The sequence below is a fragment of the Actinomadura sp. RB99 genome, from assembly GCF_014706005.1.
Classification (GTDB): Bacteria; Actinomycetota; Actinomycetes; order Streptosporangiales; family Streptosporangiaceae; genus Spirillospora.
Genome location: NZ_JABMCA010000012.1, coordinates 1 through 55,343, shown reverse-complemented (window position 1 = coordinate 55,343; position 55,343 = coordinate 1). Strand labels below are relative to the sequence as shown.

Genomic DNA, 55,343 nt, shown 5'->3' with positions numbered 1-55,343 from the left:
GGGAGGGCGCCCGCGCCGACGAACAGCAGCGCGAAGCCGAGCCGGCCGTCGTCGAGCCCGGCCTGCCGCTGCACCCGCGGCACGGCGGCGCCCCACACTCCCCAGAACGCGCCGAACGCCGCGAAGGCCACGATCGCCGCGGCGATCAGGCGGCGCGGCTCGCAAACCGACGTATCCGACATATGTGTAACGATACACAGCCCGGCTAGGCTGGTCGCCATGGAATCGTCCGCGGGTTCGAAGCGGGTGACGCTCGCGCAGGTGGCCGAACTGGCCGGCGTTTCGGTCATGACCGCCTCCTACGCCTACAACCGGCCGGAGCGCGTGTCGGACCGGGCCCGGTCGAAGGTGCTCGACGCCGCCGCACGGCTCGGGTACGCCGGTCCGGATCCGAGCGCCCGGTCGCTGCGCCGCGGCAGCACCCGCGCGCTCGGCGTCGTCATGGGCGAGCATCTGAGCTACGCCTTCGAGGACCCGGAGGCGGCGTCCTTCCTGGCGGGGATCGCCGACGTCTGCGCCGACCGCGGGTACGGCATGACGATCCTGCCGATCACGGGCGCCGCCGACGACGGCCGGCGGATCACCGAGGCCGCCGTTGACGGGTTCGTCGTCTGGACAACCTCCGACGACGACCCGGTCCTGTCGGCCGTCCAGGCTGTGAAGCGTCCGGCGGTGGTGCACGGAGGTCCGGCGGTTCCCGGGATCGGGCTGGTCGGCATCGACGACCGCGCGGCGGCCCGCGCGGTGGGCGCGATCGCGTTCGCGGGGGCCGAGCGTCCGGCGGTGGTGAGCTTCCCGCTGTCCCGGGACCGGATCAGCATGGTCTCCACGGGCATCGATCCGGCGGACGTGCTGTTCCCGGTGACGCGCGAGCGACTGGAGGGCTACCGGCGCGCGGCCGAGGACGCCGGTATCGGCTGGCGCGACGTGACCGTCGCGGTGTGCTCGCGCAATGACGGAGCCGAAGCCGAACGGCTCGCGGCGGCCCTGCTGGCCTCCCCCGAGCCGCCCGACGCGATCGCCGCGATGAGCGACCAGCAGGCGGCGGGGGTCGTGCAGGCCGTCCGCGCCGCGGGCCGCACCGTCCCCGGCGACGTGGCGGTGACCGGCTGGGACGACGCGGCGGTGGCGGCCCGCCTGGGGTTGACGACCGTCGCGCAATCGCTGCGCGAGCAGGGCGCGGCCTGCGCGCGTGCCGCGCTGGGTGAGGAACCGGACCCCGAGGCCGCGTCGTGGTCCATCGTCCGCCGGACCAGCACCCGCCCCGGCCAGGAGCCGGCGGCGTCCTCTTGATGGACCGCTACCGCCTCGCGGTCAGACCACGTCCGCTAAGCGTCGTACCGGCCACGCTTGACGTCCCGGAGGAACACCGCCCACTCGCCCCTGCTGAAAGCCAGCACAGGCCCTGACGGATCCTTCGAGTCCCTCGCCACGACCCGCCGCGCCATGCCCCCGACCTCGACGCACTCAGTTCCTGAACCACCGCTGTGGCTGCTGGTTCGCCACCGCACTGCGGACGTCTCCTGCCCGCTCATAGGTCGTGAGCACCCCGCTTCACGTCAGCAAGGAACGCCCGCCACTCCCCCGGACCGAATGTCAGCACGGGCCCGGCTGGGTCCTTCGAGTCCCGCGCAGCAACCATTTGCGCTCGCCCTGCGACCTCCACGCACTGTGTCGCATCGCCACCGCTGTGGCTGCTGGTACGCCACAGCACTGTGGAGGTCTCTTGCCCGCTCATAGGTCGTGAACGCCGCGCTTGACGTCAACGAGGAACGCCAGCCACTCCCCCATACCGAACGTCAACACCGGACCGGCTGGGTCTTTCGAGTCCCGCGTCCCAACGCTCTGAGGCAGGCTGGCTACCTCGACACACTGAGTTCCCTGGCCCGAGCTGTAACTACTGGTCCGCCACCGTGCCGCGGAGAGGTTTCGCTCGTTCATAGTTCGGACAATATCCGCTCGATGAACTCCCGGGAATCGGTTCCCGACAACGCGATCTCCCGAAGTCGATCGAACGCCTCACAGTAGTGGTCAACGTCCGACGGCTCGTCCACGTACCAACTCCTGGTGAGGCTGTCGATCGCGACCACATCCAACAAGCCCTCGGGACCGACCCCGAGGATCGTGAAGGGTCCGTCGCCCCCTGGATGCGCACCGGCGGCAAAAGGAAGGATTTGCAGGTCGATATGCGGACGGTCACTCATGACCAGCAGCTTGCGCAGTTGACTTCTCATCACTGCTGCACCACCCATCGCCTGCCGAAGTGCCGGTTCACCGAGTACCAGCGACATCGTCGGCGGCTGCTCCCGATCATGAAGACGCTGACGGTGAAGCCTGAAGCTGATCTCCGTCTCGATATCCCGGGAACTGCGGAGCGCGCTGCCCGAGTCGGCGATGACCGCGCGGGCGTAGTCCTCCTCCTGCAGAAGCCCGTGCACCAGAAGAGGCTGGAACATCCGGACACTGGACGCGTCGGCCTCGAGGGAGGCGAAGTCGACGACGCCGGGAGCGAGGCGTTCGTCGAAGTCGTGCCACCAGCCGTCCTGGCGGCCCTGGGCGGCGAGGGAGAGGAGCCGGCTGCGGACGAGGTCGTCCGTGACGCCGTAAACGTCCAGAATGTGTTTGAGGTCGCGGGGACGAATGGCGCGGTGGCCGTTCTCGTAAGCGCTGAGTGATGCCTGCGAGCGGTCGAGGAGCCGGCACGCGGCGGTCTGGGTGAGGCCGAGGCTTTCCCGGAACATGCGCAGCGAGTCGCCGATCTTCCGGCGGCGGTAGGTCTGCCGGTCGTATCCCATGACCCGCACGTTGTCACACTGCGTACATGATCGCCTCCCTCCAGCGAGAAGTTAGAAATATTCGTTCTTCGCACGTTCACCTTCTCTATGGGCGACCCTACGAATACCTCTCATCTGCCGGAAGCAAGTTGTTGAGACGGTGGGGTGGCGTGACTCTTGCGGGTGTCGAAGAGAAGGAGGACGCGATGGCATCCGGCAAGGCTCGATATGTATGGACGGGCACGGAGAACGGCATGGAGCTTCTGGGGGCGCTCACGCTTCCGGGAGTTGACCGTTCCGTCCCTTATGCTCGGCTTTTTCTGCGGGACACGCTGGTTCCCGGGCACATCTCACCGGGGTCGGAATTGCTCGCGGACATGGCGCTGGTGGTGGACGAACTGGCGGCCAACGGCATCCAGCACACCGCGTCCGGCAGGGGCGGGAAGATCACGATCGCGCTGTGGGCGGGACGCGGGGTCCTGCGCGCCGAGGTGACCGATGACGGCGCGGGCGGCGCGCGGCCGGTCGTGCGGAGCGAGCCGGACGGTGAGAGCGGGCGCGGCCTGCACATCGTCGCCGCGCTCGCGAAGGCGTGGGGCCACCGCCCGGACGGCCCCGGCACGACGGTGTGGGCCGAGTTCCTGGCCGATCGGGGATCGGGGGACCGCGCGGCGGCGGCCGGCCCGCGCCCGCTCACCTGATCGGCGCTTCCGTCAGAGCGCGGGGGCCATCGCGCCGAACGCCCGGTCGATCAAGTCGGTGCGGTCGGCGGCCCCGTCGCAGCGGAGCCATTCGCGGTTCGCGGCGTCCAGCGCCGCCGCGGCGCAGCCGGTCAGCAGGTCGGCAGTGAACGGGTCGAGCCGGGGGCCGGGCCGCTCGCACAGCGCGGTGGTGATCCGGTCGCGCATCGCGTCGCGCCGCTGGTTCAGGCGCGCGCGCAGCGCCGGGCTGGACTCGATCAGCCGCAGCACCGCGGGATCCCTCTGCGCGGATTGGATGCGCTCTCCCCACTCGCGCAGGACGGCCCGGAGCACCGTCCAGGGCGACTCTTCCGCCGGGCGCGCGCGGACGGCCTCGGCGACCCGGTCGGCCAGGTCCTCGACGTCGCCGAAGACCACGTCCTCCTTGGACGGGAAATAGCGGAAGAAGCTGCGCTTGGAGAGTCCGGCGGCCATCGCGATGTCGTCGACCGTCGTCTCCTCGTAGCCGCGTTCGACGAACAGGCGCAGCGCGAGCTCCGCCAGCTCGGTCCGCACCGCGCGCCTCGTCCGTTCCCGCAACCCCGCCCGTTCCGCGTCGTCCATGCACCAAGGATAGTTTCTGACATGCAACGCCATATTTGTCACTCGGTGACATACGATGCGAATCATTCGACCGCGGCGGCGAGGGAGAGCGATGACGATGCACGGCAAGACCGTCCTGGTCACGGGCGGCACGGGAGGGATCGGCAAGGAGACCGCGCGGGCGCTCGTGGCGATGGGCGCACGGGTCGTCGTGGTCGGGCGCGATCGCGTGCGCGCGGAAGCCGCCGCCCGGGAACTCGGCGGTGACGGCGCGGGGGTGAGCAGTGTGACCGCGGATCTGTCACGCCTGGCCGGCCTGCGCGCGCTCGCGGACGAGATGAGGGCACGACATGACCGCCTGGACGTGCTCATCAACAATCTCGGCGGCGTGGTCGCGCCGCGCACCCTCACCGAGGACGGGGTGGAGGCGACCTTCGCCGTGAACGTCCTCGCGCCCTACGCGCTGACCTGCCTGCTCCTGCCCCTCCTGCGCGACGCCCCTGACGCGCGCGTCATCAACCTGACCGGCGGGATCCCCGGCGGACCGGTCGACCCGTCCAATCTCGAGGCGGAGAAGCGCTTCCTCGGCTGGACGTTCTCCCAGTACAACCACGCCAAGACCGCGCTGATGGCGATGAGTCGCCGTTTCGCGGCCCGGGTCGCCAACGACGCCGTCACCGTCAACGTCGCCTATCCCGGCCACGCCTACACGCCGGGCAACCGGGCCATGACCGCCGCCGCGTTCCCCTACGTCTACCGGCCCTTGGTGCCGTTGCTGCGCTTCCTGGGTCCGCGGCTGATGAGCGATCTGGCCAAGCCCACCCGTTCCACCGTTCATCTGGCCACCAGTCCGGAGATGCGGGACGTCACCGGCGTCTACGTCAACGCCAAGGCTGAGCGCACGCCCTGGCCGGCGAGCGTCCTGGACGAATCCGTGTGCGACGCCGTCTGGGACCGGTGCGAACGGCACAGCGGCATCTCGCCGTGAACGGCGTCCGAACCGCTCTCAAAGCCAGTTCGTGCGGGTTCTGAGCCATTCGAGAGCGGCGGTGCCCTGGGCGGTCTGGAAGTCGCGGAGGGTGGGCAGGCCGGGCGGCGCAGGGCGGCGGCCGTTGCCGATGAGGAAGCCGGACCAGGCGACGAGGGCGGTCGTCACCGCGTCGCCGTCGGCGCGGCGCGCGACCGGGTGTGCGGCGAAGACGTCCTCGCAGGGCGGGCCGCCCTGCATGCGGACGCTGGGCAGGAAGAGCATCAGGTCGAACCACGGCGCCGCCCGGCACGCCCACGGCCAGTCGACGACGACCACGCGGTCCGGGGTGAGGAGGAGGTTGTCCGCGCGCAGGTCGGCGTGGGCGAGGGTGGTGCCGGAGACGGCGGACGGCCAGCCGGGCTCGGCGGCGGCGAGGCGCGCGAGGTTCCGCGCCGCCCACGGGTCGAGGCCCGCCAGGTCGTCGTCGCCCCGGCGGTGGGCGGCGAGGAGGTGCCGCCAGCCCTGGAACTCGTCCGCGAAGCGCTCCTCGGCCGGCGGTGCGGGGAGGGGCGCGGGCGTCAGGCTCCGGGACAGGGCGGCGACGGCGTCCAGGACGCGGGCCAGCTCGCCGGGGTCCCATGGCTGGGCGGGCGGGGCGCCGTCGACGTCCTCGAAGAGCAGGACGACCCAGCCGTCGCGGTCGAACGAGCCGAGGAAGGCGGGTGTGGGCGCGTCGTCCGGGAGGGCGGCGGCGATGGCCGCTTCGGCGCGGTGGATGGCGGGGCTGTCGGGGTTCGGCGCCGGGCCGACCGCCTTGACGAACGCGCGGCGGCCGCCGGCGAGGCGGAGGCGGGCGGCGACGCCCGGTGAGAACCCGCCGGGCTGCGTCGCGGCCTCCACCACGTCGCCGCCGAGTCGTTCCTCGACGTCCGCGCGCAGCGCGGCGGGGACCGCCTCCCAGGGCAGGCGGCGGCCGGTCGCGGGTGGTGGTGTCATCCGAGCATGCTGGCGAGGGCACCCGGACGAGCGCAACGGGATTTGTTTCTGTCAGGCGGCTCACAACGACCCGCCGGGAAGTTGGTGGCGAGCTTCATTCCGCGGCGGTCGGGCGTGGGCGACAGTTTCCGGCAACCACCCCGAGGCCGGAGGTCGTCCCATGAGCACGCCCAGCCGCCGTTCGTTCCTGCAGGCGTCCGCCGGAGGCGGGCTGGCCGTCGCGCTGGGCGGGGCGCTCGGGCGCCCGGCGTCCGCCGCGGAGAGGACGGACTACAAGGCGATCGTGGTCGGGTCCGGGTTCGGCGGGTCGATCAGCGCGTGCCGGCTCGGGCAGGCCGGCGTGGACACGCTCGTCCTGGAACGCGGCCAGGAATGGACGACGGACCCGCAGAAGGCGGTGTTCGGATCGCAGCTGAACTACAGCGAGAAGATGTTCTGGTTCCGCGATTACGCGGACTGGCCGATGGTGCTGCCGTTCCCGATGACGCCGTATGCGGGCGTCATGGAGGTGTCGAACGAGAAGAACCTGAACATCGCGTGCGGCGCGGGGCTCGGCGGCGGGTCGCTGGTGTACACGTGCGCGACGGTGGCGCCGCCGCGGAAGTACTTCGAGAAGCTGTTCCCGGCGGACATCACCTATCAGGAGATGACGTCGAAGTGGTACCCGAAGGTGCAGTCGGTGCTGAAGCCGAGCGTGATGCCGGACGACGTCTACGGGTCGGCGCCGTTCACGCATTCGCGGGTGTGGGACCAGCACGTCGCGAAGGCCGGGTACACGTCCGAGCGGCTGATGTCGATGTTCAACTGGGACGTGCTGCGCAAGGAGCTGGCCGGCGCGGTGCGTCCGTCCGCCATCGCGGGCGAAGCGGACTTCGGGTGCAGCGACGGCGCCAAGAACAGCCTGACGGTGAACTACATCCCGGCGGCGAAGGCCACCGGGAAGGTGCGGTTCCAGACGATGAGCGAGGTGACGTCGATCGGGATCGGGACGGACGGCAGGTACCGGCTGGCCGTCCGGCATCTCGACACCGCGGGCCGGACCCTCGACACCGTCGAGTACACCTGCGACATGCTCTTCCTGTGCGCCGTGACGCTCAACACCAACCGGCTCCTCGTCGCGGCGCGGGAGACGGGCGCGCTGCCCGACCTGGACGCGTCGGTGGGGACGGGGTTCGGCGACAACGGCGACCAGTACGCCGGGTACAGCTACGCGGGCCCGGCGGGGCCGAGCCAGGGCGCGCCGAGCGCGTCCACGATCTTCGTGGACGGGGAGTTCGAGCTGCCGATGCGGGTGGAGAGCTGGCAGCTCATCGAGGCGCAGGGCCTGCCGATCGTGCAGACGCTGGTGATGACCGCCGACCTGGAGAACCGCGCGAGCTTCGTCTACGACAAGGCCGGCAGGACGGTGAAGCTCTCGGACTGGGCGGGCAAGGCGGACGCGGCGGCGAAGTCGGCGACGGACTGGGTGAACAAGGTGATGCACGCCAACTCCGACGCCATCCCGATCGCGGTGACGTGGCCGGCGACGCTGACCGCGCACCCGCTGGGCGGGTGCGTGCTCGGCACCTCGTCCGACCTGTACGGGCGGGTGAAGGGCTACAAGGGCCTGTACGCGCTGGACGGGTCGATGGTCCCGGGCAGCGTCGGCGGCGCGAATCCGTCGTTCACGATCGCCGCGCTGGCCGAGCGCGGCATCGCCGACATCATCGCCAAGGCCGGCTGACGCCGCCCGGGTCCCCGGTCAGGCGTTCGGCGGCAGCGCCGTGCCCGCGCCGCGGCGGCGGACGGACACCGTCTCGGCGCGGCGGTGCTCCGGCATGCTGGGCGTGTCGGCGCCCTCCACCTCGAAGCCGAGGTCCTCGATCATCTCCAGGTCGGCCTTGCCGGCCTGGCCCTCGCTGGTCAGGTAGTCGCCGAGGAAGATCGAGTTGACGACGTGCAGGGCGAGCGGCTGCAGGCTGCGCAGGTGGATCTCGCGGCCGCCGGCGAGCCGGACCTCCGCGTCCGGGTGGACGAACCGGACCATCGCGAGGATCCGCAGGCAGCGCTGCGGGGTGAGCGCCCAACGCTCGGCGAGGGGCGTGCCGTCGAACGGGATGAGGAAGTTGACGGGGACCGAGTCCACGCCGAGGTCGCGGAGCGCGAACGCGACGTCGACGAGGTCCTCGTCGGTCTCCCCCATCCCGGCGATGAGGCCGGAGCACGGGGACAGGCCGGCGTCCTTCGACTTCTGGACGGTGTCCTGCCGGTCGCTGAAGTCGTGGGTGGTGCAGATGTCGCCGTACACGCCCTCGGAGGTGTTGAGGTTGTGGTTGTAGGCGTGCGCGCCGGCCTCGGCGAGCCGCTCGCCCTGGCCGTCGCCGAGCAGGCCGAGGCAGGCGCAGATCTCCACGTCGCCGCGCTCCTTGATCGCGGCGATGGTGTCGGCGACGCGCTCGACGTCGCGGTCCGTCGGGCCGCGGCCGCTGGCGACCAGGCAGACCCGCTTGGCGCCGGCCGCCATCCCGGCGGCGGCCGCGTCGGCGGCCTCCTCGGGCTTCAGCCACGTGTACTTGAGGACGTCGGCCTTCGAGCCGAGCCGCTGCGAGCAGTACGAGCAGTCCTCGGGGCACAGCCCGGACTTGAGGTTGACCAGGTAGTTCAGCTTGACCCGGCGGCCGAACCAGTGCCGGCGGACACGGCCGGCGGCGGCCACCACGTCGAGGATGTCGTCGTCGGACGTCGCCAGCACCGCCAGCGCCTCGTCCCGCGTCGGCGGCTCGCGCCGCAGTCCCTTGCCGGCCAGGGTCTCAAGAAGGCTCATGACAGAGGATCCTTGCAGAAGCGCCCCGCGGTGTTGAGGAGCAGGGCCGACAAACCGGACCGATCAGGCTTTGTACCGCAGGACGGAGCAGAGCGCGTCGAGCGCGGCGGCGTAGCCGGACCGGAGCGGGGTGCTGTAGCCGACGACGAGTCCCTGCGGGCGCCCGTCCGGCCGCTGCCAGAACTCGCCGAGCGGCTGGAGCGCGAGGCCGCGCGCCGCCGCCCGCGCCATGACCTCGGCCTCGCCGGGACCGCCGTCCGGGAGCAGCACGAGGGCGTGCAGCCCGGCCGCGACGCCCAGCACGCGCACGTGCGGCGCCCGCCGCCGCAGCGCCCCGACCAGTTCGTCCCGGCGGCGCCGGTAGCGCAGCCGGGCGGCGCGCACGTGCCGGTCGTAGGCGTGGCCGGTGATCAGGTCGGCGAGGACGAGCTGCCCGAGCGACGGGGTGTGCGCGTCGGCGAGGCGCTTGGCCTCCGCGACCGGCTCGACCAGGGCGGCGGGCAGTACCAGCCAGGCCAGCCGCAGCGCCGGCGCGAGCGTCTTGGACGCGGTGCCCGCGTAGACGACGTGGCCCGGCGCGGTGCCCTGGAGGGAGCCGACGGGCTGGCGGTCGTAGCGGAACTCGCCGTCGTAGTCGTCCTCGACGACGAGCCCGCCGGTGTCGCGCGCCCACGCGGCCGCGGCGCGGCGGCGGTCCGGGGCGAGCGTGGCGCCGGACGGGTACTGGTGCGCCGGGGTGAGCACCACCGCGCCGGCGTCCACGGGCAGGTCGGTGCGGGCGCCGAGGCCGTCCACCGGCAGAGGGGCGACCCGGAGTCCCGCGCGGGCGACGATCATGCGGTGGTACGGATGCCCCGGCTCCTCCATGGCGACGGCGGACGTCCCGGCGTCGCCGAGGAGCCGGGCGAGCAGGCCGAGCCCCTGCGCGTACCCGGACGTGATCACGATCCGGCCCGGGTCGGCGTCGACGCCCCGGACGCGCCGCAGGTAGCCGGCGAGGGCGTCGCGCAGCTCGGGCCGCCCGCGCGGGTCGCTGAGCGCGTGCGCCTCGGGGCCCGCCGTGGTCAGGACGCGGCGCGTCGAGCGCAGCCAGGCCGACGCGGGGAAGGTGCCGAGGTCGGGACGGCCGGGCCGCAGGTCGTGCGCGACCGTCCCGGCGGTCGCCCACGAACCGGCCCAGACGGGTCTTGGCGCGGGCGAGGGCTTCCCGGGCGGGGGTCCCTCGGGCGCGGGCTTCCCGGGCTCCGCGGAAGGGAGCCCGGAACGGATCTCGGCGACCCGGGTCGCGGCGCCCTGGCGGGCCGTCAGGTAGCCCTCGGCGATCAGCTGGTCGTAGGCGGCCGTCACCGTGCCGCGCGAGACGCCGAGCTGGGCGGCGAGGGCGCGCGTCGAGGGGACGACCGCGCCCGGCCCGAGGCGCCCGGACCTGACCGCGTCGCGGAGGGCGCGTTCGAGGGCGTCCCGGCGCCCACCGGACGGGTCGAGCTCCAGGTGCAGGTCGACCCCCGGACTGGTCCACTCTTCCGCCATGGAACTGGATCTTAAGGTCGGTCCTGTCGCGGCCTAGATTCGCGGCATGATCACTTTCGCGCAGCTCAGCGACACCCATCTCGACGGCGGGGAGCGCGCCCTCGAACGCACCCGCCGCGTCATGCGGCACCTGGACGGGCTGCCGCTCGACGCCGTCCTCGTCACCGGGGACGTCGCCGACCACGGCGCGCCCGCCGAGTACGAGGCGGCCCGCGCGGTCCTCCGGTCGCCGCACCCCGTGCTGACCTGCCCCGGCAACCACGACCGGCGGGAGGCGTTCCGCAAGGCGCTGCTCGGCGAGGAGCCGTCCGGCGGGCCGGTCGACCGGGTGCACGAGATCGGGGGCGCGGTCTTCGCCATGTGCGACTCGTCCGTCCCCGGGGAGGACCACGGGTACCTCTCCGACGAGACGCTCGGCTGGCTGGACGGCGTGCTCGGCGACCGGCCCGGCGCCCCGGCGTTCGTCTGCTTCCACCATCCGCCGGTGACGCTCGGCGTCCCGTACGTCGACGGGATCCGGCTGTTCGGGGCGGAACGGCTCGCCGCCGTGCTCGACCGGCACCCGCAGGTGGCGGCCGTGCTGTGCGGGCACGCGCACACGGCGGCGGCCACCACGTTCGCCGGGCGGCCGCTGCTGGTGGCGCCGGGGGTCGTCTCCACCATCCGGCTCCCCGGGCAGGACGGCCCCGTCGCCGACCACGAGGCGCCGCCCGGCGTCGCGTTCCACACGCTGGACGACGAGCGGCGCCTCACGACGCACTACCGGCCGGTCACCGGTGGGTCGTCCACGTCCGCGTGATCTCCTCGGCGGCGTCGCGGACGAGCGCCCGGTACCGCTCCACGGCCTCCGGGGTGAAGCGGTGCCGGGGGCCGCAGACGCTGATCGAGCCGTGCACCTCGCCGTCCGGGCCGAACAGCGGCGCGGCGACCGACCCGGCGTCGGCCTGCCGCTCCCCCAGCGAGACGCCGACGCCCTCGCGTGCCGTCTCGGCGAGCTGGGCGCGCAGCGCCGCCACGTCGGTGACGGTGCCGGGGGTCAGCGCGGCCAGCGGGCGGGCCAGCAGCGCCTCGCGGCGCTCCTCGGGCAGGAAGGCGAGGATCACCTTGCCCGAGGAGCCCGCGTGCAGCGGGAACCGGCGGCCGACCTCGACGGTCATCTTGACCTCGTGCGGGCTCTCGAACTGGTCGAGGTAGACCCGCTCGTCGGCGACGAGCCCGGACAGCGTCGTCGTCTCTCCGGTCTCGTCGCGCAGCCGGCGCAGCACCGGCGCGGCGGCGTTGCGGACGTTGAACCGGCGCAGCGCGCTGACGCCGAGCGCGACGGCGGCGGGCCCGAGCCGGTACCCGCCGGGGTCCGCCTCCAGCATCTCCCGCGACACCAGCGACCGCAGGATGCGGTGCACGACGGCCTTGGAGATGCCGAGCTCCCGGCTGATCGCGCTGACGCCGAGGTACTGCGGCCCCCCGGCGAACAGCAGCAGCACGTCGGCGACCCGGCCGGCCACCTCCGTGCCGGACGACTGCCGCTCTGCGGTCTGGTTGGTCACCCGATGATCCTAGGGAGACGTCAGCGGCCGCGCCGCAGGTACTTGCCGACCGGGTCGCCGAGCACCTTCCCGTCGGAGTACACGTGGTTGCCGCGCACGAACGTGTCGGTGACCTTCGCCGTCATCGGGAAGCCCTCGAACGGGGTGTACTCCTGCGTGGACTCCGAGTCGGCGGCGCGGACCGTCCAGGACACGTCCGGGTCGACCAGCGCGATGTCGGCGTCGTAGCCCTCGGCGATGGTCCCCTTGGTGAGCAGGCCGTAGCGGCGGGCCGGGTTCCACGAGGTCAGCTTCGCGACGCGCTGGAGCGGCAGGCCCCGCTTGGCGCCCTCGCCGACCAGGCCGGGCAGCAGGTACTCGGCGCCGCCGAACCCGGACTTGGCCAGGAAGATGTCGTCGCGGTCGGCGCCGAACTTCATCTCGTCGCGGCAGCAGGCGTGGTCGCTGACGACCCAGTCGACCTCGCCGGCGAGGACGTGCCGCCAGAGCGCCTCGACGTCCTCGCGGTCGCGCAGCGGCGGGTTGACCTTGCCGCCGAGGCCATGCGCGGTGTCGACGTCGGCGAGCAGGTGCCCGATCGTGACCTCGCGGCGGAAGTCGATGTGCGGGAACGCCGACGCCATGGTCAGCGCCGCCGACAGCGCCTTCTCCGACGACAGGTGCAGCAGGTTGATGTTCGGCAGGCCCGTCTCGTGCGCGAGGTAGGAGGCGATGGTGACGGCGAGGCCCTCGGAGTGCGGCGGGCGCGAGGCGCTGTAGGCGCGCAGGCCGGTGAGCCTGCCCTCCCGCTCGACCATCTTCGTGTACGCCGTCATGATCTCGGCGGTCTCGCAGTGCAGCGACAGCGAGATGTGGTCGGCGTAGTCGGACAGCTGCTCGCGGGCCTTCTGGATGCCGCGCATGACGAACTCGAAGTGCGCGATGTCGTACCGCTCGTCCGGCGGCGTCATCAGGAACTCGCTCTGGCTGGTGGAGCGGCCGTGCAGCCCGTGGCTCCCGTAGAACATGAAGATCTTGAACGAGGTGACGCCGTGCTCCTCGACGAGGTACGGGATCTCCTCGATGTGCTCCGCCATCATCGGCGCGAGGTGGAAGGCGTAGTCGACGTAGGCGTTGCCGCTCGCGGCGCTCAGCACCTCGGGGAAGAACTCGCGGTACGGGCCGCCCTTGTTCAGGTAGTACTGCCCGGTGCGCATGTAGGTCAGCGAGGTGGTGACGCCGCCCTGCGCGCTGGCGCGGCTCTCCGAACGGGTGTCGGTGGCAAGCTCGTTGTAGATGCCCCAGTGCTGGTGCGCGTCCACCACGCCGGGGAACGCCAGCCTGCCGCCGCCGTCCACCACCGTCGCGGCGTCGTCATCGGGCAGGTCGGGCGCGAGGCGGACGATGGTGCCGTCGTTGACGGCGATGTCGAGGCGCTCGGGCTCGGCGCCCTCGGGAGCGTCGGGACGGACCACCCGTACGTTCTTCAGCAGCAGCTCGGTCGTGGCCAATTCATCTCTCCTCAGTGTCGTGGGGCGGTCAGCGTTCGGAAGGTCCGGGGGCGGGGCGGCGGCGCGCCACGTCGCCGGCCGCGAGGTAGGCGAGCCCGAAGGCGGGCAGCAGGCCGTTGCCGGGCAGGTAGCCGTCGGCGCCGTGGCCGGAGATCCCGGCCGCCGCGCCGCCCGCCGCGTACAGGCCGGGGATGGGGCGGTCGTCGTGGTCGACGACGGCGGCGTCCTCGTTGACGATCAGCCCGCCCTGCGTGTGGAACAGTGCCGGGACGACCCGGACCGCCGCGTACGGCGCGGCGAGCGGGCGCTCCCAGTTGGCGCGGCCGTGCTCGTCGGCGCGCTCGCCGCGCGCGACGGCGGCGGCGGTCTCCAGTTCGGCGGCGAGGGCCCCGGCGGGCAGCCCGGTGGCCTTGGCGAGGCCGTCGGCGTCGTCGGCCCAGACCAGCACGCCCGACTCGACGGTGTCGCGGAAGTCCTTGAACGGCTCGCACTGGTGGAAGATCGTCTCGTCCAGGACGATCCAGCCGGTGGCGCCGGGCCGGGCGGCGAGTTCGGCGGCGTACTCGGAGTAGCCGCGCGTCTCGTCGCCGAACCGGCGGCCCTCCAGGTCCACCATGATCGCGCCGTGGATGATCGTGGCCCAGCCGACGAGGGTGCCCGCGCCGGCGGCGACGGCGCCGTGGCCCTGGTAGGCGTCGAGGTAGCCGGTGGCGGCGCCGAGGCCGCCGCCGATCCGCAGCGCGTCGCCGAGCGACTGGTCGCTGCCCTGGTAGAGGGCGTCGGCGATCTCCGGAAGGTGGCGGCGCACGAGGTCCCGGTCCGCGCCGAAACCGTTGGTGGCCAGCAGCACGGCCCGGGTCGGGATCTCCTCCTCCGTCCCGTCGGGGTACTGCACGACGGCCGCCCGGACCGCGCCGTCCCCGCCTGTCGCCACGTTCGTGAGCTTCGCGGGGACGAGCAGGTCGATGTTCGGGTGCGCGCGGGCGCGGCGGGCCAGATGGTCGATCACGCTGGAGCCGTGCCGCCCGGGGACGGAGTGGCAGCGCGTGACGGAGTGGCCCGGGTAGTTGAAGTCGGTGACCAGGTCGAGCGGCAGCTCCACCGAGTCGGCGAGCCACTCGACGAGCGGCGCGCTGACCTCCGCGAGCGTGCGGGCGAGCCGGGCGTCGGCGCGGCCCTTGGTCTTGGCCTCGATGTCGGCGACGAACCGGTCCGGGGAGTCGTCCACGCCCTGCTCGGCCTGCCAGCGCGAGCCGGCGCCGGGGAACATCGCCGTGGACATCGAGGTGTTGTTGCCGCGCCGGAAGTGCTCGCTGGACTCCACGACGACCACGGTCAGTCCCAGCTCGGCGGCGCGCAGCGCCCCGGCGAGGCCGCCGCCGGCGCCCGCCACGACGAGATCGATGTCGGTCATGACGCCCTCCCGGCGACGAGGACCTGCAGTGCGAGGGCGGTCGGGTCGACGACCTCCGCCGCGAACCGGCCCTCCTCCACGTCCACGGCGGAGCAGCCGTTGATCACGGCGGCGGCGCCCTGCGCGGCGAGCGCGTCGACCGCCTCGCCGAGCGCGGCGTTCCACGTCTCGCCCTCGGCGACGGCGTCGAACGGCAGTTCCAGCACGGCGATGCCGGCGACGTAGGCGTCCAGCCCGTAGGCCTTGAGGCGGCGGCCCAGCTCCGCGCCGATCGCCTCGTTCCGCACCACGGCCCCGAATCGGACATTCTTCGCAGCAAGCGCCATGCTACTCAGCCTCAGCAGCCCGTTGACCGGAACGCGCTGGTCAGCGGGCCCGTCCGGGACGGCCGGGTCGAGCACGCAGTCGGGGAGGACCACGTCCCAGGCCGCGTCCGGCTCGGCCACGGCGGCGGCCACGGCGGCGGCGACCTCGCGCTCGGAGACCCGGATCGACGCCTCGTCGTCCAGCGATCCCGGGGCGCCGGGCCCGACGTCGCGCAGCTCGATGCTCAGCCCGGCGGGGGCGAGCCGGTCGTAGCGGGCCTGCCGCCGCGTGATCTCCTCCGGCGGCAGGTGGATCGGCGTCACGGACAGTGCGCGCATCAACTCGGCTCCTTCTCGGCGGTGTCGTCGGCCAGCCCGCGCAGCGCGCCGCCGACGCGGGCCATGGCGGGCAGTTCGCGGGCGACCGCGGCGGCGCGGTCGACCAGGGCGGCGCGGCCCGGCAGCCACGCCTTCAGCATCCGGATCACGTCCGGCTCGGTGAGCGGCTCGTGGTCGGCGTCGCCGACCGGGTTCGGCTGCTCGCGGGTGAGGGACGTGCCGTCGTCCAGCTCGATCGTCACGCGGGCGGCGCGCTCGGCGGGCAGCCGCGCGGTCAGGTCGCCGGCCGCGACGAGGCGGACCCGGCGGGCGAGGTCCCGCAGCGCGGGGTCGCCGAGCCGGGCGGCATCGGAGGCGCGCGGCCCGACCTCGCCGTCCAACAGCGCGGTCGCGACGACGAAGGGGGTGGAGAACATCGCCGACAGCCGGTTGTCCCATTCGGGCGACCCGAGCCCGGCGCCGAGCGCGTGCGTCTCGACGAGGATCCTGCTGATCCTGGACGGGTCGAGGCCCGCCCGCAGCGGGAGCACCGCGTCGGCGGCCGGATGGGTGAACGAGCACGACGCGTGCCGCTTGAAGTAGCCGCGCGTGACGTCCCAGCGCTCGCCGAGCCCGCCCGTCAGCCCGGCGGCGTCGAAACCGCCGAGCAGGTCGCCGAGCGAGCCGCCCGCCGTGCCGGTGTTGCGGGCCAGGCCGGCGGCCGCCATCCGCGCCGCGACCAGCCCGGACAGGTTGGACGCGCCCATCCACGCGTCGCGGACCGGGTTCCCGTCCGTGGCGGACGAGAAGTGCCCCGCGACCGGCAGCCCGGCGCCGGCGTCGATCGCGGCGGCGGTGGCCTCGGGGCCGAGCCGCAGCAGCCGGGCGCAGCCGGCGGCGGCTCCGGCGACGCCCCAGCTCCCGTGCGGGTGCGCACCGGGCCGGAGCGAGGTCGCCTGCCCGAACCGGGACGCGACCTCGTAGGCGGCCAGCAGCGCGGCGGCCGTGTCCGGGCCCGTCGCGTCGAGTTCGGAGGCCAGCGCCAGCACCGCGGGGAACCCGTGCGCCGCCGGATGCCCCTTGGCGTACTTGTTGCCCTCGTCCAGCTCCAGCGAGACCAGCGCCATCGCGTTCAACCAGGCCGCGGCGTCGACGGTGACGGACCGGCCCGCGCCGATCAGCGGGGCGGGGCCGTCCGGAGCGTTCCACGCCGACCGCAGCGCGGCCTGCTCGTCCAGCGCCGCGCCGAGCGCGGTCACCCCGAAGGTGTCCAGCAGGACCAGCGACAGCCGGTCGAGCACGGGGCGCGGCACGTCCGCGGTGTCCAGGGCGGCGGCCCACTCCCCGAGCCGCGCCGCCGCCCGCTTCGCTTCCTCGTTCACAGTCCCAGGTAGGCCTTCCTGACCTCGGCGGATCCGGCCAGCTCGGCGCCCGTCCCGTGCAGCACGGTCGATCCGCTCTCCAGCACGTAGGCGCGGTCGGCGATGCCGAGCGCCTGCTTGGCGTTCTGCTCGACGAGCAGCACCGCCACCCCGGAGTCGCGGATCGCCTTGACCGCGTCGAGCACCGCCCAGGTGAGCTTGGGCGACAGGCCGGTGGACGGCTCGTCCAGCATGAGCAGCTTCGGGCGGGCCATCAGCGCGCGGCCGATCGCGAGCATCTGCTGCTGCCCGCCGGAGAACGTCTGCGCGACCGTGGAGCGGCGCTCGGCGAGCACCGGGAACAGCGCGAACACCTCGCGCATGTCCTTGTCGATCTCGGCGGCGGGCCGCGTCCAGGCGCCCATCCGCAGGTTCTCCTCGACGGTGAGCGTGCCGAACAGCGCCCGGTCCTCCGGGACGTGCACCAGCCCGTCGCGGACGAGCTGGTCGGGGCGGCGGCCCGCGGTGGACGCGCCGCCGAAGGTGATCGTCCCGGACGTCGCGCGCAGCTGCCCGCAGACGGCCCGCAGCGTCGTCGTCTTGCCCGCGCCGTTCGCGCCGACGAGCGCGACGATCTCGCCCGCGCCGACCTCCAGGTCGATCTCGTGCAGGATCCGCATCCGGCCGTAGCCGGCGCAGAGCTTGTCAATCCTCAGCATCACCGGGCTCCTCTCCGAGGTACGCCTCGATCACCCGGGGATCGGAGGTGACCTGCTCGGCGGAGCCGGTGGCCAGCACCCGCCCCTGGTCGAGGACCAGCACCCGGTCCGACAGCCGCATCACGGCGGCCATGATGTGCTCGATGAACAGCAGCGTCGTGCCGTCCTCCTCGCGCAGCGCGGCGAGCAGGTCCAGGACGGGCTCGCGCTCGGCGGGGACGAGGCCGGCGAGCACCTCGTCCAGCAGCAGCACCTTCGGCCGCATGGCGAGGGCGCGGGCCAGTTCGAGGCGCTTGAGGCCGGCGGTCGGCAGCTCCGTCGCGGGACGGTGCGCCCACGGGCCGAGCCCGACCCGCTCCACCACCTCCATCGCCTCGCCGCGCAGCCTGCGCAGCGGCCCCCGGCGGTGCTGCGCGGCCAGGCCCACGTTCTCCAGGACGCTCATGCTCCCGAACGGGCGCATCAGCTGGAACGTGCGGACCATGCCGGCGCGGGCGATCCGGTGCGGCGCCGTGCCGGTGACGTCCTTGCGGCCGAACACGACCCGGCCTGCGTCGGGCGCGATCGCGCCGCTGATCACGTTGAACAGGGTGGTCTTCCCGGCGCCGTTCGGGCCGATGATCCCGAGGATCTCCCCCGGCTCCACCTCGAACCCGACCTCCGACAGGGCGCGCAGGCCCCGGAAGTCCTTGCCGACGCCGTCGACGTCCAGCAGCTTCACCGCCGCCACCTCGCTTGGATCGTGCCGACGATGCCCTTCGGCAGCACCCGGACGATGAGGATCAGCAGGACCGCGTACAGCGCGACGTCCAGGCCGCTGCGGCCCTGCAGGAAGTTCAGGAAGTCCGGCGGCGTGCGCAGCAGCGTCGCCGTCAGGTCCGACAGCGACCCGAGGATGATCGCCCCGACCACCGGGCCCCAGACCGTGCCGATCCCGCCGATCACCACGGTCGCGATCGCCTGGATCGACACCGAGGAGCCGAACGCCAGGTCCGGGTTCACGAACAGGTAGTACTGCGTGTAGAAGGCGCCCGCGACCGCGGTGATCGCCGCCGACAGCGCGACGGTGACCAGCTTGTAGCGCATCACCGGGGTGCCGAGCGCGGCGGCCGCCACCTCGTCGTCGCGGATCGCGGTGACGTAGCGTCCCGTCCGCGAGTGCAGGAACAGGATGCTGACCAGCGCGGCGATCCCGGCGAGCGCGAGCGCGACCCAGAAGTAGGCGGGCGAGTCCGCGGCGAACTGGATCTTCCAGAGCGAGGAGCCCTGGATCAGCGGGACGCTGAACCCGACGGCCTTGTTGGTGAAGTCGGTGGTGGTGGCGATCAGCCGGAGCATCTCGGCGAACGCGAACGTCGCGAGGGCGAAGTAGGCGCCGCGCAGCTTGTAGCGGAACGCGAAGTAGCCGATGACGACGGCGACGACGGCCGCGACCGCCATCCCCGCCAGCATCCCGATCCACGGCGACACGTCGTGCTTCACCAGCAGGTACGCGCTGGTGTAGGCGCCGAGGCCGAAGAACGCCGCGTGCCCGAAGCTGAACATCCCGCCGAACCCGCTCATCACGTTCCAGCCGATGGCCATCAGCAGGAAGATCAGGATGCGGACCGCGACCGCGCCCATCGCGGGCGGCAGCACCAGCGGCAGCGGGATCGCGACGACCAGCAGCACGGCGAGGACGGCCAGCTGCCGGTTCTGCGGGCGCAGCGGCGGCGCCTTGACCGGGCGGACGGCGCCGCCCGTGTCGCGCCCGCCGGCGATGGTGAGGCCGCTCATGCCTGCTCCCTGCGAGGGGACGACCCCCCGCGCCCCCCGGTTCGCTCCGCTCATGACTTCCTCCCGAAGAGGCCCTCGGGCCGCAGGAACAGCACGACCAGGAACACGACGAACACCCCGAGCAGCGAGCTCTGCCCGCCCATGTAGATGGTGGTGAGCTGCTCGACCAGGCCGATCAGCAGGCCGCCGACCAGCGCGCCCGCGACGTTGCCCATGCCGCCGAGCACCACCACCACGAACGCGGTGATGTTGAACTGGTCGCCGAGCGTCGGCGTGACGGTGACCAGCGGCGCCGCCAGCACGGCGGCGGCGCCGGCGCAGGCCGTCCCGATCGCGAACGTGAGGGTGTGGACGCGGCGGACGTTCACGCCGACCAGCTCCGCGCCCTGCCCGTTCGCCGCGACCGCGCGGATCGCGGTGCCGAACCGGGTGCGGCGCAGCAGGTAGAACAGCACCGCGCCGATCAGGATCGCGCCGATGAAGGCGTACAGCCGGCCGCCGGTCACCACCGCGCCGAACAGCGAGAACTGGAAGTCGCCGGGCAGCGGGACGTTCTTCGGCTCGGCGCCGAAGAACATCAGCAGCCCGTTCTCCAGCAGCAGCGACAGCCCGAGGGTGATCAGCAGCTGGTTCTCCAGCGTCGCGCCGCCCGAGCCGCTGAGCAGGCCGCGGTGCACGACCGCGCCGACGAGGAACAGCGCGGGCACCGCGATGACGAGGGTGAGGTAGGGGTGCAGGCCCGTGCCCTGCACCACCCCGAAGGCGATGAACATCGCGACGGCCAGCAGGGCGCCGTGCGCGAAGTTGACGATGTCCAGCACGCCGAAGATCAGCGTGAGGCCCATCGCGATCAGCCCGTAGAGACCGCCGGTCAGCAGGCCGGTCACCACCGACTGCCAGACGACCAGGCCGCTGCCGGACCGGATCAGCGCGACCGCGATGGCGATCGCGACCAGGCCGCCGGTGAGGGCGGCGCGCTTGAGGACGGGGCCGCGCAGGGCGGCCGCTCTGAGGTTCGCAGTTGTGTCGCTCATGGCCGCCACGTCACCGAGTAGTTGGGCTGGGATTCGGCCTTGTCCTGGGGATAGACCTGCTTGATCTGCCCGTTCTGCACCTGCATGAGGACGGGCAGCGCGTTCTTGTTGTCGCCGTTGGCGGCGAAGGCGATCGGCCCCGTGCCGACGGTCAGCGGCCGCACCTGCGACGAGGCGATCGCGGCGCGGACCTTCGTCGGGTCGGTGCTCGCGGCCCGCTCCACGCCCTGCGCGATCACCTGGACGGCGTCGTAGGCGAGGACGGCGCCGGTGCGCATCGGCGCGCCGTAGCGCTTCTGGTACTCGGCGCGCAGCTTCACCGTGCCGGGGTTCTGCGCGTCGTAGTGGTAGTTGGTGCTGAAGTAGCGCTCGCCGAGCGAGCCGACGTCGCTGACGAACTTGGGCTGGTCGAACGCGCCGTCCGACACGCCCCACACCGCGTTCAGGTTCGGCTTGACCGCGTTGATCGCCTTGGCGGCGAGGAGCCCGTCGCGGTAGTAGCCGGCGACGGCCAGCACGTCCGCGCCGGACGCCTTGACCTGGGTGATCTGCGCGGTGAGGTCGGACGCGGTCACCGCGTCGTAGCTGATGTTCGGGCCGACCTGGATGCCGAGCCTCTTCGCCGCCTTGGCGAACGCCTCGGCGGCGCCGCTGCCGAAGTCGGTCTGCTCGTGCAGGAACGCCACCTTCTTGACGGGCTTGCCCGCCTTCTCCGAGACCTCCTTGAGGTAGCGGGCCGCCGCGTCCGCGATCGCCGCGCTGCCCGGCTGCACCCGGAACGAGTACCGGTAGCCGTGCGAGAAGATCGCGTCCGACGCGGTGACGTCCATGACGAACGGGACGCGGTTGCGTTCGGCGACCACGGAGACGTTGGTGCTGACCGCGCTCTGGTAGGTGCCGACGAGGCCGACCGCGCCCTCGGAGATCAGCCGCTGCGCCTCACTCTGGCCGACCTCCGCCTTGCCCTGGGTGTCGCCGGTTTCCAGCTCCACCTTGCGGCCGCCGAGGGACGTGATGCCTCCGGCGGCGTTGATGGCCTCGACCGCCATCTGCGCGCCGCGCCGCATCTGCTGGCCGTCGACCGCGTTCGCGCCGCTGACCGGGTGCAGGGCGCCGATCCGCACCGGGCCGCTGTCGCGGCCGGCCGCGGCCCCGGCGGCGCCGGAGGGCGCCGAGCCGCCGCAGCCGGCGGTGGCGGCCAGCAGGGCCGCGCACGCGCCGAGCCCGGCGGCGAGCTTTCGAGCCGACATTCACCTCTCCTGCCTGCCCGGTGCCACCTCACGACGATCGTTCCGCTTAGAGGAACACCGGGCCACTGATGCGTCATGGTGGCATCCATCACGTGACCTGGTCAATATCTTGGTGAAACTTGACGGAACTCGACAGCCGATGCCAACTTGAAGACATCCGGCGCCCGCACGGCACCGGAACATGGACTTACCATTGTTCCGCTTAGAGAAACGATCAGAACCGAAGGCGGTACCGCCCATGCCCGACGCCCTGTCCGGAGTCCGCGTGCTCGACGCGGCCACCCTGTTCGCCGGGCCGCTGGCGGCCACGCTGCTCGCCGACTTCGGGGCCGAGGTCGTCAAGATCGAGCACCCGAAGGGCGACCCGGTGCGCAGCCACGGCGCCCGCCGCGACGGCGTCGGGCTGTGGTGGAAGATGCTCGGCCGCAACAAGAAGGCGATCACCCTCTACCTCGGCTCTCCCGAGGGCCAGGAGATCTTCCGCCGGCTCGCCGCCGACGCCGACGTGGTGATCGAGAACTTCCGGCCCGGCACGCTGGAGCGCTGGGGCCTCGGCTACGACGAGCTGAAGCGGATCAACCCGCGGCTGGTGCTGGCCCGGGTCACCGGGTTCGGGCAGACCGGCCCGTACTCGCGGCGGCCCGGCTTCGGCACGCTCGCCGAGGCGATGAGCGGGTTCGCCGCGATCACCGGCGAGCCGGACGGACCGCCGACCCTGCCGCCGTTCGGCCTCGCCGACGGGATCGCCGCGCTGACCACCGCGTTCGCCGTGATGACGGCGCTGCGCGCGCGGGAGGCGACCGGCGAGGGCCAGGTCGTCGACCTGGCGATCATCGAGCCGATCCTCACCCTGCTCGGCCCGCAGATCATCACCTACGACCAGCTCGGCGAGCTGCAGGCCCGCACCGGCAACCGGTCGCACAACAACGCGCCGCGCAACACCTACCGGACCCGCGACGGCGGCTGGGTCGCGATCTCCACCAGCGCCCAGTCCATCGCCGAGCGGGTGATGCGGCTGGTCGGCCGGCCCGAGTTCATCGACGAGCCGTGGTTCGCCACCGGCGCCGAGCGCGCCGAGCACGCCGACGAGCTGGACGAGGCCGTCGGCTCGTGGATCGCGCAGCGCGACCGCGACGAGGTCGTGAAGGCGTTCGAGGAGGCGGAGGCCGCCGTCGCGCCGATCTACACCGCCGCCGACGTGATGACCGACCCCCAGTTCGCCGCGCTCGGCACCATCGCCACCGTCCCCGACGACGAGCTCGGCCCCGTGAAGATGCAGAACGTGCTGTTCCGGCTCTCGCGGACGCCCGGGCGCATCGACTCGGCCGGGCCGCCGCTCGGCGCGCACACCGCCGAGATCCTCGGCCGCTACGGGGTAGGCGAGGCAGAGCTCGGCGAACTGCGCGCCAAGGGGGTGGTCAAGTGACCGGGCCGGAGCATCCGCACCGGACCTGGCTGTACGTCCCCGGCGACCGTCCCGACCGCATCGGCAAGGCCCTGGACTCCGCCGCGGACGCGGTCGTCCTCGACCTGGAGGACGCCGTCGCCCCGGACGCCAAGGAGACCGCGCGCCGCACCGTCGCGGGCGTGCTCGCCGAGGGGCGGCCCGGACGGCGCCCCGCCTACGTGCGGATCAACGCGCCCGGCACCCCGGACGGCACCGCCGACATCGGGCTGCTGGCCTCCGCGCCCGGCGCGCCCGCCGGGGTCCGGATCCCCAAGTGCGAGGACCCGGACATGCTGCGCCGCGTCGCCGACGCGCTCGGCGTGCCGGTGTTCCCCGTCCTGGAGTCGGCGCTCGGCGTGGAGAACGCCCTGGCCCTCGCCACCGCGCACCCGCTGGTCGCCGGGATCTCGCTCGGCGAGGCCGACCTGTCCGCCGACCTGCGGGTGACCGGCGGCGACGCGCTGGCGTGGCCGCGCTCGCGGGTCGTCGTCGCGGCGCGCGCCGCCGGGCTCCCGTCCCCGCCGCAGAGCGTGTGGACCGCCGTCCGCGACCTGGACGGCCTGCGCGCCGACACCGCCGCGGGGCACCGGGCCGGGTTCTTCGGCCGGTCGGTGATCCACCCCGCGCAGATCCCCGTCGTGCACGAGGCGTGCGCGCCCGACCCCGGCGACGTCGCCTGGGCGCGCGACCTCATGGACCGTCTCACCGGGCGCGACGGCCCCGCCCGTGAACAGCAGGCCGCGTGGATCGACTCCGACGGCCGGTTCGTGGACAAGGCGGTCGTCGAGCGCGCCTCCTGGATCCTCGCCGTCGCCGCGTCCGCCCACCGCCCCGATGCACCAGAAAAGGAAGGCTCCCCGTCATGACCACCCAGGATCCGCTGCTCGCGGCGGTCGCCCGCGGCGTCCGGCTGATCGAGCTCGGCCAGCCGTTCTTCACCGGCATGCCCTGCTCCCCCAACCACCCCGGCTTCCGGATGACGCTGATCCGCCGGCACGGCGACATGCGGCGCCCGGACGGGGGCTCGGCCGCCAACGAGATCATCGTGACCGGCGGGCACGTCGGCACCCACATCGACGCGCTGTCGCACGTCAGCCACGACGGCGAGCTGCACGGCGGGATCGACGCCGCCGAGGCGCAGCGCGGCGGGGCGTTCACCAGCCACGGCGCCGAGAACCTGCCGGGCCTGCTGCGCCGCGGCGTGCTGCTGGACGTCGCCGCCGTGCACGGCGTCCCGACGCTGCCGCCCGGCTACGGGGTCACCGCCGAGGACCTGGACCTGGCCGCGAAGCGCGCCGGGACCGAGCCCGGCGAGGGCGACGTCGCGCTGGTCCGCACCGGCTGGTCCCGCAACTTCGGCGACACCGCCGCCTACCTCGGCAAGGAGACGGGCGTGCCCGGCGCGACGCCGGAGGCGGCCCGCTGGCTGGCGGACCGCGGGATCGTCGCGACCGGCGCCGACACCACCGCCTACGAGCAGATCCCGGCGGGAGCGGGCCACGCCGTGCTGCCCGTGCACCGGATCCTGCTGGTCGAGTCGGGGATCTTCATCATGGAGCACCTGAGCCTGGAGGCGCTCGCCGAGGCGGGGCTGCACGAGTTCGCGTTCCTGCTCGCCCCGCTGCGGATCAAGGGCGGCACCGGCTCCCCCGTCCGCCCGCTCGCGGCGGTGTCGGCATGACCGCGGATGCCGGCATGACCGCGCCGACCCCGGTGCAGCGGCTCGCCGCGCTCGCCGCCGACGTGCGGGCCGACGGGCTGGGCGCCGACCTGCGCGCCGACGCCGCGCGCCGCGTCCTGGACGCCCTCGGCAACAGCCTCGGCGCGACCGGCGAGGCACCGGCCCGCGCGGTCGGCGAACTGGTCGCCGAATGGGGCGGCGCGGGGCGCGCCACCGCGATCGGCACCGGCGCCCGGCTCCCCGAGCCCAGCGCCGCCCTGCTCAACGGCACCCTCGCCCACTCGCTGGACTTCGACGACACGCACCTGCCGTCGGTGCTGCACCCGTCCGCGTCGGTCGTGCCCGCCGCGCTCGCGGTCGCCGAGGCGCGCGGCGCCACCGGCGCGGCGCTGCTGGACGCGGTGGGCGTCGGCGTGGAGATCACCGTCCGGCTCGGCATGGCCGGATACGACCGGGAACTCGGCAACTCGGTGTTCTTCGAGCGGGGCCAGCACGCCACCGCGATCTGCGGCGCCGTCGGCGCGGCGGCGTCCGCCGCGATGCTCTCCGGCCTGGACGCGGGCGGGATCGCCGACGCGATGGGCATCGCCGCCAGCATGGGCTCCGGGATCCTGGAGGCCAACCGGACCGGCGGGACCGTCAAGCGGATCCACTGCGGCTGGGCGGCGCACGCGGCCGTCACCGCCGCCGGGCTCGCCCGCACCGGCATCACCGGCCCGCCGACCGTGTTCGAGGGGCGGTTCGGGTTCCTGCAGGCGTGGTGCGGTGACCAGGTCGACCTGGACGCCCTCACCGACCAGCTCGGCGCGCACTGGGAACTGCCCGGGATCTTCTTCAAGCCGTACCCGTGCAACCACTTCACCCACGCCGGCATCGACGCCGCGCTCCGGCTCCGCGCGCGCGGGCTGGACCCGTCCGGCATCGAGAGCATCGAACTGGGCGCGCCCACGGCCGTGCTCCGCACGATCGGCGAGCCCCGCGAGGACAAGATCCGTCCGAAGTCCGGGTACCACGCCGCGTTCTCCGGCCCGTACACGGTCGCGGCGGCGCTGCTGGGCGGCGGCGGGCTCGGCGTCTTCCACGAGGACTTCACCGACGAGGCCGCCGCGGACCCGGAGCGGCTCGCGCTGGCCGCCAAGGTCCGGTGCGTGCCGGACGCCCGCTGCGACGAGATCTTCCCGCACCAGTTCCCGGCCGTCCTGCGCGTGACGACCCGCGACGGGACCGTCCTGGAGGAGCGCGTGGACGCCAACCGCGGCGGTCCGGGCAACCCGCTGTCGGCCGAGGAACTGGCGACCAAGTTCCGTCTCAACGCCGCCCGCCGCGTCTCCCCGGACCAGGCCGAACGGATCACCGAGCTGGCCTACGGGCTCGCCGGCCTCGACGATCTCCGCACCCTGACCGCCCTCCTCGCCTGACCCGCCCGTCAGGTGTGCTCCATGATGAAGGTGGCGGTGGTCCCGGGGGCCAGGGCGCGGAAGACGTGGGGGGCGTCGCCGGGGTAGGCGACGTAGTCGCCCGGCGCCAGTTCGACCGGATCGTCCGCCGGACCGGCCAGGGCGCGGCCGGTGCCCAGGAGCACGTGCTCGGTCGTGCCGGGCAGGTGCGGGTCGGACAGGTGCGGCTCCTCCGGTTCCGCCGTGACGCGGTACACATCGCGGCGGGCGTGGGGCGGGCAGGACGCCAGCAGGGTCGCCGTGTAGTCCGCCTGCTCCGAGCGGGTGGCGGGCCCTTCGCCCGCGCGGACGACCCGCACGCCCGCCCGCGGCGGGTCGACCAGGCGGCTGAAGGGGACGCCGAGCGCGCCGCCGAGCGCCCACAGCGTCTCGACGCTCGGGTTGCCGGTGCCCGCCTCCAGCTGGGACAGCGTCGACTTGGCGATGCCGGCGCGCCGGGCCAGCCCGCTCTGGGTCAGCCCGGCGCGGGCGCGCTCCCGCCGGATCGAGGCGGCGATCAGCGCGATCAGGTCGAGGTTGCCCACTTGTTCGCTCCAGACGTCCAGGTGTTCAGTTTGACGAACGCGACCACGATTGTTCATTCTAGTGGACAGTTGTTCGGCACATCGGACTGGAGCGGCCATGGAGCATCTCGGCATCCTCGCCCACAGCGCGGAGGGCGCCGCGCTGTGCTTCCGCGCCTTCTGCCATGAGGGCTTCCGCGAGCTGGGCCCCGACGACCATCCCGACGTCACCCTCGACCTGATCGCGCTCGCGCGCAGCATGCCGCACTGGGAGGCGGGCGACCACGACGCCGTCCGGGCCGTCCTCGCCGAGAGCGTCCGCCGCCTGGCCGCCGCCGGGGCGACGTTCTTCGCCTGCCCCGACAACACCGCGCACATGGCGCTGGAGCGGCCCGGCGACGACCTCGCGCTTCCCGGCCTGCACATCGCCGAGGCCGTCGCCGACCGCGCCGCCCGCGACGGCCGGACCCGCGTCGGTGTCCTCGGCACCCGCTACACCATGGACGGCCCGGTCTACCCGCGCGAGCTCGCCGCCCGCGGCATCGAGGCCATGGTGCCGGACGCCGCCGACCGCGCCCGCGTGCACGAGATCATCTTCGGCGAGCTGGTGAACGGCGTCGTCACCGAGGAGTCCCGCCGCGCGTACGTGCGGATCATCGAGCGGCTCGCCGAGCGCGGCTGCGACGCCGTCGCCCTGGTCTGCACGGAGATCCCGCTGCTGGTCACCCCGGAGGTGTCGCCGCTGCCGACCCTGGACTCGACGCGGCTGCTCGCCCGTGCCGCGTTCGAGGTCGCGGCGGGCCGCCGTCCGATGCCGTCCTGGCGCGGCGGGCCCGCCGTCACCGCCTGAGCCGGCGACATTTCGACCGGCGGCGAAACGACCCCTCCCTAGATTCGGGGGCATGGCGAACAACGACCTGGTCATCACCCGGCACGCCGAGGTGAGCGCCGTCCTCGCGGACGAGCGCTTCGTCGTTCCCGTCGCGGAGGGCGGAGCGCCACGGGGCTCGCTGGCCTGGCTGCGCGGGGCGGTCTGCCGGTTCAGCGAGGGCGCCGAGCACGACCGGCGGCTGGACGTCGTGGCCCGGTCCCTGGACGAGGCCGACCCGGCCCGGCTGCGGCGGCGCACGCGCGAGCGGATCCTGGCCGGAGAGGCGCCGGACCTCGCGCCGATCTCCGCGCTCGGCGAGGCGCTCGGCGTCACGGACCTGGACGCGCTCACCGGCGCCGTGCCCGCCGCCGCGTCCGGCTACCTGACCGGGACCGGGCGGGACGGCGCGGACGCGGCCGTCGCGGCCCTCACGCGGCTGCTCGGACCCGGCCCGGACGAGGAGGTCGCCAACCGGATCGCCGTCTACCTGCAGGCGTACGAGGCCACCGCCGGGCTCGTCCGCGCGGTCCTCCCCGCGTCGCGGCGCCCCGAGGCGCGCGGCTTCCCGATCGAGGCCGTCGTCGCCGAGACGCTGCGCTTCGACCCGCCGGTCCCGGCGATGCGCCGCGTCAGCCGCACGGCTCTCGCCTTCGGCGGGTGCGAGATCGCCGAAGGCGCCACCGTGACCCTCGACCTGCGGGCGGCCAACCGAGACCCGGCGGTGTTCGCCGAGCCGGACCGTTTCGATCCGGGGCGCGGGGAACCCCGTCATCTGACCTTCGAGACGGGCCGCCGGCCCTGCCCGGGCGCGGACCACGCCGTGCGGCTGGCGGCGGGCGCGGTCGAGGCGCTCAACGACAGGGAGGCCGTCCGATGAACCATCCGCAGACGTTCCGGGACCTGCACCGCGGCGACCGCCCGCTGCTCCTGCCCAACGCGTGGGACTTCGCGAGCGGCGCGGCGCTGGCGGAGGCGGGGTTCCCCGCCGTCGGGACGACCAGTCTCGGCGTCGCCGCCGCGGCCGGGAAGGCCGACGCGACCGGCGACGCGCGGGACGAGACCCTCGCGCTGGCGCGGAACCTCGCCCGGCTGCCCCTCCCGGTCACGGTCGACATCGAGGGCGGCTTCTCCACGAGGGTCGCCGACGTCGCCGAACTCGCGACGGAACTGGCCTCGTACGGGATCGCCGGCGTCAACCTGGAGGACGGCCGCTCCGACGGGACGCTCGCCCCGCTCGACCACCAGGCCACGGTCATCGCGGCGGTCAAGCGGGCCGCGCCGCAGGTGTTCCTGAACGCCCGCACCGACACGTTCTGGCTGGCCGGGGACGAACCCGACATGGACGAGACGCTGCGCCGGGTGCGGGCGTTCGCCGAGGCGGGCGCGGACGGGGTGTTCGTCCCCGGAATCGCCGCCGACGAGGACGTCCGGGCCGTCGTCGACGCGGTCGACCTGCCGCTGAACGTGCTGTTCATGCTGGGCAGGACGGACGTCGAGCGGCTCGCCGGCCTGGGCGTCCGCCGGGTCAGCACGGGCTCGCTGCTGTTCCGCAAGGCGCTCCAGGCGACGGTCGCGTCCGCCCTGGACGTCTCCGGCGCCGCCTCCGAGGCCCCCGCCTTCTCCTACGGCGACGTCCAGGCCCTGGTCGCACGCTGAGGCGTCAGTGGCCCGTGATCGCGTCGGCGAGACGGGCCAGCGCGGACGTCCGCGGCGACGAGGTCGCGGACTCGCGGGCGTCCGCGGCCCGGTAGAGCGCGTACATCGCGTGGACGCCGAGCCAGCGCAGCGGCTCCGGCTCCCAGCGGCGGACGCGCCGGTCCACCCACGGCAGCGCGGTCAGCTCCGTGTCCTCGCGCAGGACGAGGTCGCGCAGCGTCCTTCCGGCGAGGTTCGCCGTGGCGACGCCGTGGCCGGTGTAGCCGCCCGCGTGCCCGAGCCCGGAGGCGTGGTCCACCACGACGGTCGAGCACCAGTCGCGGGGCACGCCGAGGACGCCCGACCAGGCGTGCGCGACGCGCCCGTGCTCGGCGGCCGCCGGGAACATCGCGGCGAGCATCGACCACAGCTCGGCGACGGTCGCGGGCTCCGTCCGGCCGCCGTCGTCCACCCGGGACGCGTAGCGGTACGGCCGGCCGCGGCCGCCGAACGCGATGCGGTCGTCGGCGGTCCGCTGCGCGTACATGTAGTAATGCGCGAGGTCGCCGAGCAGCTCGCGGCGGTCCCAGCCGATCGCGTCCCACACGGCCGGCGGCAGCGGCGTCGTGACGATCATGGAGCTGTTCATCGGCAGCCAGTCGCGGTGGTGGCCGCCGACCCCGGCGGTGAACCCCTCGGTCGCGCGCAGCACGTACTCGGCGGTGACGGTGCCGTTCGGGGTGACGGCGGCGGCCGGGACGGCGCCGCGCCGCGGCACGATCCGGACCACCGGGGTCCGCTCGTAGACGTGGACGCCGAGGCCGCGGACCGTCTCCGCCAGGCCCCGGACGAGCTTGGCGGGCTGCACGCGGGCGCAGTGCGGGCTCCACGCGGCGGCCGTCGCGCCCGCGACGCGCAGCCGCTCGTCGCGCTCGGCGGCGGGCAGCGGGACGAGGTCCTCCTCCGTCCAGCCCCAGTCGCGGGACGCGGCGACCATCGCGGCGAGCCGGGCCCGCTGCGCGGGGTTGCGGGCGACGTGCAGCACCCCGCTCTTGACCAGGTCGGCGTCGATGCCCTCCGCCGCGGCGACCCGGATCACCTCGTCGACCGCGTCGAACATGGCGTGCTGCAGGGCCACGGCGGCGAAGCGCCCGTGCCGGGCCGCGTACCGCTCCCGCGATCCGGCGATCTCCCCGAGCACCCAGCCGCCGTTGCGGCCGGACGCCCCGAACCCGGCGAACTCGCGCTCCAAGACGACGATCTCCAGCTCGGGACGGGCGCGCTTGAGGTAGTAGGCCGTCCAGAGGCCGGTGTAGCCGGCGCCGACCACGCAGACGTCGGCGGCGCGCGGGCCGGGCAGCCGGGGGCCCGGTTCGGGGCGGCCGGTCCGCCGGTACCAGTGGGAGACGCCGCCGTTGGCGAAGCCGGGTGCCAGCGGCGCCCGGCCGGACGAGGAGCTCATCCGCTCATACTGCTGTATCCGACAGTCTGGACGGTAGAGGGCGACGGATTCTAAGGGACAGCGTCGATCCCACGACGGGATCCGAGCCATCCGGACCGGTCGGCGGCATAGTAGGACGGGCCGTCGGGGCCGCTCGCACCGCCGCGCCACGGCCGCATCCCGAGGCTCGCGGCGACCTCGGCGGACACCGCGCTGTCCGGGTCGAACTCGGCGGTGACCCGGCGCAGCCCGACCACCCCGAACGCGTAGTCCAGCACCGCGCGGGACGCCTCGGCCGCCAGCCCCTGCCCCCACCGGTCCGGTTCGAGGCTGTAGAGGATCTCCACGTCCACCCCCCGGTCGAACGGGCCCTCGTGGCCGCGCAGCCCGGCCACCCCGATCAGCGGCGCGCCCGGCCGCGGCTCGGCGGGCGCCGGCCCACCGCGGAGGGGCCGCAGCGCCCACAGGCCGTAGCCCTCGGTGGCGAAGTCCCGCTCGCTGGTCTCGATGATCTCGGTGACCTGGACGGGCGAGATCGACGCGCCGTCGAACAGGTGCCGGCGGACGACCGGGCCGGTCCAGTGCGTGCGCAGCGCGTGGTGGTCGGTCATGCCGATGGGGTGCAGGGCGAGCCGTCTCGTCAGCAGCGTCTCGGTCATCGCGGGCCTCACTCGTCGGGCGCCCGGCCGCCGGCGGCGGGCTCGGGCCAGTGCGGGGCGGGCTCCCCGTCGGGCACGCCGACCCGGAACACCCGCAGCTGCGTCGCCAGCGCCGCGTAGTAGCCGACGAGCGTGACGAGCTCGACGAGGGCGGGCCGGCCGAGGGTCGCGACCGCCTCGGTGTAGACGGCGTCGGCGAGGTCGTTCTCGGCGACGAGCTGCCGGGCGGCCTCGTGGACGAGGCGTTCGCGGGCGTCGGCGAGCATCGGTGCCCGGCCTTCGCGCAGCGCGTCCAGCTCGTCCTCGCGCAGGCCCGCGCGCCGGCCGAGCCGCTCATGCGCGTACCACTCGTAGTCCGAGCGCACGTGCGCGGCGACGACGAGGGTCGCGATCTCCCGCTCGCGCTTGGTGAAGGCGGTGCGGAACCGGAGGGCGGCGCCGAGGTCCTGCAGCGGCATCCCGACGGCCGGGCTGTACAGCATGGCGTTGAACGGGCCGAGCAGGCGGCCCTCGTCGTCCATGAACCCGAGCGCGCGGGCCTTCGCCCGGGAGCCCGGAGGGGCGTCGCCGCCGGCCGCGGGCGCGGCGTCGCCGTCCATGCGGGGGCCGCCGGTCAGGGCCTCGTACACGGCCTGCTGCTCGGCGCCGAGCGAGGCCGGGGACAGCAGGGGCAGGCGGGCCGACGGCGGCCCGTTCCGGGGTGGGTCGTTGACGTGCTCACCGCTCACGGGGTCGATCACTTACCGCACGCTAGGCCGTCGCGTCGGGCCTCTCAAGCCCTCGTCCGGAATGTGAAACCGCGCGCTCACGATGACGTAGCGCCCGCGTAACAGCCGTGAACCAGAGTGGCCACGTCCGCACCGGACACCGGCCGGACCCGGATCGCCCGCGACCCGGCCGGCGGCCCGCGAAGGGAACGTTCCATGCCGCTGCTCCGCATCCGCACCGAGATCGAGGACCGGCCGGGAAGGCTGGCCCTGCTGACCGCCGCGCTGGCCGGCCGCGGCGCCAACATCCTCGCCCTGTCCGTCCAGGTGGACGCCGGCGGCGTGGTCGACGAGTTCCTCGTGGACGTCCCGGCCGGCACCGCCGGGCCGCGGGAGCTGGCCGAGGCGCTCGCCGCGGCGGGCGGCGCGCGCACGGCCGTCCGCCCGGCCCGGCCGCACGAGCTGGTGGACGAGCCCACGCGGGCGCTGGTGCTGGCCTCCCGGCTGCGCGCCGAGCCCCACGCGGTCCCGGAGGTCCTCGCCGACCTGCTGCGCGCCGACGAGTCCGCCTGGGCGCGCCCCTCCGACCGCGCCGACGCGGACGACGAGTACGTCCTGACCGTCCCGCTGGGGCACGGGCGGGCCGTCCGGCTCCGGCGCTACGGCCTGCCGTTCACCGCGACGGAGGCGGCGCGCGCCGACGCGCTCGTCCGCGCGGCGCTGCCCGCCGAGCCGCCGCGCCCGGCGTCCCGCCGGCTGCCGCTGCGCGACGGGACGCACGTGACCGTCCGGCCGATCGAGCGCCGCGACGCCCCCGCGATCCGCGAGCTGCACGAGCGGTGCTCGCTGGACAGCCGCCGGATGCGCTACTTCAGCCCGAAGCCGTACCCGCCGCCGCGGGCGATCGAGCGGTTCTGCGACCCGGCGCACGGCCTGACGCTCGTCGCCGAGGGCCCGGACGGATCGCTGCTCGCCCTCGCGCACCTGATCCACGTGCTCGACCCGGGCGTCGCGGAACTGGCGTTCCTGGTCGAGGACGGCTGGCAGGGCCGCGGCCTCGGCCGCGCGCTCGCCGAGCTGCTGCTGGCGCTGGCCCGCGAGCGCGGCCTGGTGGAGCTGCGCGCGACCGCGCTGAGCGAGAACGTGCGGATGCGGCGCCTGCTGACCTCGCTCGGCGGCCGGACCCGGCGCACCGAGGAGCCGTCCATCGTGGAGATCAGGCTGCGGGCGGACGGCCGCCCCGCCCCCGGGGCGCTGGCAGGATGGCGGGGTGACCGGCATCTATGACGACCCCTGGGCCTACGAGCTGGCCTGCTCGTTCCGCGACGTGGGCGCCGAGACCGGCGTGCTCCTCGGCTGGTGCGCCGAGCACCGCCCGGATGCGGCGGGCCCGGTCCGGACGGTGCTGGAGCTGGCCGCCGGGCCCGCCGAGCACGCCCGCGAGCTGGCCCGCCGCGGCCTGACCGCGACCGCGCTGGACCTGAACCCGGCGATGTGCGCGTACGCGGCGCGCGAGGCCGGGCGCGCCGGGGTCGCGGTCGAGGTCGTCCAGGACGACATGACGGCGTTCGACCTCGGCCGCCGGTTCGACCTGGTGCTGACCATGCTGGACTCCACGTCCCACCTGATGACGCTGGACGCGTTCGTCGCGCACCTGCGCCGCGTCGCCGCGCACCTGGCGCCCGGCGGGCTGTACGTGATCGAGATGTCGCACCCGCGCGACCGGCTCTCGGACGACCCGAGCGTCAGCACCGGCTGGACGGTCGAGCGCGACGGCGTGCGCGCCACCGTCCGGTGGGGCGAGCCCACCGACCTGCTCGACCCCGTCACCCAGATCGCCGACGACCGCGTGACGATGACGATCGAGGCGGACGGCGCGACCCGCGTCATCGAGGACGTCGTCCCCTACCGGTTCTGGACCGCGACCGAGCTCGACGCGGCGATCCGGCTCGCGGGCGGGCTGGACGTCGCCGCCCGGTACGGCGACTTCGGGACCGGTGCGGACGCGGTGGCCCTCACCGATCCCGAGGCCTGGCGCATGATCACGATCCTGCGCGCGTCCTGATTCAGGGGGTGGGCGCCCACCCCGGCATCGGGTAGCCCGCCAGCATCTCGCGGACCTCGCCCGCGACCCGCTCGACGGCCGTCTCGTCCCCCCGGGCGGCGGCCCGCACGACCTCGTCGATCCAGGCCGCGATCCGCGGCATCCGCGCCTCGTCCAGCCCGCGGGTGGTGATCGCGCCGGTGCCGAGCCGCAGCCCCGACGGGTCGAACGGCTTGCGCGGGTCGAACGGGACCGCGTTGTAGTTCAGCTCGATGCCGGCGCGGTCCAGGGCCTGCGCGGCGGGCTTGCCCGCGACGCCCTTGTTCGTCAGGTCGATGAGGATCAGGTGGTTGTCGGTGCCGCCGGAGATCAGGTCGTAGCCGCGCTCCAGCAGCGCCCCCGCGAGCGCCTTCGCGTTCGCCACGACCTGGTGGGCGTACCGGGAGAAGTCCGGCGTCGCGGCCTCCTTCAGCGCGACGGCGATCGCGGCGGTGGTGTGGTTGTGCGGGCCGCCCTGCAGGCCGGGGAAGACGGCCTTGTCCACCGCCTTCGCGTGCTCGGCCGTCGACATGATCATCGCGCCGCGCGGGCCGCGCAGCGTCTTGTGCGTGGTCGTGGTGATCACGTCGGCGTGGCCCACCGGGGACGGGTGCGCGCCGCCGGCGACCAGGCCCGCGATGTGCGCGATGTCGGCGGCCAGCACCGCCCCGACCTCGCGGGCGATCTCGGCGAACGCCGGGAAGTCGATGGTGCGGGGCACCGCCGTCCCGCCGCACCAGATCAGCTTCGGCCGCTCCTTCAGCGCGAGGTCGCGGACCTCGTCCATGTCGACGCGGCCGGTGTCGGCGCGGACCTCGTACCGGACGGGCGTGAACCACCTGCCCGTCGCCGACACCGACCAGCCGTGCGTCAGGTGGCCGCCCATCGGCAGCGACAGGCCCATCACCGGGTCGCCGGGGTCGAGGAACGCCATGTAGACGGCGAGGTTCGCGGGCGAGCCGGAGTACGGCTGGACGTTGGCGTGCTCGACGCCGAACAGCTCCTCGGCCCGGGCGATGGCGGCCAGCTCGATCGGGTCGACGTTCTGCTGGCCCTCGTAGTACCGCTTGCCCGCGTACCCCTCGGAGTACTTGTTGGTCAGGACGGAGCCGGTGGCCTCCAGCACCGCCGGCGACACGTAGTTCTCCGAGGCGATCAGCCGGATCTTCTCGAACTGGCGGCGGGCCTCCGCCTCGACCAGCCCGGCGATCTCGGGATCCGCGGCCTGCAGATGGGGGACGGCGGGCTCGTGCACGACTACCTCCGCGCTGCTCGCGCCGGAACGCGCTGCGGGCGCCCCGGCCAGGGGACCCGTACACCCAGGCGCGCGGTGTGCGGACTAGTTTCGCTCCCCGGTGGTCGTCTCCACCTTGACTGCGCCAGTCGCGTTCGCCACATCATAGCGAGCCGCCTCCGGCCCCCGCCGCGTCCGGCGGGTCCGGCGGCTCCGCGCGGGGATCGACACCACGGCCAGCCCGCCGAGCAGCAGCACGGCCCCGGCCGCGACCCGCCCCGACATCCGCTCCCCCAGGACCGCCACGGCCAGGACGGCGGCCACCAGCGGCTCGGCGAGGCTCAGCGTCCCGGCCGTCGCGGCGCTCACCCGGTTCAGGCCCGTGACGAAGAACATGTACGCGGCGGCGGTCGCGGCGACGCCGAGCCACGCCACCAGGGCCGCCGACCGCGGCGCCGCGAGCGCGGGCAGGTCCGCGAGCGTCCAGGGCAGCAGCACCGACCCGCCGGCCAGCAGCGTCACCGACACCGCCGCCGCCATCCCGGTGGCGCCGCCGCCCGGCCCGCTCCGGCCGGTCAGGACCTTCGCCGACACCGTGTAGACGCCGAAGCACGTCCCGGCGACCAGGCTGAGCCCGACGCCGAGCAGGTCGACGCGGGCGTCGGGGCCCGGCGCCATCAGCAGCGCGACGCCGCCGATCGCACAGGCCGTCCCCGCCCACCAGCGCCCGCTGAGCCGCGTCCGGAGGACCAGCCTCTCGCACAGGCCCGTCGAGACGGGCGCGAGCCCGAACACCACGGCGGTCGCGACCGCGGCGCCCGTCCGGCCGACCGCGCTGAAGAACGACGCCTGGAAGATCCCGGTGGCGGCGGACGCGGCGGCCACCGGCGGCCACGTGCGCCGCGACAGCGTCCGGAACGCCCGCGGATCGGCCACGAGCACCAGGGCGGCGAGGATCACCCCGCCGGAGACGATCCGGGCGCCGCCGACCGCGACCGGGTTCGCGGCGGAGCCGGCCAGCACCTGCGCCGGGCCGACCGTCCCCCACAGGACTCCGGCGGCCAGGACCAGCAGCGCTGCGGAAGGGTTGTTTCGTCGGTCCATGCCTCCGAAGCTAGGCAGGCATGCGGCTGTCGGTGCGCTGAGCCGTCATATGTTCGGACTCGAGGCGAGGTCCCGCCGGTTCTTCGATTTCGGGACGGTCAACGCGCTCTCAGGCGTACGGCGTTCGCCCCGTCCGGCCGTCGGCCGCCGGAAGTTCGCCCTGCTCCTTCGGCTGGACGTAGTCGTACACCACGAGGGTGCGGACGTCCACGAACTCCTTGCGGCGGGCCAGCCGGTCGAGCACGAAGTCCCGCAGGTACGTGGTGCTGGGCACCGCCACGTGGACGAACAGGTCCTCGTTGCCCGTCACGACGAACACGCCCACGGCCTCGGGCATCGCGGCCATGCTGTCGCGCGCCGACTCGATCGCCTCACGCGACTGCGGCCGGATCCGGATCGAGATCAGCGCCTGGACACCGCGGCCGAGCCGCTCGAAGTCGACCGCCGCGTGGAAGCCGGTGATGACGCCGCGCGAGCGCAGCGCCCGCGTCCGCTCCAGCGCCGTGGACGGCGCGATCCCGACCGCCTCGGCCAGTTCCCTGTTGGTCTGCCGCCCGTCCCGCTGCAACCGCCGCAGGATCGCCTGGTCGACCGCGTCCATGGGGTCCCCTCCCGAACTCGCCGCCGCGTCCCGAACTCCCGCACGGAAGATGCGCCGCGACGTGGTGTTGCCCGAAGAATATTCGGCGTTGTGCGCCGGGCTCCAGCGCGGGGCGGGAGGGACTGGTGATTTCGCCGATGCCTCCCGTCCCGCAGGACGCCGACAATTGGCGGCCCACAGCGGCGGCGCGGGCCGCCCAACGGGGAGTCGAGGTCATCGTGAGCGGGGCGCATCGGGAAACGGGACGGCGCGCGCGACGGCGGACCCGGCGCGCGCGACGGGTCGTGGCGGTCGTGTGCATGGCGATCGCGGCGGTGCTCGGCACGTCGGTCTACGCGCTGTCGGCGATCACGTCGTGCTCGGGCGGTGTGACGACGGTCGACGCGGCCGTCGCGCCCGAACTGGCGCCGGCGGTCTCGGCGGTCGCCGGCGCCTTCAACGGCGCGGACCACCGGGCGCGCGGGAAGTGCGTCCGGGTCACCGTGCGGGCGGCGGGTCCGGCGGGCGTGACGGCGCTGCTGTCCGGGCAGATCCCCGCCGGCGCGGGCGTGCGCCGCCCGGACGTGTGGGTGCCCGACTCCTCGCTGTGGCTGCGGATGCTCGCGCGGCCGCCGCGCACGGTGGGAGGCCCCCTGGCGCGCACGCCGCTGGTCGCCGCCGTGCCGCGCTCGCGGGCCGCCGGGACCCCCGGCACCTGGAAGGCCCTCCTGGACGCGGCCGAGCCCGACGAGCGGCGCTCCCTGGCCGTCCGGCTCACCCTGGCCGACCCGTCCCGCACCGGGGCCGGGATCGCGTCGCTGCTGATCGCGCGGGAGCGCGAGGGCGACGCGTCGTTCGCGGCGTTCGCGCGGTCGGTGCGGGAGAGCACCGCACCGGACGTGGCCCGCGAGTTCGGCGCGCTGTCCGGGGCCGCCGCGCGTCCGGCGGCCGTCCTGGCCGTCCCCGAGCAGGCGGTGTGGGAGCACGACCGGAAGGACCCGGCGGCCGCCGTCCAGGCCGTCTACCCGCAGGACGGGACCCTGTGGCTGGACTATCCGTTCACGGTCGTCGACGACCGGCCCGGCGCGCGGCTGTTCGAGCGCGCGCTGCGCGGCGGTGAGGCCCTCGACCGCTTCCAGGCGGCGGGCTTCCGCGATCCCGCCGGTCGCGCGCCGGACGCGTTCGGCCGGACGGACGGCCTCGCCGCCGCCCCGCCCGCCGCCCTCGCCGAACCCGACCCCGCCCTGGTCCGGCGGACGGCGCAGGAATGGGCCCGGCTGACGCTCGGCTCCCGGATGCTCTCGGTGATCGACGTCTCGGGATCGATGGCGCTGCCGGTGCCCGGGTCCCGGCTGACGCGGCTGCAGGCGATCGCGCAGGCCTCGCAGGAGGGGCTCGCCCTGCAGCCCGACGACACCGAACTCGGCCAGTGGATCTTCTCCACCCGGCTGGACGGCGACCGCGACTGGCGGCAGACCGTCCCCATGGGTCCGCTCGGCGGGCGGATCGGGTCGGTCACGCGGCGGCAGCGCATCCTCAGCGCGCTGGCCACGCTGCGTCCGAAGCCGGACGGCGCGACCGGCCTGTACGACACGGTCCTCGACGCCGTCCGGTACATGCGCCGCACCTACCGGCCGGAGATGGTCAACACGGTGCTGGTGTTCACCGACGGACGCGACGAGGACCCCGGCGGGCCCACCCTGGACCGCACCGTCGCCGCGCTGCGCGCCGGGCGCGACGAGACCCGCCCGGTGCAGATCATCGTCATCGGCTTCGGCCCGGACGTCGACACCGCCGAACTGCGGCGGCTCGCCGACGCCACCGGCGGCAGCGTCTACACCGCCCGCGCCCCGCAGGACATCCTGCGGATCTTCGGCGAGGCCACCGCGCGCCGGCTCTGCGCCCCCTCCTGCTAAGCGCGCCGTCCCGCTGAGGGGCGCCCCCGTTCCGTCCGGGCCGCCCGCGTGAAAAGGCCATGGCCCGGCACCCTCGACGGGGGCCGGGCCAGGGTTCGGTGCGATGCGGGCGGAGGGTCAGCTCCGGCCGGCGGCCTCCAGGGCCCTCTTCACCGCGGCGCGCTTCTCGCGCAGCTTGGCGAGCGCCTCCTCGAGGATGGCCTCGCCGTCCTCGTCGCTGCGCCGCTCCTTCACGTACGCCAGATGCGTCTTGTAGGGCTCGGTCTTCGGCGGCGCCGGCGGGTTCTCCGCGTCCTGCCCGGCCGGGAACCCGCAGCGCGGGCAGTCCCACGTCTCCGGGACCGCGACGTCGGTCGCGAAGCTGGGGCGGGTCTCGTGCCGGTTGGCGCAGTAGAAGGTCACCCAGACGCGGGGGGCGGCGTCGCCGCGCTCCGCCTCTCCCATTGGACCGGCCCCGACGCGGCTGCCCCGAATCGCGTTGCCACTACCCACGGACTACTCCTCGCTTTGTGTGCCGCCGCCGCCAGGGGACCTCCGAGGACGGCGCGGCGCTCGAACGTGTTGGACGGGGCGGCTCAGCCGACGCCCTTGTGCTTGAACAGCAGCCCGAGCACGATGATCGAGGCGAACCAGACCACCCCGACGCCGATCGTCAGCCGGTCCAGGTTGCGCTCCACCACCGACGAGCCGCCGAGCGACGACGAGATGCCGCCGCCGAACATGTCGGACAGTCCCCCGCCCTTGCCCTTGTGCATCAGGACGAGGACCACCATCAGCAGGCTCGTGACGATGAGCACGATGGACGTTGCGATGATCACAGTTCTTCAGCGCCTTCTCTGGCCGGCCCCGCGGTACGGGGCCTCGTCTGTAGGGACGGAGGATCGAGCCGGGCGGTTTACCCGTCAGCTACGAAGGGTACGACGAACTACCGGCTGGTTCGGCAAGAACCCCCATGTCACGCGGAATTGATCAGTTTTGATCAGGCCGGGAGATCCCGATACCGGCAGATCTTGACGAACTCGCCCGGGTCGAGGCTGGCACCACCGACCAACGCGCCGTCCACGTCGGCCTGCGCCATCAGCCTGGCGATGTTGTCGCCCTTCACCGAGCCGCCGTACAGGATACGCACCTGGTCGGCCACTCCGCCGTCGTACAGCTCGGCGAGCCGGGTGCGGATCGCCGCGCAGACCTCCTGCGCGTCCTGCGGGGTGGCGACCTCGCCGGTGCCGATCGCCCAGACCGGCTCGTAGGCGATCACGGTGCGCCGCACCTGCTCGGCGGGGATCTTCTCCAGCGCCCCGTCCAGCTGCGCGAGGACGTGCGCGACGTGCCCGCCGGACTTGCGCACCTCCAGGCCCTCGCCCACGCAGACGATCGGGGTCATCTCCGCGCCGAGGACCGCCTTGGCCTTGGCGTTGACGAGCGCGTCGTCCTCGGCGTGGTACTCGCGCCGCTCGGAGTGCCCCACGATCACGTAGGAGCAGCCCAGCTTCGCCAGCATCGACGCGGCGATCTCGCCGGTGTAGGCGCCCGACGCGTGCTGCGAGACGTCCTGGGCGCCGTACTGGATGGCGTAGTTGTCCGCCGCGATCACCGTCTGCACCGTGCGCAGGTCGGTGAACGGCGGGCACACGACGACGTCGACGGCCTCGAAGTCGGGCTCCTTCAGCGCGAACGCCATCTTCTGGACGAGCAGCAGCGCGTCCAGGTGGTTCTTGTTCATCTTCCAGTTGCCCGCCATCAGGGGCTTGCGGGAAGGGGTCGCGGCGGCCATCGGTCAGTCCTCCAGAGCCTGCAGGCCCGGCAGCGTCCGGCCCTCGAGGTATTCGAGGCTCGCGCCGCCGCCGGTCGAGATGTGCGAGAAGGCGGCCTCGTCGAAGCCGAGCTGCCGGACGGCCGCGGCGGAGTCGCCACCGCCGACGACGGTGAACGCGCCCGAGTCGATCAGGCCCTGCGCGACGGCGCGGGTGCCGTGCGAGTAGGGCTCCATCTCGAACACGCCCATCGGGCCGTTCCAGAACACCGTCTTCGCGCCGGCGAGGCGCGCGGCGAACAGCTTGCCGGACTCGGGGCCGATGTCCAGGCCGAGCCGGTCGGCGGGGATCGCGTCGGCGGCGACCACGTCGTGGTCGGCGTCCGCGGCGAACGCGGTCGCGGCGACGACGTCCACCGGCAGCACGAACTCCACGCCGGTCTCCTCGGCGCGCCGCAGGTACTCGCGGACGGTGTCGAGCTGGTCCTCCTCGAGGAGGCTCTTGCCGACCTCGTGGCCCTGCGCCTTGAGGAAGGTGAAGACCATGCCGCCGCCGATCAGGATGCGGTCGGCCTTGCCGAGCAGGTTGTCGATCACGCCGAGCTTGTCGGAGACCTTGGAGCCGCCGAGCACCACCGCGTAGGGCCGCTCGACCCGCTCGGTGAGCTTCTCCAGCACCGACACCTCGGTGGCGATCAGGTCGCCGGCGGCGTGCGGGAGCCGCTTCGGCACGTCGTAGACGCTCGCGTGCTTGCGGTGCACGGCGCCGAACCCGTCGCCGACGTAGACGTCGGCGAGGGCGGCCAGCTTGTCGGCGAACGCGCCGCGCTCGGCGTCGTCCTTGCTGGTCTCGCCCGGCTCGAAGCGCAGGTTCTCCAGCAGCGCCACGTCGCCGTCGCCGAGCCCGCCGACCGCGGCGTGCGCGGACGCGCCGACCACGTCGTCGGCGAACACCACGCGGATGCCGAGCAGCTCGCCGAGCCGGCCCGCGACGGGCGCGAGCGAGAACTCGGGCTTGACCTCGCCCTTCGGGCGGCCGAGATGGGCGCAGACGATGACCTTGGCGCCCTTGGCCAGCAGCGTCTCGATCGTGGGCAGGCTCGCCCGGATCCGCCCGTCGTCGGTGATCCTGCCGTCCTGCAGCGGGACGTTCAGGTCCGCGCGGACCAGCACCTTCCGGCCGGCGACGTCCAGATCGTCAATGGTGCGCATCGGGATGCGGTGTCCTTCCGGATACGGCCCCGCCGTGGCCGCGCGCACGGCGCGGCCACGGCGGGAACGGGACTCTCGTCGCGGTCAGAGCTGCGAGCCGACGAGCTTGACGAGGTCGACGAGGCGGTTGGAGTAGCCCCACTCGTTGTCGTACCAGCCGACGACCTTGACCTGGTCGCCGATGACCTTGGTCAGCCCGGAGTCGAAGATGCAGGACGACGGGTCGGTGACGATGTCGCTGGAGACGATCGGGTCCTCGGTGTAGGTGAGGTAGCCCTTCAGCGGGCCCTCCTCGGCGGCCTTCTTGAACGCCTCGTTGACCTCCTCCGCGGTGACCTCGCGGGACAGGGTCGCGGTGAGGTCGGTGGCCGAGCCGGTCGGCACCGGGACGCGCAGCGCGTAGCCGTCCAGCTTGCCGTTCAGCTCGGGCAGCACCAGGCCGATGGCCTTGGCGGCGCCGGTGGAGGTCGGCACCACGTTCAGCGCGGCGGCGCGGGCGCGGCGCAGGTCCTTGTGCGGCGCGTCCTGCAGGTTCTGGTCCTGGGTGTAGGCGTGGATCGTCGTCATCAGGCCCTTCTCGATGACGAAGTTGTCGTGCAGCACCTTCGCCAGCGGGGCCAGGCAGTTGGTGGTGCAGGACGCGTTGGAGATCACGGTGTGGTTCGCCGGGTCGTACTTGTCCTCGTTCACGCCCAGCACGACGGTGAGGTCCTCGTTCTTGGCCGGGGCCGAGATGATGACCTTCTTGGCGCCGTTGTCGGCGTGCACCTTCGCCTTGGTGGCGTCGGTGAAGAAGCCGGTGGACTCCACCACGATGTCGGCACCGACGTCGCTCCACTTGAGGTTCGCGGGGTCGCGCTCCTCGAACGCCTTGATCGCCTTGCCGCCGACGACGATCTCGTCCGCGGTGGCGCGCACGTCCTCGGGGAAGCGGCCGAGGATGCTGTCGTACTTGAGCAGCTGGGCGAGCGTGGCGTTGTCGGTCAGGTCGTTGACCGCCACGATCTCGATGTCGGCTCCGCTCGCCTTGACGGCGCGGTAGAAGTTGCGGCCGATCCGGCCGAACCCGTTGATGCCTACTCGGATGGTCACGGAACGGCTCTCCTCGTACGTCGTGTCGCCCGGTGTCACCAGGCGGTCAACTGCTGTCTACCGGGGTCTTCCCCCGCTCTTGACCCTATCCAATGACCCGCGGGTAGCCCGACACCGGCGGCGGTGGATTCGCGGGTGACCCGTCCTCCCCCGTCCGGGGGACGGTCCGCCGGGCCGCCGCCGCCCCTCCCGGCCGGACGATCATCAGTAGACTCCCGCCATGCGGCGCGGGTGGTTCGTCCTTGTAATCGGCGGTTTGCTCGCCTGCTGCACCGCCGCGCCGGCATGGGCCGGGCCTGTCCGTCCGGGGAGAACGCCGGCGGCGCAGACGCGGATCGGCGCGATCACCGCCGCGCTCGAGCGTGACCCCGTCTACGTCACCGACCAGGTGCCCCGGCTCCTGCCGCCCGGCACCGCCGGGAAGATCAAGACGCTGGTCGGGAGGCTCGGCGTGCCCGTCTACGTCGTGGTGACGCTGCCCGCCCGGCACCGCGACGACGACACGGACGCCCCGTCCGATCTGGAGGCGATGGTGCCCGTGCTCCACGACCGGCTCGGCAAGGACGGCGTCTACCTCGTCACCGATCCGAGCGGCGGCCTCGGCGACGTGCAGCAGTTCGGCGGGACGCGCCGGATCGACGTCGAGCACGCCTACCAGGCCGCGACGTCGGAACTGCCCTACGAGGCGGGCCTGCTGAAGGTCCTCGACCGGTTCGTGGAGATCGCCCTGTCCGGCCGGGCGAGGGAGCGCGCCCTGCACCCGTCGCCGAGGCCCGAGTCCGCGACGCGGCGGGAGCTGGACGCCTACGACCGCGGCAACCACCGGGCCGCCGTCGAGAACCGCACCGCGCTCGGCGTCGGCGCCGGGCTCGGCGGGCTGATCGTCCTGGGCCTGCTGGTGGGCCGCCGGATACGGCGCGGCAGGCGGCCGGCGCTCGGCGGTCCACGGGGCCGGAGCGCACAGGCCCGCGGAAAGCGGACGCGGCCCGCCGGGCGGGGAGGGAAGCGATGAGGCGCGGCGTCCTCGCCGTCACGGCGGCCGCCCTCGCGATGTGGCCGGCCACCGCCTCGGCGGCCCCCGACCCCCGCTACTCGGGCCACCGCCTCGACCGGGTCGCCGCCGCGCTCGCCAAGGACCCGCTCTTCGTCGACCCGGACGTGGACGTCGCGCTCGGCGCCGCCGACCGCGCCCGCGTCGGCACGGCGATCCGCGCCGCCGCCGGGCGGATCAGGGTGCCGATCCTGGTCGTCGTGGCCCCCAACCCGACCGAATCGGAGTCGCAGGGCAAGGACGACGCCTTCCTGTCCGCCCTGCACGGCGTCACGCACCGCGACGGCCTCTACCTGATGATCGACGGCGACGGCTACATGCTCGGCCAGGGTTGGAACGTGCCGCGCGAGATCGACCTGGACGTCGTGGCGCAGGACGACCTCCCCGACTACGAGCCGCCCGACATCCACCGCCCGTTCGGCGGCCTCGCCGACCGGCTGATCAAGCGGGTGGACGCCTGGGCCGCCGCGCCCGCCGCGCCGCCCACCTCGTCGCCCGCGCTCCTCAGCCCCCCGGTCCCGTTCGGGCAGGAGGACGATCATCCGCTGGTGCCCGACAAACCCGCGGTGAAGACCCACTTCCTGCGGGGGCTCTTCGTCGTCGGCCCGCTGTCGGCGGTCGCGCTGTACTGGGCGGGGATCGGCTCGGCCGCAGCAGGCCGCCGGTGGTTCCGCCGCGGCGGGACCCGGAGCGCCGTCGCGGGCCTGGCGGGGCAGGCCGAGGAGCATCCCGGCGCGCCGGCCAAGCCCTCGGACCGGTGGCTGCGGCGCACCGCGTCCGCCGAGCTGGACCGGCTGCGCGACCGGCTGCCCGACGCGTCCGGCAACCGGGGCCGCGCCTTCGCCCTCGCCGCGTTCGACGCCGCTCAGATCCTCTACGACGACGTCCACGAGGACCCCGGGCACGCCCTCGACCTCGTCGGCGTGATCGTCCTGGCCCGGCAGGGGCGGCGCGCGCTCGCCGGGCACATGACCGCCCCTCCGCCGCCGTGCTTCCTGAACCCCCTGCACGGCGACTCCACCCGCCGCAAGACCGTCCCGCTGCCCGGGGATCCCGGCGGCGGCAAGCCCCGCAGGCAGCCGCTGTGCGGGGCCTGCTTCGGCGCGTCCGGCAAGGAGGTCGCGGACCGTGTCCTGCGCGTCCAGGGCCCGGACGGCCTCGCGCCGCACTACGCGGTGCCCGGGGTGTGGCGGGACGCGGCGTGGGGGTCCCGCGGAAACGACCTCGTCAAACGCGTGATGGAGTACCTCGGTGTCGAGTAAGCCCTCCCCCGGCGCGCGCATCGCCGCCGCGCTGCGCCGCTCCCCGATCTACGTCGACCCGTCGTACGCGTCGGCGCTGCCCGCCGCGGACCGGCGGCGCCTGGCCGCCAGGCTGAAGAAGATGCCGGTGCCGACCTACATCGTCCTCGTGCCGCTGGTCCAGGGCGGCACCTGGAACGACGACAAGCAGCTCGCGACCGTCGTGCACAGCCGCCTCGGCCGGGACGGGATCTTCGTCACCTTCCACGAGTCCACCGACGAGCTGATGGGGCACGAGTGGGGCGGCGACCACGCCGCCGACGACGCCGCCTGGGCCGTGAACTGGGACGACTCGCTGGACGGCGCCTCCCTCGCGGCGCGGCTCACCCGCTTCACCGACCTGATCGCCTCCGGCACCGCGACGAAGGTCTACAAGCAGGAGTCCGCGGAGATCGACCGCAAGTACCAGGCGCACCTGAAGTCGTCCGCGCCCAAGCCGAAGAAGGACGACGGCGGCGCCGGCCTAGCGGTGCCGCTCGCCGCGGGCGGCACCGGCGTCGCGGTCGCCGCCGTCGCGGGCGTCCTGCTGTGGCGTCGCCGCCGCATGGCGGCCGTCCGCCGCGCCGCCGGCGAGGGCCTGCTGCTGCCGCGCACCGTGTTCGCCACCGCCGGCAAGGCGAGCGAGGACCAGCTGCGCGAGCAGGCGTCCCGCGAGGTCATCGCCTTCGGGGAGCTGCTGGACGGCGCGACGGCGCCCGGCGGCGAGCGCGCCGGGGCCCTCATGACCCGGGCCCTCGACGCCTACCAGGCCGCGGCGAAGACCCTCGACGAGGCCAGAGGCGTCCCGGACCTCGCCGGCGTGCTCGTCCTGCTCGACCAGGGCCGCGACGCCCTCGCCTCCGCCCGCGCGCTCGCCGATGGGAAACCCGAGGTGCCGCCGAGCCCGCTGTGCTTCTTCAACCCGCTGCACGGCGACGGCCCCGCCGAGATCGACTGGCGGCCGCTCGGCTCCCGCCGCCGCCTCCACGTGCACGCGTGCCGCGCCTGCGCGCGCGCCGCCCGCGCCCGCGAGACCCCCGACATGCTCATGGACCGGCGCGACGGCCGGGACGTCCCCTACTTCGAGGCCGACCCGGCCCGCAGCGTCTGGGCCGAGACCGGCTACGGCCAGCTCCGCGACGACCTGATCCACCGCATCCTCAGAGGCGACCTCCGCAAGACCTGAACCCCGGCGCGGTCGCCGCCCGGCGGGTGGACGGTCCCTGTTCTGTTCCGTCGCCGGACGTTCACGCACCCTTCACGGAGCGGCGTCGAGCGGAGAGCACCCCCGGGTATCTCTGGGACGTGCTCACATCTCGGGGGAGACTCTACGGCGCGGGGAGCACCGCCCTCATGCTGCCGCTGCTCGCCTGCTGCGGGCTCACGTCCGCGCCGGGCGGGCCCGCCGCGCCGGCGGCGCGCAAGCCCGCGGCGGCGCGGACGGCGCCGTACAAGGGGATGTGCATCGGGTTCAACGGCCTGAACAGGCTGAACCCGGCGGCGGAGGTCCGCGCGGGCCGGTTCCGGGTCCCCGGCGCCGCCCCGGTCCGCGTCGCCGCCGGCACCCGCGTCGACTGGAGCCTCGACCCCTACGGCGACCGGACCTGGCAGCTCTGGTTCCACTCCCTCGAATGGCTCGGCGGCCTCATCGGCGCCTACGCGCGGACAGGAGACCGCGCCGCCCTCGACACCGCGACGGGCATCGCGCGGGACTGGCTCGCCGGCAACGACCGCCCCGGACGGTTCCGCGCGGACCGCCGGCAGGCGATCGCCGAGGCCACCAAGTTCCGCCTCGCCACCCTCGTCTGCCTGCGCGAGTACGCGACCGGCCGGTGGCTGGACGACGCGATCGCCGAGCACGCGCGGTGGCTCGCCCGTCCCGAGCACTACTCCGGGCCCTGGAACCACGGCACCGACGAGTCGATGATCCTCATGGCGGCGGGCTGCGCCATCGGCCGCGACGACCTCGCCGCCCTCGGCCGGAACCGGCTCCTTGCTGCGATTCTCGACCCGCCCGACGGCGGGCTTCCGGCGGTCGACGCGGACGGCGCCGGCAACGAGCAGTCCGCGCACTACGCCGTCTACAACCGGAGCAGGTGGCGGCTGGCGCTCCGGGTGATGCGCGGATGCGGCCGGCCCGCGCCGCCGGAGATCGGCCGCCGGCTCGCGCTGCTGGACGAGTTCATCGCCTTCCAGACCACCCCCGGCGGCGACCTGCTGCAGATCGGCGAATCCTTCGCGGGCAGGGCATCCACCCTCGGCTCCTCGGGCGACGGCCCGCTGGAGTACGTCGCGACGCAGGGCAGGAAGGGCACGCCGCCCGCCGATCGGGCGCGCGTCTACAGGGCCGGATACGTGATGGGCCGCTCCGGATGGGGCGGCCGGAGCCGCGCCTATGCCGACGAGATGTCCTACACGGCGCGGTTCGGTCCCGGCCGCTACGCGCACGGGCAGGACGACCACATGGAGCTGACCTTCCACGCGCTCGGCCAGGACGTTCTCGTCCCGAGCGGCCACATCGGCTACAGCGACAAGCCCTGGCGCGCGTGGCTGGCCTCCCCCGAGGCGCACAGCACGCTCGTGGTGCGCGGAGCGCCGTTCCGCGAGGACGCCGCGACGGCGCTGACCGGACACCGCTTCCGGCACGGCGCCGACACGTTCCGGCTCTCCGACACGGCCTTCACCGGGACGTCCCGGACCCGCTCGGTCCTCGCCGCCTCCGACCCCGACGCGCTGGTGGTGTTGGACTCCGTGGACTCAACCGCGCCTGGCCCGGCCGCGGGCCACCCCGTCGAGCAGCTCTGGCACCTGCCCGCCGCGTTCACCGCCGTCCCGGACGGGACGGGCGCCGTGGCCGCCGCAGGGCGGCTCCGCGTGCACTTCCTGCGGATCCCGCTGCCGGGCACGGCGGTGCGGCCCGCGCGGGTGGTCCGAGGCTCCCTGAGCCCGCCGCAGGGCTGGATCGCCCCGGCCGAGCGCACGATGGTCCCCGCGCCGGTCGTCTCGCTCCCCGCGCAGGGACCGCACGTCCGGATGCTGACGCTCATCGCCCCCGTCCGCGGGACGGAACGACCGAGCGTCCGGACCCGCTCCCTGCCGGGCGGCGGCGTCCACGTCGAGGCGGCGTTCTCCCGTCACGCCCTCGTCTTCGAGACGGCCGCGGACGGCACGCTCCGCCGCCTCCGCTGACACCGCCTCCGCTGACGCCGCCGCGCTGCCCCCTGGGCGGCCTACGGCGCCAGCATGTCGGCCGTGAGGTTGGCCTCGGTGCCGGGGATGCCCTGGTCGCCGGCGCGCTTGTCCGCCATGGCGAGCAGACGCCTTATACGGCCGGCGATGGCGTCCTTGGTGAGGGGCGGGTCGGCGAGCTGGCCGAGCTCCTCCAGGGACGCCTGCTTGTGCTCCAGGCGGAGGCGGCCCGCGTTGACGAGGTGCTCGGGGGCGTCGTCGCCGAGGATCTCCAGGGCGCGGGCGACGCGGGCGCCGGCGGCGACGGCGGCGCGGGCGGAGCGGCGCAGGTTGGCGTCGTCGAAGTTGGCGAGCCGGTTGGCGGTGGCGCGGACCTCGCGGCGCATCCGGCGCTCCTCCCAGGCGAGCACGGCGCCGTGCGCGCCGAGCCGGGTGAGCAGCGCGCTGATCGCGTCGCCGTCGCGGACGACGACCCGGTCGACGCCGCGGACCTCGCGGGCCTTGGCGTGGATCTTCAGGCGGCGGGCGGCGCCGACGAGGGCGAGCGCGGCCTCCGGGCCGGGGCAGGTCACCTCGAGGGACATCGAGCGGCCGGGCTCGGTGAGGGAGCCGTGCGCGAGGAACGCGCCGCGCCAGGCGGACTCGGCGTCGCAGGCGGCGCCGGCGACGACGTGCCGGGGCAGGCCGCGGACGGGGCGCCCGTTGTTGTCGATGAGGCCGGTCTGCCGGGCGAGCGACTCGCCGTCCCGGAACACCCGGACCACGTACCGGTTGCCCTTGCGCAGGCCGCTCGGCGCGAGCACGACGACCTCGGAGGTGTGCCCGAACACCTCGGAGATGTCCTTGATGAGGCGGCGCGCCGCCACGTTGGTGTCGATCTCCGCTTCGATCACGATGCGCCCGCTGACCAGGTGCAGACCCCCCGCGAAGCGCAGCAGCGTCGAGACCTCCGCCTTGCGGCAGCACGGCTTCATGACCGTGAGCCTGCTCAGCTCGTCCTTCACCACACCGGTCATCGCCATAGATGAACCCTCCCCCTATCGGACTTCCAGCAGTGTGGCCGATCGCGGCCCGCCGGGTCGTCAGTCACTGAATATCTGTACGAAGGCTTGGGCCAGACGGGCGGGTTCATGACGCGGCGAGCCGTCGTCGGCGGCCACCTGCGACAGGACGAGGCGCCCGCCGAGCCGCCGGACGGCCTTGTCGAGCGCGTCGGTGTCCTCCACGACGCCGGCGTCCGCGAGGACGACGTCGACGCGCAGGTCGGGGGCGTGCGCCTGGAGGACCTCCAGATGCGTCTGGGGGGAGAAGTCGTCGGTCTCGCCGGGCTGCGGCGCGAGGTTCAGCGCGACGACGCGGCGGGCGCGGCTGGAGGTCAGCGCGCGGGCGAGCGCGGGGACCTTCAGGTGCGGCAGGACGCTGGTGAACCAGGACCCCGGGCCGAACACGATCCAGTCGGCGTCGTCGACGGCGGCGAGCGCCTCGGGGCAGGCGGGCGGGTCGGCGGGGACGAGCGAGACGCCGAGCACGGAGCCGGGCGTGCTGGCGCACGCGACCTGCCCCTTGACGTAGGTGATCTCGTCGGGGCGGGCGGGGTCGGCGCCGCGGACCTCGGCGACGATGTCCATCGGGACGGCGGCCATCGGCAGGACCCGGCCGTGCGCGCCGAGCAGCCGGCCGACCCAGTCCAGCCCGGCGACGGTGGAGCCGGGGCCGGCCCCGCCGGGAGCGCCGTCGGGGGCGTCGCCGCCGAGCAGCTCCCACAGCGCGACGATCAGCAGGTTGCCGACGGCGTGCCCCTGCAGGTCGCCCTCGCTGCGGAACCGGTGCTGGACGACGTCCCGCCAGGTCTGGCCCCACTCGTCGTCGCCGCACAGCGCGGCGAGCGCCATCCGCAGGTCGCCGGGCGGCAGGACGCCCAGCTCGCGGCGGAGCCGGCCGCTGGAGCCGCCGTCGTCGGCCACGGTGACGACGGCGGTGAGCCGGTCGGTGACGCGCCGCAGCGCCGACAGCGAGGCGTACAGGCCGTGACCGCCGCCGAGCGCGACGACCTTCGGGCCGAGAGGCTTCAACGCGTTCGTTTCTCTCTCCGTCCGGGACCCGGCAGCGCCGCGGGTCTCATTCGCGGCCGAGGTCACGATGGGCGACCTGCACCTCGATGCCCTCGTCCCGCAGCCGGGCGGCGATCTGTTCCGCCATGGCAACACTACGGTGTTTGCCGCCGGTACATCCCACGGCGAGCGTGACGTAGTGCTTGCCCTCGCGCTCGTACCCGTCGGCGAGCAGCCGGAGCACCTCGGCGTAGGCGTCGAGGAACTCCTTGGCGCCGCGCTGGCCGAGCACGTAGTCGCGGACGGCGGCGTCCCGGCCGGTCTTCGGGCGCAGCTCGGGCACCCAGTGCGGGTTCGGCAGGAACCGGCAGTCGACGACGAGGTCGGCGTCGACGGGCAGCCCGTACTTGTAGCCGAACGACACCACGGTGGCGCGCAGGCTCGACTCGCCGGTGTCGTTGCCGAAGAACCCGATGATCTTGTTGCGCAGCTCGTGCACGTTCAGCCCGCTGGTGTCGATCACCAGGTCGGCCTCGGCGCGGACCTCCCGGACGAGCTCGCGCTCGCGGGCGATGCCGTCGACGAGGCGGCCGTCGCCCTGCAGCGGGTGCGGGCGGCGGACGCTCTCGAAGCGGCGCACGAGATCGGCGTCGTTCGCCTCCAGGAACACCACGCGGGGGTGGACGCCGCGCGCCTCCAGCTCGGCGATCGAGGAGTGCAGGTCGTCGGTGAACGCGCGGCTGCGCACGTCGACGACCACGGCGATGCGCGGCACCGCGTCCTTCACCCGGCCGCCGAGGTCGGCCATGGTGGCCAGCAGCCCCGGCGGCAGGTTGTCGACCACGTACCAGTCGAGGTCCTCCAGGGACTTGGCCGCGGTGCTGCGGCCCGCCCCCGACATCCCCGTGACGATGACGATGTCCGGAATCTTTGACTCGCTGGTCATGTCCGCTTCCCCCCGTGCTCCCCGTCGGCCTTCCGGCCCCCGTCGGGCCGCCGGCCCCCGCCGGCCCCGTTCCGCCCCTGGGCCGTTTCGTCCGCGGCGGTCCGGGCGCCGGCCCCACCGTCCCCCGCGTCACCGCCTCCGGCGCGGCGCGCCGGGACGGACGCCCCGTGCAGCGCCGCGACGATGCCCTCCGCGCTGCGCAGCCCGATGCCGGGGACCTCCGCGACCTGCTCGGGCGTGGCCTCCTTCAGCCGCTTCACCGAGCCGAAGTGCTTCAGCAGGGCCGCACGCCGCGACGGGCCCAGACCCGGAACACTATCGAGTTCGCTCACCGTCATGGCCTTGGAACGCCGCTGCCGGTGGAAGGTGATCGCGAAGCGGTGCGCCTCGTCGCGGACCCGCTGGACCAGGAACATGCCCTCGCTGTTGCGCGGCAGGATCACCGGGTCGTCCTCGCCGGGCAGCCACAGCTCCTCCAGCCGCTTGGCGATGCCGCAGACGGCGATGTCGTCGACGCCGAGCTCGTCCAGCGCCCGCTGCGCGGCGGCGACCTGCGGCGGGCCGCCGTCGACGAGCACGAGCTGCGGCGGGTAGGCGAACTTGCGCGGCTTGCCGGTCTCCGGGTCGATCGGCTGGTGCGCGCCCTCCTCCGCGCCGTCCTCCGGGTCGCCGAGCGTGTCCAGCTCGCCCATCTTCTCGCTCTCGGCGAGGTAGCGCCGGAACCGCCGGGTGATCACCTCGTGGATGGAGCGGACGTCGTCCTGCCCCTCGACCGCCTTGATCGTGAACCGGCGGTACTCGCTCTTGCGGGCCAGCCCGTCCTCGAACACGACCATGGACGCCACCACGTTGGTGCCCTGCAGGTTGGACACGTCGTAGCACTCGATCCGCAGCGGCGCCTCGTCCAGCTCCAGGGCCTCCTGGAGCTCCTGCAGCGCCCGGCTGCGGGTGGTGAGGTCGGACGCGCGGCGCGTCTTGTGCTGCTTGAGCGCCTCGTGGGCGTTGCGGGCGACCGTCTCCAGCAGGGTCTTCTTGTCGCCGCGCTGCGGGACCCTCAGGTGGACGGGCCCGCCGCGCTGCTCGGCCAGCAGCTCGGTCATCGCGTCGGCGTCCGGCGGCAGCGCCGGGACGAGGACCTCGCGGGGCACCGACTCGCTCTCCCCGTAGATCTGGATCAGGAAGTTCTCGACGAGGTCGGCGGTGGTGACCTCCTCGACCTTGTCGACCACCCAGCCGCGCTGCCCGCGGATCCGGCCGCCGCGCACGTAGAACACCTGGACGGCCGCCTCCAGCTCGTCCTCGGCGAAGGCGATCATGTCGCAGTCGGTGGTGTCGGCCAGCACGACCGCCTGCTTCTCCAGGGCCCGCTCCAGCGCGCGGATGTCGTCGCGGAGCCGGGCGGCGCGCTCGTACTCCTGCGACGCGGCGGCCTCGCGCATGTCGCGCTCGAGGCGCTTGATGAACCGGCTGGTGTTGCCGGCCATGAAGTCGCAGAAGTCCTCGGCGAGCAGGCGGTGCTCGTCCGGGGAGACGCGCCCGACGCACGGCGCCGAGCACTTGCCGATGTAGCCGAGCAGGCAGGGGCGGTCGAGCTGGTGCTGGCGCTTGAACACCCCGGCGCTGCAGGTGCGGACGGGGAACACGCGCAGGAGCTGGTCGACCGTCTCCCGGATCGCCCATGCGTGGGAGTACGGCCCGAAGTAGCGCACGCCCTTCCGCTTGGCGCCCCGCATCACCATCACCCTCGGGAACTCCTCGTTGAGGGTGACCGCGAGATAGGGATAGGACTTGTCGTCGCGGTAACGGACGTTGAACCGGGGGTCGAACTCCTTGATCCAGGAGTATTCGAGCTGGAGGGCCTCGACCTCGGTGCCGACCACGGTCCAGTCGACCCGGGCCGCGGTCTGCACCATGGTCTGCGTGCGCGGGTGCAGCGCGGAGAAGTCGGCGAAGTAGGAGTTCAGCCGCGAGCGCAGGCTCTTGGCCTTGCCCACGTAGATGACCCGGCCGTGCTCGTCACGGAATCGGTACACCCCGGGAGACTCCGGAATGGAGCCCGGTGCGGGTCGGTAGGTCGCCGGATCTGCCACATCATGAAGCCTAGTGGGCGCCGCCGACACCCGGCGCGCCCGGACGTCCTGGCCTGGGGTGATGGAGATCTCCCCATTTTGGGCGGATGTTCGTAATGGGAGTGGAAAGAGACGTCCGGTCGGGTTTTCGCACGCTCGGAGGAGGTCGTACCGCAGGTGTCCGCGCTGTGGGCCTGGATCACGTTCGCCGTCGTCGTCGGGGTGTCCGTCGTGATCGTGGAGGGGGGCCGGCGCCTGCTGGCCGGACCGCTGTCGAGGCACTGGCCGAGCGTCGGCCGGGTCGCCCGGCGCTGCACCGCGCCGGCCTTCGCGTTCGCCGTGGTGGTCAGCGCGAGCACCGCGATGCCGTACCAGCACATGAACGACCACTCCGACGGGCTCGTCCGGCACGTCATGCGCATCGCGGTGATCGGCGTCACCACCTGGCTGGTGCTGCGCATCACCTACGCCCTCACGGACCCGCCGCTCGCCCGGCTGATGCGGATCGAGGGCGAGCGCAACCGGCGGGCCAGGCGCGCCCGCACCCAGATGATGCTGCTGCGCCGCATCGCCGCCCTGGTCGTCGTCATCCTGGCCGTCGGCGCCGCGCTGTTCACGTTCCCGGCCGTGCGGGCGGTCGGCGCGGGGGTGCTGGCGTCCGCGGGGGTCGCCGGGCTGGTCGTCGGGATCGCGGCCCGGCCGACGCTGGGCAACCTGCTCGCCGGCCTGCAGATCGCCTTCAGCGACGCGCTCCGGCTCGACGACGTGGTGGTCGTGCAGGGCCAGTGGGGGCGCGTCGAGGAGCTGACGCTGTCGTACGTCGTCGTCCGGCTGTGGGACGACCGGCGGCTCATCCTGCCCGTCTCCTACTTCACCGAGCAGCCGTTCGAGAACTGGACCCGGCACACCAGCCGGGTGATCGGCTCGGTGGAGCTGCACGTCGACTGGACCGTGCCGATCGAGGAGCTGCGCACCGAGCTGTACGCGATGCTGCAGGAGAACCCGCTGTGGGACCGCCGCGAATGGGTGCTGCAGGCCGTGGACGTCCAGCCGAACGGCCTGGTCACGATGCGGGCGCTGATGAGCGCCGCGGACTCGGCGAGCGCCTGGGACCTGCGCTGCGACGTCCGCGAGCACCTCATCGCCTACATCCGCGAGCACCATCCCCAGGCGCTCCCCCGCTTCCGCACGGACGACGACCTCGCCGACGCCCGGAGGGGCTCCGCCGACGGGCCGGGCCGAGGGCCGGACGGGGAGCCGGACGGCGGGCCGGACGACGAGGCCGCCGACATCACCGCGACCGATCCCCGCGCCCGGGACCGCGAGATGCGGGGCGGCGAGGTCGACGACCACGTCCGGGCCTCCGCCGAGGACGGCGGCGGCCCGGCGCGGACGAGGTCCGGAGCGGTGTCGCTCAGGCGAGGCTGATCTTCCCGCCCTGCACGGTGATCTTCTTCTCCTCGAGCGGCTTGTCCGCCGGCGGGCGCGCCACCGACCCGTCGGAGATCTTGAACTTGCTGCCGTGGCACGGGCAGTTGATCGTGCCGCCGGACACCGACCCGACGGTGCAGCCGCGGTGGGTGCAGGTCGCCGAGAACGCCTTGAACTCCCCTTGCGTCGGCTGGGTCACCACGACCTTCTCCGACTCGAAGACCTTGCCGCCGCCGACCGGGATGTCACCGGTCGAGGCGAGCGCTCCCCCGCCCCCGCCCCCGCCGCTGCCGCCGTCCGCGCTGTCACCGCCGCCGGACGACCCGCCGCACGCGGCCGCCAGCCCGGCGACGCCCGCGAGCCCCGCCCCGATGAGCAGGC

56 protein-coding genes and 1 riboswitch (1 of these 57 running past the window's edge) are annotated in these 55,343 nt (G+C 73.9%); of the genes, 21 read left to right on the top strand and 35 right to left on the bottom strand.

Features of this window, described 5'->3' with window-relative positions; translation table 11 throughout:
• A protein-coding gene (locus tag amrb99_RS13835; RefSeq protein WP_190856341.1) for an MFS transporter crosses the window boundary here: on the bottom strand, positions 1-182 show its beginning. 1,009 nt of this gene lie to the left of the window's left edge; only the first 182 of its 1,191 coding nucleotides appear in the window; it begins with the start codon at positions 180-182; its stop codon lies off the left edge, out of view.
• A 37-nt stretch (positions 183-219) separates the two neighbouring features.
• Between amrb99_RS13835 and amrb99_RS13830 the strand changes: the two genes are divergently transcribed.
• Positions 220-1,293 (top strand): LacI family DNA-binding transcriptional regulator, encoded by a 1,074-nt coding sequence (locus amrb99_RS13830; RefSeq protein ID WP_190856340.1) that lies wholly within the window; start codon positions 220-222, stop codon positions 1,291-1,293.
• A 35-nt stretch (positions 1,294-1,328) separates the two neighbouring features.
• Here the strand turns inward: amrb99_RS13830 and amrb99_RS52370 are convergent, their stop codons facing one another.
• From amrb99_RS52370 to amrb99_RS13810, 4 genes are read right to left on the bottom strand one after another with little or no spacing between them, the layout of a single operon-like run.
• Entirely contained in the window at positions 1,329-1,535 is a 207-nt protein-coding gene (locus tag amrb99_RS52370) for a DUF397 domain-containing protein (protein WP_190856339.1), read from the bottom strand.
• Positions 1,532-1,738, bottom strand: a complete 207-nt coding sequence (locus tag amrb99_RS13820) for a DUF397 domain-containing protein (RefSeq protein ID WP_190856338.1) — start codon at positions 1,736-1,738, stop codon at positions 1,532-1,534. Before amrb99_RS13820 ends, amrb99_RS52370 begins: the two co-directional genes overlap by 4 nt.
• Positions 1,735-1,941: a DUF397 domain-containing protein gene (locus amrb99_RS13815; RefSeq protein WP_190856337.1), complete on the bottom strand. Its 207-nt coding sequence runs from the start codon at positions 1,939-1,941 to the stop codon at positions 1,735-1,737. Before amrb99_RS13815 ends, amrb99_RS13820 begins: the two co-directional genes overlap by 4 nt.
• Positions 1,938-2,795 (bottom strand): helix-turn-helix transcriptional regulator, encoded by an 858-nt coding sequence (locus tag amrb99_RS13810; protein ID WP_190856336.1) that lies wholly within the window; start codon positions 2,793-2,795, stop codon positions 1,938-1,940. Before amrb99_RS13810 ends, amrb99_RS13815 begins: the two co-directional genes overlap by 4 nt.
• A 26-nt stretch (positions 2,796-2,821) precedes the next feature.
• Here amrb99_RS13810 and amrb99_RS53115 point away from each other — a divergent pair, with 26 nt between their 5' ends.
• Positions 2,822-3,475: an ATP-binding protein gene (locus tag amrb99_RS53115; RefSeq protein WP_347256667.1), complete on the top strand. Its 654-nt coding sequence runs from the start codon at positions 2,822-2,824 to the stop codon at positions 3,473-3,475.
• 12 nt (positions 3,476-3,487) lie between these two features.
• Here the strand turns inward: amrb99_RS53115 and amrb99_RS13800 are convergent, their stop codons facing one another.
• Complete coding sequence (locus tag amrb99_RS13800) at positions 3,488-4,078, bottom strand: TetR family transcriptional regulator (protein WP_194736797.1); 591 nt, start codon at positions 4,076-4,078, stop codon at positions 3,488-3,490.
• A gap of 91 nt (positions 4,079-4,169) precedes the next feature.
• Here amrb99_RS13800 and amrb99_RS13795 point away from each other — a divergent pair, with 91 nt between their 5' ends.
• Positions 4,170-5,045 carry an SDR family NAD(P)-dependent oxidoreductase gene (locus tag amrb99_RS13795; RefSeq protein WP_241755535.1) on the top strand — a complete coding sequence of 292 codons (876 nt, stop codon included), beginning with the start codon at positions 4,170-4,172 and terminating at the stop codon, positions 5,043-5,045.
• Between the two features lie 18 nt (positions 5,046-5,063).
• On the opposite strand, the gene amrb99_RS13790 is transcribed toward amrb99_RS13795, so the two are convergent.
• Positions 5,064-6,023, bottom strand: a complete 960-nt coding sequence (locus amrb99_RS13790; RefSeq protein ID WP_190856334.1) for a phosphotransferase — start codon at positions 6,021-6,023, stop codon at positions 5,064-5,066.
• Between the two features lie 160 nt (positions 6,024-6,183).
• Here amrb99_RS13790 and amrb99_RS13785 point away from each other — a divergent pair, with 160 nt between their 5' ends.
• Positions 6,184-7,746, top strand: a complete 1,563-nt coding sequence (locus amrb99_RS13785; RefSeq protein ID WP_190856333.1) for a GMC oxidoreductase — start codon at positions 6,184-6,186, stop codon at positions 7,744-7,746.
• A gap of 18 nt (positions 7,747-7,764) precedes the next feature.
• Here amrb99_RS13785 and bioB read toward each other — a convergent pair whose 3' ends face one another.
• Positions 7,765-8,826, bottom strand: coding sequence for a biotin synthase BioB (gene bioB, locus amrb99_RS13780; protein ID WP_190856332.1), 1,062 nt, complete (start codon positions 8,824-8,826; stop codon positions 7,765-7,767).
• Between the two features lie 63 nt (positions 8,827-8,889).
• Positions 8,890-10,356, bottom strand: a complete 1,467-nt coding sequence (locus tag amrb99_RS13775) for a PLP-dependent aminotransferase family protein (RefSeq protein ID WP_190856331.1) — start codon at positions 10,354-10,356, stop codon at positions 8,890-8,892.
• 46 nt (positions 10,357-10,402) lie between these two features.
• On the opposite strand from amrb99_RS13775, the gene amrb99_RS13770 reads away from it, so the two are divergent.
• On the top strand, positions 10,403-11,155 hold the full coding sequence (locus tag amrb99_RS13770) for a metallophosphoesterase (RefSeq protein ID WP_190856330.1): 753 nt from the start codon (positions 10,403-10,405) through the stop codon (positions 11,153-11,155).
• Here amrb99_RS13770 and amrb99_RS53110 read toward each other — a convergent pair.
• Genes amrb99_RS53110 through amrb99_RS13720 form a run of 10 tightly spaced genes read right to left on the bottom strand, consistent with a single transcriptional unit; the run spans position 11,127 to position 21,570 of the window.
• Positions 11,127-11,903, bottom strand: coding sequence for an IclR family transcriptional regulator (locus amrb99_RS53110; RefSeq protein WP_206699935.1), 777 nt, complete (start codon positions 11,901-11,903; stop codon positions 11,127-11,129). The two genes, amrb99_RS13770 and amrb99_RS53110, sit on opposite strands and share 29 nt — an antisense overlap.
• 20 nt (positions 11,904-11,923) lie before the next feature.
• The gene (locus tag amrb99_RS13760; RefSeq protein ID WP_190856329.1) at positions 11,924-13,393 is read right to left on the bottom strand and encodes a dihydroorotase family protein; all 1,470 of its coding nucleotides are present in this window, start codon (positions 13,391-13,393) and stop codon (positions 11,924-11,926) included.
• Between the two features lie 28 nt (positions 13,394-13,421).
• Positions 13,422-14,807, bottom strand: coding sequence for an FAD-binding protein (locus tag amrb99_RS13755; protein ID WP_190856328.1), 1,386 nt, complete (start codon positions 14,805-14,807; stop codon positions 13,422-13,424).
• Complete coding sequence (locus amrb99_RS13750; protein WP_190856327.1) at positions 14,804-15,451, bottom strand: hydantoin racemase; 648 nt, start codon at positions 15,449-15,451, stop codon at positions 14,804-14,806. Before amrb99_RS13750 ends, amrb99_RS13755 begins: the two co-directional genes overlap by 4 nt.
• Positions 15,451-16,812, bottom strand: coding sequence for an MmgE/PrpD family protein (locus amrb99_RS53105; RefSeq protein WP_190856326.1), 1,362 nt, complete (start codon positions 16,810-16,812; stop codon positions 15,451-15,453). The genes amrb99_RS13750 and amrb99_RS53105 overlap by 1 nt, the downstream gene beginning before the upstream one ends.
• Positions 16,809-17,510 carry an ABC transporter ATP-binding protein gene (locus amrb99_RS13740; RefSeq protein WP_190856325.1) on the bottom strand — a complete coding sequence of 234 codons (702 nt, stop codon included), beginning with the start codon at positions 17,508-17,510 and terminating at the stop codon, positions 16,809-16,811. Before amrb99_RS13740 ends, amrb99_RS53105 begins: the two co-directional genes overlap by 4 nt.
• Complete coding sequence (locus tag amrb99_RS13735) at positions 17,497-18,231, bottom strand: ABC transporter ATP-binding protein (protein ID WP_206699934.1); 735 nt, start codon at positions 18,229-18,231, stop codon at positions 17,497-17,499. The genes amrb99_RS13740 and amrb99_RS13735 overlap by 14 nt, the downstream gene beginning before the upstream one ends.
• On the bottom strand, positions 18,228-19,286 hold the full coding sequence (locus tag amrb99_RS13730) for a branched-chain amino acid ABC transporter permease (RefSeq protein WP_190856323.1): 1,059 nt from the start codon (positions 19,284-19,286) through the stop codon (positions 18,228-18,230). Before amrb99_RS13730 ends, amrb99_RS13735 begins: the two co-directional genes overlap by 4 nt.
• Positions 19,287-19,336: 50 nt before the next feature.
• Positions 19,337-20,320 (bottom strand): branched-chain amino acid ABC transporter permease, encoded by a 984-nt coding sequence (locus tag amrb99_RS13725; RefSeq protein ID WP_190856322.1) that lies wholly within the window; start codon positions 20,318-20,320, stop codon positions 19,337-19,339.
• The gene (locus amrb99_RS13720; protein WP_190856321.1) at positions 20,317-21,570 is read right to left on the bottom strand and encodes an ABC transporter substrate-binding protein; all 1,254 of its coding nucleotides are present in this window, start codon (positions 21,568-21,570) and stop codon (positions 20,317-20,319) included. Before amrb99_RS13720 ends, amrb99_RS13725 begins: the two co-directional genes overlap by 4 nt.
• 238 nt (positions 21,571-21,808) lie before the next feature.
• Between amrb99_RS13720 and amrb99_RS13715 the strand changes: the two genes are divergently transcribed.
• The 4 genes from amrb99_RS13715 to amrb99_RS13700 are packed head-to-tail and all read left to right on the top strand — an operon-like array spanning position 21,809 to position 26,116.
• Positions 21,809-22,996: a CoA transferase gene (locus tag amrb99_RS13715; RefSeq protein ID WP_190856320.1), complete on the top strand. Its 1,188-nt coding sequence runs from the start codon at positions 21,809-21,811 to the stop codon at positions 22,994-22,996.
• Positions 22,993-23,883, top strand: a complete 891-nt coding sequence (locus amrb99_RS13710) for a CoA ester lyase (protein WP_190856319.1) — start codon at positions 22,993-22,995, stop codon at positions 23,881-23,883. The genes amrb99_RS13715 and amrb99_RS13710 overlap by 4 nt, the downstream gene beginning before the upstream one ends.
• Positions 23,880-24,698, top strand: a complete 819-nt coding sequence (locus amrb99_RS13705; protein ID WP_190856318.1) for a cyclase family protein — start codon at positions 23,880-23,882, stop codon at positions 24,696-24,698. The genes amrb99_RS13710 and amrb99_RS13705 overlap by 4 nt, the downstream gene beginning before the upstream one ends.
• On the top strand, positions 24,695-26,116 hold the full coding sequence (locus amrb99_RS13700; RefSeq protein ID WP_241755534.1) for an MmgE/PrpD family protein: 1,422 nt from the start codon (positions 24,695-24,697) through the stop codon (positions 26,114-26,116). Before amrb99_RS13705 ends, amrb99_RS13700 begins: the two co-directional genes overlap by 4 nt.
• 8 nt (positions 26,117-26,124) lie before the next feature.
• Here amrb99_RS13700 and amrb99_RS13695 read toward each other — a convergent pair whose 3' ends face one another.
• Positions 26,125-26,679 (bottom strand): XRE family transcriptional regulator, encoded by a 555-nt coding sequence (locus amrb99_RS13695; RefSeq protein ID WP_347256666.1) that lies wholly within the window; start codon positions 26,677-26,679, stop codon positions 26,125-26,127.
• A gap of 97 nt (positions 26,680-26,776) precedes the next feature.
• Between amrb99_RS13695 and amrb99_RS13690 the strand changes: the two genes are divergently transcribed.
• From amrb99_RS13690 to amrb99_RS13680, 3 genes are read left to right on the top strand one after another with little or no spacing between them, the layout of a single operon-like run.
• Positions 26,777-27,508, top strand: coding sequence for an amino acid racemase (locus amrb99_RS13690; RefSeq protein ID WP_190856316.1), 732 nt, complete (start codon positions 26,777-26,779; stop codon positions 27,506-27,508).
• A gap of 52 nt (positions 27,509-27,560) precedes the next feature.
• Positions 27,561-28,406, top strand: coding sequence for a cytochrome P450 (locus amrb99_RS13685; protein ID WP_190856315.1), 846 nt, complete (start codon positions 27,561-27,563; stop codon positions 28,404-28,406).
• On the top strand, positions 28,403-29,185 hold the full coding sequence (locus amrb99_RS13680) for an isocitrate lyase/phosphoenolpyruvate mutase family protein (protein ID WP_190856314.1): 783 nt from the start codon (positions 28,403-28,405) through the stop codon (positions 29,183-29,185). Before amrb99_RS13685 ends, amrb99_RS13680 begins: the two co-directional genes overlap by 4 nt.
• Positions 29,186-29,189: 4 nt before the next feature.
• Here amrb99_RS13680 and amrb99_RS13675 read toward each other — a convergent pair whose 3' ends face one another.
• From amrb99_RS13675 to amrb99_RS13665, 3 genes are read right to left on the bottom strand one after another with little or no spacing between them, the layout of a single operon-like run.
• Positions 29,190-30,626, bottom strand: a complete 1,437-nt coding sequence (locus tag amrb99_RS13675; protein WP_190856313.1) for an FAD-dependent oxidoreductase — start codon at positions 30,624-30,626, stop codon at positions 29,190-29,192.
• A gap of 50 nt (positions 30,627-30,676) precedes the next feature.
• Positions 30,677-31,264 (bottom strand): GNAT family protein, encoded by a 588-nt coding sequence (locus amrb99_RS13670; protein ID WP_190856312.1) that lies wholly within the window; start codon positions 31,262-31,264, stop codon positions 30,677-30,679.
• Positions 31,265-31,272: 8 nt separating this feature from the next.
• Positions 31,273-32,004 (bottom strand): carboxymuconolactone decarboxylase family protein, encoded by a 732-nt coding sequence (locus amrb99_RS13665; protein WP_190856311.1) that lies wholly within the window; start codon positions 32,002-32,004, stop codon positions 31,273-31,275.
• A gap of 183 nt (positions 32,005-32,187) precedes the next feature.
• Between amrb99_RS13665 and amrb99_RS13660 the strand changes: the two genes are divergently transcribed.
• On the top strand, positions 32,188-33,258 hold the full coding sequence (locus amrb99_RS13660) for a GNAT family N-acetyltransferase (protein ID WP_190856310.1): 1,071 nt from the start codon (positions 32,188-32,190) through the stop codon (positions 33,256-33,258).
• Positions 33,242-34,036, top strand: a complete 795-nt coding sequence (locus tag amrb99_RS13655) for a methyltransferase domain-containing protein (protein WP_190856309.1) — start codon at positions 33,242-33,244, stop codon at positions 34,034-34,036. Before amrb99_RS13660 ends, amrb99_RS13655 begins: the two co-directional genes overlap by 17 nt.
• Before the next feature lies 1 nt (position 34,037).
• Here amrb99_RS13655 and glyA read toward each other — a convergent pair whose 3' ends face one another.
• Positions 34,038-35,309: a serine hydroxymethyltransferase gene (glyA, locus tag amrb99_RS13650; RefSeq protein WP_190856308.1), complete on the bottom strand. Its 1,272-nt coding sequence runs from the start codon at positions 35,307-35,309 to the stop codon at positions 34,038-34,040.
• A gap of 55 nt (positions 35,310-35,364) precedes the next feature.
• Positions 35,365-35,451, bottom strand: a riboswitch (ZMP/ZTP riboswitch).
• A gap of 219 nt (positions 35,452-35,670) precedes the next feature.
• Between glyA and amrb99_RS50995 the strand changes: the two genes are divergently transcribed.
• Positions 35,671-35,889, top strand: a complete 219-nt coding sequence (locus tag amrb99_RS50995; RefSeq protein ID WP_241755533.1) for a hypothetical protein — start codon at positions 35,671-35,673, stop codon at positions 35,887-35,889.
• 612 nt (positions 35,890-36,501) lie between these two features.
• Here amrb99_RS50995 and amrb99_RS13640 read toward each other — a convergent pair.
• Positions 36,502-36,993 carry an Lrp/AsnC family transcriptional regulator gene (locus amrb99_RS13640; RefSeq protein WP_190856306.1) on the bottom strand — a complete coding sequence of 164 codons (492 nt, stop codon included), beginning with the start codon at positions 36,991-36,993 and terminating at the stop codon, positions 36,502-36,504.
• Between the two features lie 299 nt (positions 36,994-37,292).
• Here amrb99_RS13640 and amrb99_RS13635 point away from each other — a divergent pair, with 299 nt between their 5' ends.
• The gene (locus tag amrb99_RS13635) at positions 37,293-38,888 is read left to right on the top strand and encodes a substrate-binding and VWA domain-containing protein (RefSeq protein WP_190856305.1); all 1,596 of its coding nucleotides are present in this window, start codon (positions 37,293-37,295) and stop codon (positions 38,886-38,888) included.
• A 117-nt stretch (positions 38,889-39,005) separates the two neighbouring features.
• Here amrb99_RS13635 and amrb99_RS13630 read toward each other — a convergent pair whose 3' ends face one another.
• From amrb99_RS13630 to gap, 5 genes are all read right to left on the bottom strand, one after another.
• A complete protein-coding gene (locus amrb99_RS13630; protein WP_190856304.1) occupies positions 39,006-39,380 on the bottom strand; it encodes an RNA polymerase-binding protein RbpA in 375 nt (124 codons plus the stop codon).
• A gap of 83 nt (positions 39,381-39,463) precedes the next feature.
• Positions 39,464-39,706, bottom strand: coding sequence for a preprotein translocase subunit SecG (gene secG, locus amrb99_RS13625; protein ID WP_173093730.1), 243 nt, complete (start codon positions 39,704-39,706; stop codon positions 39,464-39,466).
• A 161-nt stretch (positions 39,707-39,867) separates the two neighbouring features.
• Positions 39,868-40,662: a triose-phosphate isomerase gene (gene tpiA, locus amrb99_RS13620; RefSeq protein ID WP_190856303.1), complete on the bottom strand. Its 795-nt coding sequence runs from the start codon at positions 40,660-40,662 to the stop codon at positions 39,868-39,870.
• Positions 40,663-40,665: 3 nt separating this feature from the next.
• Positions 40,666-41,853: a phosphoglycerate kinase gene (locus tag amrb99_RS13615; RefSeq protein ID WP_190856302.1), complete on the bottom strand. Its 1,188-nt coding sequence runs from the start codon at positions 41,851-41,853 to the stop codon at positions 40,666-40,668.
• A gap of 84 nt (positions 41,854-41,937) precedes the next feature.
• Positions 41,938-42,945 carry a type I glyceraldehyde-3-phosphate dehydrogenase gene (gene gap, locus amrb99_RS13610; RefSeq protein ID WP_190856301.1) on the bottom strand — a complete coding sequence of 336 codons (1,008 nt, stop codon included), beginning with the start codon at positions 42,943-42,945 and terminating at the stop codon, positions 41,938-41,940.
• 220 nt (positions 42,946-43,165) lie between these two features.
• Here gap and amrb99_RS13605 point away from each other — a divergent pair, with 220 nt between their 5' ends.
• From amrb99_RS13605 to amrb99_RS53100, 4 genes are all read left to right on the top strand, one after another.
• A complete protein-coding gene (locus amrb99_RS13605) occupies positions 43,166-43,957 on the top strand; it encodes a hypothetical protein (RefSeq protein WP_190856300.1) in 792 nt (263 codons plus the stop codon).
• A complete protein-coding gene (locus amrb99_RS13600; protein WP_190856299.1) occupies positions 43,954-45,258 on the top strand; it encodes a hypothetical protein in 1,305 nt (434 codons plus the stop codon). Before amrb99_RS13605 ends, amrb99_RS13600 begins: the two co-directional genes overlap by 4 nt.
• Complete coding sequence (locus tag amrb99_RS13595; protein ID WP_190856298.1) at positions 45,248-46,462, top strand: hypothetical protein; 1,215 nt, start codon at positions 45,248-45,250, stop codon at positions 46,460-46,462. Before amrb99_RS13600 ends, amrb99_RS13595 begins: the two co-directional genes overlap by 11 nt.
• Positions 46,463-46,581: 119 nt before the next feature.
• Complete coding sequence (locus tag amrb99_RS53100; RefSeq protein ID WP_190856297.1) at positions 46,582-48,465, top strand: heparinase II/III family protein; 1,884 nt, start codon at positions 46,582-46,584, stop codon at positions 48,463-48,465.
• Positions 48,466-48,506: 41 nt separating this feature from the next.
• On the opposite strand, the gene whiA is transcribed toward amrb99_RS53100, so the two are convergent.
• From whiA to uvrC, 4 genes are read right to left on the bottom strand one after another with little or no spacing between them, the layout of a single operon-like run.
• Complete coding sequence (whiA, locus tag amrb99_RS13585) at positions 48,507-49,487, bottom strand: DNA-binding protein WhiA (protein WP_151542670.1); 981 nt, start codon at positions 49,485-49,487, stop codon at positions 48,507-48,509.
• A 60-nt stretch (positions 49,488-49,547) separates the two neighbouring features.
• Entirely contained in the window at positions 49,548-50,537 is a 990-nt protein-coding gene (yvcK, locus tag amrb99_RS13580) for a uridine diphosphate-N-acetylglucosamine-binding protein YvcK (protein ID WP_194736795.1), read from the bottom strand.
• A 46-nt stretch (positions 50,538-50,583) separates the two neighbouring features.
• Positions 50,584-51,462 (bottom strand): RNase adapter RapZ, encoded by an 879-nt coding sequence (gene rapZ / locus amrb99_RS13575; protein WP_151542668.1) that lies wholly within the window; start codon positions 51,460-51,462, stop codon positions 50,584-50,586.
• Positions 51,459-53,552 carry an excinuclease ABC subunit UvrC gene (gene uvrC / locus amrb99_RS13570; RefSeq protein ID WP_190856296.1) on the bottom strand — a complete coding sequence of 698 codons (2,094 nt, stop codon included), beginning with the start codon at positions 53,550-53,552 and terminating at the stop codon, positions 51,459-51,461. The genes rapZ and uvrC overlap by 4 nt, the downstream gene beginning before the upstream one ends.
• 156 nt (positions 53,553-53,708) lie before the next feature.
• On the opposite strand from uvrC, the gene amrb99_RS13565 reads away from it, so the two are divergent.
• Entirely contained in the window at positions 53,709-54,959 is a 1,251-nt protein-coding gene (locus amrb99_RS13565; protein ID WP_347256665.1) for a mechanosensitive ion channel domain-containing protein, read from the top strand.
• On the opposite strand, the gene amrb99_RS13560 is transcribed toward amrb99_RS13565, so the two are convergent.
• Positions 54,946-55,341 carry a Rieske (2Fe-2S) protein gene (locus tag amrb99_RS13560; protein WP_190856295.1) on the bottom strand — a complete coding sequence of 132 codons (396 nt, stop codon included), beginning with the start codon at positions 55,339-55,341 and terminating at the stop codon, positions 54,946-54,948. The two genes, amrb99_RS13565 and amrb99_RS13560, sit on opposite strands and share 14 nt — an antisense overlap.
• Between the last annotated feature and the right edge of the window lie 2 nt (positions 55,342-55,343).

Bases quoted from the DNA above. Each gene is read 5' to 3' on its own strand.
- amrb99_RS13830 (WP_190856340.1), top strand. From the start codon at position 220: ATGGAATCGTCCGCGGGTTCGAAGCGGGTGACGCTCGCGCAGGTGGCC.
- amrb99_RS52370 (WP_190856339.1), bottom strand. From the start codon at position 1,535: ATGAGCGGGCAGGAGACGTCCGCAGTGCGGTGGCGAACCAGCAGCCAC.
- amrb99_RS13820 (WP_190856338.1), bottom strand. From the start codon at position 1,738: ATGAGCGGGCAAGAGACCTCCACAGTGCTGTGGCGTACCAGCAGCCAC.
- amrb99_RS13815 (WP_190856337.1), bottom strand. From the start codon at position 1,941: ATGAACGAGCGAAACCTCTCCGCGGCACGGTGGCGGACCAGTAGTTAC.
- amrb99_RS13810 (WP_190856336.1), bottom strand. From the start codon at position 2,795: ATGGGATACGACCGGCAGACCTACCGCCGCCGGAAGATCGGCGACTCG.
- amrb99_RS53115 (WP_347256667.1), top strand. From the start codon at position 2,822: ATGATCGCCTCCCTCCAGCGAGAAGTTAGAAATATTCGTTCTTCGCAC.
- amrb99_RS13800 (WP_194736797.1), bottom strand. From the start codon at position 4,078: ATGGACGACGCGGAACGGGCGGGGTTGCGGGAACGGACGAGGCGCGCG.
- amrb99_RS13795 (WP_241755535.1), top strand. From the start codon at position 4,170: ATGACGATGCACGGCAAGACCGTCCTGGTCACGGGCGGCACGGGAGGG.
- amrb99_RS13790 (WP_190856334.1), bottom strand. From the start codon at position 6,023: ATGACACCACCACCCGCGACCGGCCGCCGCCTGCCCTGGGAGGCGGTC.
- amrb99_RS13785 (WP_190856333.1), top strand. From the start codon at position 6,184: ATGAGCACGCCCAGCCGCCGTTCGTTCCTGCAGGCGTCCGCCGGAGGC.
- bioB (WP_190856332.1), bottom strand. From the start codon at position 8,826: ATGAGCCTTCTTGAGACCCTGGCCGGCAAGGGACTGCGGCGCGAGCCG.
- amrb99_RS13775 (WP_190856331.1), bottom strand. From the start codon at position 10,356: ATGGCGGAAGAGTGGACCAGTCCGGGGGTCGACCTGCACCTGGAGCTC.
- amrb99_RS13770 (WP_190856330.1), top strand. From the start codon at position 10,403: ATGATCACTTTCGCGCAGCTCAGCGACACCCATCTCGACGGCGGGGAG.
- amrb99_RS13755 (WP_190856328.1), bottom strand. From the start codon at position 14,807: ATGACCGACATCGATCTCGTCGTGGCGGGCGCCGGCGGCGGCCTCGCC.
- amrb99_RS13750 (WP_190856327.1), bottom strand. From the start codon at position 15,451: ATGCGCGCACTGTCCGTGACGCCGATCCACCTGCCGCCGGAGGAGATC.
- amrb99_RS13740 (WP_190856325.1), bottom strand. From the start codon at position 17,510: ATGCTGAGGATTGACAAGCTCTGCGCCGGCTACGGCCGGATGCGGATC.
- amrb99_RS13730 (WP_190856323.1), bottom strand. From the start codon at position 19,286: ATGAGCGGCCTCACCATCGCCGGCGGGCGCGACACGGGCGGCGCCGTC.
- amrb99_RS13725 (WP_190856322.1), bottom strand. From the start codon at position 20,320: ATGAGCGACACAACTGCGAACCTCAGAGCGGCCGCCCTGCGCGGCCCC.
- amrb99_RS13720 (WP_190856321.1), bottom strand. From the start codon at position 21,570: ATGTCGGCTCGAAAGCTCGCCGCCGGGCTCGGCGCGTGCGCGGCCCTG.
- amrb99_RS13715 (WP_190856320.1), top strand. From the start codon at position 21,809: ATGCCCGACGCCCTGTCCGGAGTCCGCGTGCTCGACGCGGCCACCCTG.
- amrb99_RS13705 (WP_190856318.1), top strand. From the start codon at position 23,880: ATGACCACCCAGGATCCGCTGCTCGCGGCGGTCGCCCGCGGCGTCCGG.
- amrb99_RS13700 (WP_241755534.1), top strand. From the start codon at position 24,695: ATGACCGCGGATGCCGGCATGACCGCGCCGACCCCGGTGCAGCGGCTC.
- amrb99_RS13690 (WP_190856316.1), top strand. From the start codon at position 26,777: ATGGAGCATCTCGGCATCCTCGCCCACAGCGCGGAGGGCGCCGCGCTG.
- amrb99_RS13685 (WP_190856315.1), top strand. From the start codon at position 27,561: ATGGCGAACAACGACCTGGTCATCACCCGGCACGCCGAGGTGAGCGCC.
- amrb99_RS13680 (WP_190856314.1), top strand. From the start codon at position 28,403: ATGAACCATCCGCAGACGTTCCGGGACCTGCACCGCGGCGACCGCCCG.
- amrb99_RS13675 (WP_190856313.1), bottom strand. From the start codon at position 30,626: ATGAGCTCCTCGTCCGGCCGGGCGCCGCTGGCACCCGGCTTCGCCAAC.
- amrb99_RS13670 (WP_190856312.1), bottom strand. From the start codon at position 31,264: ATGACCGAGACGCTGCTGACGAGACGGCTCGCCCTGCACCCCATCGGC.
- amrb99_RS13660 (WP_190856310.1), top strand. From the start codon at position 32,188: ATGCCGCTGCTCCGCATCCGCACCGAGATCGAGGACCGGCCGGGAAGG.
- amrb99_RS13640 (WP_190856306.1), bottom strand. From the start codon at position 36,993: ATGGACGCGGTCGACCAGGCGATCCTGCGGCGGTTGCAGCGGGACGGG.
- amrb99_RS13635 (WP_190856305.1), top strand. From the start codon at position 37,293: ATGGCGATCGCGGCGGTGCTCGGCACGTCGGTCTACGCGCTGTCGGCG.
- tpiA (WP_190856303.1), bottom strand. From the start codon at position 40,662: ATGGCCGCCGCGACCCCTTCCCGCAAGCCCCTGATGGCGGGCAACTGG.
- amrb99_RS13615 (WP_190856302.1), bottom strand. From the start codon at position 41,853: ATGCGCACCATTGACGATCTGGACGTCGCCGGCCGGAAGGTGCTGGTC.
- amrb99_RS13605 (WP_190856300.1), top strand. From the start codon at position 43,166: ATGCGGCGCGGGTGGTTCGTCCTTGTAATCGGCGGTTTGCTCGCCTGC.
- amrb99_RS13600 (WP_190856299.1), top strand. From the start codon at position 43,954: ATGAGGCGCGGCGTCCTCGCCGTCACGGCGGCCGCCCTCGCGATGTGG.
- whiA (WP_151542670.1), bottom strand. From the start codon at position 49,487: ATGGCGATGACCGGTGTGGTGAAGGACGAGCTGAGCAGGCTCACGGTC.
- rapZ (WP_151542668.1), bottom strand. From the start codon at position 51,462: ATGACCAGCGAGTCAAAGATTCCGGACATCGTCATCGTCACGGGGATG.